General features: G+C 60.0%; 56 protein-coding genes (1 of these 56 running past the window's edge). 30 read left to right on the top strand and 26 right to left on the bottom strand.

Annotated elements, in window-relative coordinates; genetic code table 11:
• The 3 genes in view from GDN47_RS00290 to GDN47_RS00300 are tightly spaced (at most 18 nt apart) and all read left to right on the top strand, a layout consistent with a single transcriptional unit that may run on beyond the window.
• Positions 1–360, top strand: partial view of a PrkA family serine protein kinase gene (locus GDN47_RS00290; protein WP_069615949.1) — the 3' portion only. 1,587 nt of this gene lie to the left of the window's left edge; only the last 360 of its 1,947 coding nucleotides appear in the window; its start codon lies beyond the left edge, outside the window; the stop codon is at positions 358–360.
• An 18-nt stretch (positions 361–378) separates the two neighbouring features.
• Positions 379–1,650, top strand: a complete 1,272-nt coding sequence (locus tag GDN47_RS00295; RefSeq protein WP_069615950.1) for a YeaH/YhbH family protein — start codon at positions 379–381, stop codon at positions 1,648–1,650.
• Positions 1,650–3,200, top strand: coding sequence for a SpoVR family protein (locus GDN47_RS00300; RefSeq protein ID WP_113354486.1), 1,551 nt, complete (start codon positions 1,650–1,652; stop codon positions 3,198–3,200). The genes GDN47_RS00295 and GDN47_RS00300 overlap by 1 nt, the downstream gene beginning before the upstream one ends.
• Before the next feature lie 3 nt (positions 3,201–3,203).
• On the opposite strand, the gene GDN47_RS00305 is transcribed toward GDN47_RS00300, so the two are convergent.
• Positions 3,204–4,655, bottom strand: a complete 1,452-nt coding sequence (locus GDN47_RS00305) for a DHA2 family efflux MFS transporter permease subunit (RefSeq protein ID WP_113354487.1) — start codon at positions 4,653–4,655, stop codon at positions 3,204–3,206.
• 3 nt (positions 4,656–4,658) lie between these two features.
• Between GDN47_RS00305 and GDN47_RS00310 the strand changes: the two genes are divergently transcribed.
• On the top strand, positions 4,659–4,853 hold the full coding sequence (locus tag GDN47_RS00310; RefSeq protein ID WP_113354488.1) for a hypothetical protein: 195 nt from the start codon (positions 4,659–4,661) through the stop codon (positions 4,851–4,853).
• Between the two features lie 124 nt (positions 4,854–4,977).
• On the opposite strand, the gene GDN47_RS00315 is transcribed toward GDN47_RS00310, so the two are convergent.
• From GDN47_RS00315 to GDN47_RS00340, 6 genes are all read right to left on the bottom strand, one after another.
• Entirely contained in the window at positions 4,978–5,442 is a 465-nt protein-coding gene (locus GDN47_RS00315; RefSeq protein WP_152092495.1) for a hypothetical protein, read from the bottom strand.
• Positions 5,443–5,554: 112 nt separating this feature from the next.
• Complete coding sequence (locus GDN47_RS00320) at positions 5,555–6,436, bottom strand: DUF6030 family protein (RefSeq protein ID WP_113354490.1); 882 nt, start codon at positions 6,434–6,436, stop codon at positions 5,555–5,557.
• A 220-nt stretch (positions 6,437–6,656) separates the two neighbouring features.
• The gene (locus GDN47_RS00325) at positions 6,657–7,367 is read right to left on the bottom strand and encodes a copper homeostasis protein CutC (protein WP_145636618.1); all 711 of its coding nucleotides are present in this window, start codon (positions 7,365–7,367) and stop codon (positions 6,657–6,659) included.
• Positions 7,357–8,283: an ROK family protein gene (locus GDN47_RS00330; RefSeq protein ID WP_113354492.1), complete on the bottom strand. Its 927-nt coding sequence runs from the start codon at positions 8,281–8,283 to the stop codon at positions 7,357–7,359. The genes GDN47_RS00325 and GDN47_RS00330 overlap by 11 nt, the downstream gene beginning before the upstream one ends.
• A gap of 102 nt (positions 8,284–8,385) precedes the next feature.
• Positions 8,386–9,738 (bottom strand): ATP-binding protein, encoded by a 1,353-nt coding sequence (locus GDN47_RS00335; protein WP_113354493.1) that lies wholly within the window; start codon positions 9,736–9,738, stop codon positions 8,386–8,388.
• Positions 9,735–10,394 carry a response regulator gene (locus GDN47_RS00340; protein ID WP_069615956.1) on the bottom strand — a complete coding sequence of 220 codons (660 nt, stop codon included), beginning with the start codon at positions 10,392–10,394 and terminating at the stop codon, positions 9,735–9,737. Before GDN47_RS00340 ends, GDN47_RS00335 begins: the two co-directional genes overlap by 4 nt.
• Positions 10,395–10,717: 323 nt before the next feature.
• On the opposite strand from GDN47_RS00340, the gene GDN47_RS00345 reads away from it, so the two are divergent.
• From GDN47_RS00345 to GDN47_RS00385, 9 genes are all read left to right on the top strand, one after another.
• Positions 10,718–11,173 (top strand): RbsD/FucU family protein, encoded by a 456-nt coding sequence (locus GDN47_RS00345; protein WP_113332444.1) that lies wholly within the window; start codon positions 10,718–10,720, stop codon positions 11,171–11,173.
• Positions 11,174–11,232: 59 nt separating this feature from the next.
• A complete protein-coding gene (locus GDN47_RS00350; protein ID WP_113332443.1) occupies positions 11,233–12,186 on the top strand; it encodes a sugar-binding transcriptional regulator in 954 nt (317 codons plus the stop codon).
• Positions 12,187–12,332: 146 nt separating this feature from the next.
• Positions 12,333–13,649, top strand: coding sequence for an ABC transporter substrate-binding protein (locus GDN47_RS00355; protein ID WP_069615959.1), 1,317 nt, complete (start codon positions 12,333–12,335; stop codon positions 13,647–13,649).
• Between the two features lie 144 nt (positions 13,650–13,793).
• Entirely contained in the window at positions 13,794–14,666 is an 873-nt protein-coding gene (locus tag GDN47_RS00360) for a carbohydrate ABC transporter permease (protein WP_095435901.1), read from the top strand.
• Position 14,667: 1 nt separating this feature from the next.
• The gene (locus GDN47_RS00365) at positions 14,668–15,510 is read left to right on the top strand and encodes a carbohydrate ABC transporter permease (RefSeq protein ID WP_113354494.1); all 843 of its coding nucleotides are present in this window, start codon (positions 14,668–14,670) and stop codon (positions 15,508–15,510) included.
• A gap of 11 nt (positions 15,511–15,521) precedes the next feature.
• Complete coding sequence (locus tag GDN47_RS00370; protein WP_113354495.1) at positions 15,522–16,526, top strand: ABC transporter ATP-binding protein; 1,005 nt, start codon at positions 15,522–15,524, stop codon at positions 16,524–16,526.
• A gap of 148 nt (positions 16,527–16,674) precedes the next feature.
• The gene (locus GDN47_RS00375) at positions 16,675–18,156 is read left to right on the top strand and encodes a mannitol dehydrogenase family protein (protein WP_113354496.1); all 1,482 of its coding nucleotides are present in this window, start codon (positions 16,675–16,677) and stop codon (positions 18,154–18,156) included.
• 98 nt (positions 18,157–18,254) lie between these two features.
• Positions 18,255–18,929, top strand: a complete 675-nt coding sequence (locus tag GDN47_RS00380) for an HAD family hydrolase (RefSeq protein ID WP_113332439.1) — start codon at positions 18,255–18,257, stop codon at positions 18,927–18,929.
• Between the two features lie 20 nt (positions 18,930–18,949).
• Positions 18,950–20,533: an FGGY-family carbohydrate kinase gene (locus GDN47_RS00385; RefSeq protein ID WP_113354497.1), complete on the top strand. Its 1,584-nt coding sequence runs from the start codon at positions 18,950–18,952 to the stop codon at positions 20,531–20,533.
• Positions 20,534–20,538: 5 nt separating this feature from the next.
• Here the strand turns inward: GDN47_RS00385 and GDN47_RS00390 are convergent, their stop codons facing one another.
• On the bottom strand, positions 20,539–21,390 hold the full coding sequence (locus tag GDN47_RS00390) for a MurR/RpiR family transcriptional regulator (RefSeq protein WP_113354621.1): 852 nt from the start codon (positions 21,388–21,390) through the stop codon (positions 20,539–20,541).
• A 253-nt stretch (positions 21,391–21,643) separates the two neighbouring features.
• Between GDN47_RS00390 and GDN47_RS00395 the strand changes: the two genes are divergently transcribed.
• On the top strand, positions 21,644–22,360 hold the full coding sequence (locus GDN47_RS00395) for a sulfate transporter family protein (RefSeq protein WP_113332437.1): 717 nt from the start codon (positions 21,644–21,646) through the stop codon (positions 22,358–22,360).
• Between the two features lie 2 nt (positions 22,361–22,362).
• Here the strand turns inward: GDN47_RS00395 and nth are convergent, their stop codons facing one another.
• The gene (gene nth / locus GDN47_RS00400; protein ID WP_173002423.1) at positions 22,363–23,142 is read right to left on the bottom strand and encodes an endonuclease III; all 780 of its coding nucleotides are present in this window, start codon (positions 23,140–23,142) and stop codon (positions 22,363–22,365) included.
• 22 nt (positions 23,143–23,164) lie between these two features.
• Here nth and GDN47_RS00405 point away from each other — a divergent pair, with 22 nt between their 5' ends.
• Together GDN47_RS00405 and GDN47_RS00410 are read left to right on the top strand one after the other, a co-directional pair.
• Positions 23,165–23,668, top strand: coding sequence for a DUF2244 domain-containing protein (locus tag GDN47_RS00405; RefSeq protein WP_113354622.1), 504 nt, complete (start codon positions 23,165–23,167; stop codon positions 23,666–23,668).
• A 111-nt stretch (positions 23,669–23,779) separates the two neighbouring features.
• Positions 23,780–24,652 carry a methylated-DNA--[protein]-cysteine S-methyltransferase gene (locus GDN47_RS00410; protein WP_069615970.1) on the top strand — a complete coding sequence of 291 codons (873 nt, stop codon included), beginning with the start codon at positions 23,780–23,782 and terminating at the stop codon, positions 24,650–24,652.
• 270 nt (positions 24,653–24,922) lie between these two features.
• Here the strand turns inward: GDN47_RS00410 and GDN47_RS00415 are convergent, their stop codons facing one another.
• On the bottom strand, positions 24,923–25,912 hold the full coding sequence (locus GDN47_RS00415; RefSeq protein WP_113333625.1) for a sugar-binding transcriptional regulator: 990 nt from the start codon (positions 25,910–25,912) through the stop codon (positions 24,923–24,925).
• 502 nt (positions 25,913–26,414) lie between these two features.
• Here GDN47_RS00415 and tal point away from each other — a divergent pair.
• Positions 26,415–27,380, top strand: a complete 966-nt coding sequence (tal, locus tag GDN47_RS00420; protein WP_069615972.1) for a transaldolase — start codon at positions 26,415–26,417, stop codon at positions 27,378–27,380.
• 548 nt (positions 27,381–27,928) lie between these two features.
• On the opposite strand, the gene GDN47_RS00425 is transcribed toward tal, so the two are convergent.
• The 4 genes from GDN47_RS00425 to GDN47_RS00440 form a co-directional block, all read right to left on the bottom strand.
• Entirely contained in the window at positions 27,929–29,086 is a 1,158-nt protein-coding gene (locus GDN47_RS00425) for a CaiB/BaiF CoA transferase family protein (protein WP_152092496.1), read from the bottom strand.
• Positions 29,073–29,633, bottom strand: a complete 561-nt coding sequence (locus tag GDN47_RS00430) for a MaoC family dehydratase (RefSeq protein ID WP_113354499.1) — start codon at positions 29,631–29,633, stop codon at positions 29,073–29,075. The genes GDN47_RS00425 and GDN47_RS00430 overlap by 14 nt, the downstream gene beginning before the upstream one ends.
• Positions 29,634–29,663: 30 nt before the next feature.
• Positions 29,664–30,500, bottom strand: coding sequence for an amidohydrolase family protein (locus GDN47_RS00435; protein ID WP_152092497.1), 837 nt, complete (start codon positions 30,498–30,500; stop codon positions 29,664–29,666).
• 65 nt (positions 30,501–30,565) lie between these two features.
• On the bottom strand, positions 30,566–31,357 hold the full coding sequence (locus GDN47_RS00440) for an IclR family transcriptional regulator (RefSeq protein ID WP_095436363.1): 792 nt from the start codon (positions 31,355–31,357) through the stop codon (positions 30,566–30,568).
• A gap of 180 nt (positions 31,358–31,537) precedes the next feature.
• On the opposite strand from GDN47_RS00440, the gene GDN47_RS00445 reads away from it, so the two are divergent.
• The 11 genes from GDN47_RS00445 (at position 31,538) to GDN47_RS00495 (ending at position 42,215) form a co-directional block, all read left to right on the top strand.
• Positions 31,538–32,854: a type 2 periplasmic-binding domain-containing protein gene (locus tag GDN47_RS00445; RefSeq protein WP_113354501.1), complete on the top strand. Its 1,317-nt coding sequence runs from the start codon at positions 31,538–31,540 to the stop codon at positions 32,852–32,854.
• A 190-nt stretch (positions 32,855–33,044) separates the two neighbouring features.
• The gene (locus GDN47_RS00450) at positions 33,045–33,938 is read left to right on the top strand and encodes a carbohydrate ABC transporter permease (RefSeq protein ID WP_113354502.1); all 894 of its coding nucleotides are present in this window, start codon (positions 33,045–33,047) and stop codon (positions 33,936–33,938) included.
• Between the two features lie 2 nt (positions 33,939–33,940).
• Complete coding sequence (locus tag GDN47_RS00455; protein WP_112722600.1) at positions 33,941–34,807, top strand: carbohydrate ABC transporter permease; 867 nt, start codon at positions 33,941–33,943, stop codon at positions 34,805–34,807.
• 5 nt (positions 34,808–34,812) lie between these two features.
• Entirely contained in the window at positions 34,813–35,910 is a 1,098-nt protein-coding gene (locus GDN47_RS00460; protein ID WP_113333827.1) for an ABC transporter ATP-binding protein, read from the top strand.
• A gap of 12 nt (positions 35,911–35,922) precedes the next feature.
• Positions 35,923–37,035 carry a mandelate racemase/muconate lactonizing enzyme family protein gene (locus tag GDN47_RS00465; protein WP_113420176.1) on the top strand — a complete coding sequence of 371 codons (1,113 nt, stop codon included), beginning with the start codon at positions 35,923–35,925 and terminating at the stop codon, positions 37,033–37,035.
• Between the two features lie 13 nt (positions 37,036–37,048).
• The gene (locus GDN47_RS00470; RefSeq protein ID WP_152092498.1) at positions 37,049–37,378 is read left to right on the top strand and encodes an L-rhamnose mutarotase; all 330 of its coding nucleotides are present in this window, start codon (positions 37,049–37,051) and stop codon (positions 37,376–37,378) included.
• A 549-nt stretch (positions 37,379–37,927) separates the two neighbouring features.
• Positions 37,928–39,001 (top strand): Gfo/Idh/MocA family protein, encoded by a 1,074-nt coding sequence (locus GDN47_RS00475; RefSeq protein WP_152092499.1) that lies wholly within the window; start codon positions 37,928–37,930, stop codon positions 38,999–39,001.
• A 3-nt stretch (positions 39,002–39,004) separates the two neighbouring features.
• Complete coding sequence (locus tag GDN47_RS00480) at positions 39,005–39,466, top strand: MaoC/PaaZ C-terminal domain-containing protein (protein WP_145631835.1); 462 nt, start codon at positions 39,005–39,007, stop codon at positions 39,464–39,466.
• Positions 39,463–40,596, top strand: coding sequence for an extracellular solute-binding protein (locus GDN47_RS00485; RefSeq protein ID WP_145631837.1), 1,134 nt, complete (start codon positions 39,463–39,465; stop codon positions 40,594–40,596). The genes GDN47_RS00480 and GDN47_RS00485 overlap by 4 nt, the downstream gene beginning before the upstream one ends.
• Before the next feature lie 104 nt (positions 40,597–40,700).
• Entirely contained in the window at positions 40,701–41,432 is a 732-nt protein-coding gene (locus tag GDN47_RS00490) for an SDR family oxidoreductase (RefSeq protein WP_113354848.1), read from the top strand.
• A gap of 108 nt (positions 41,433–41,540) precedes the next feature.
• Positions 41,541–42,215, top strand: a complete 675-nt coding sequence (locus tag GDN47_RS00495) for a DUF1345 domain-containing protein (protein WP_113330574.1) — start codon at positions 41,541–41,543, stop codon at positions 42,213–42,215.
• A 31-nt stretch (positions 42,216–42,246) separates the two neighbouring features.
• Here the strand turns inward: GDN47_RS00495 and GDN47_RS00500 are convergent, their stop codons facing one another.
• From GDN47_RS00500 to GDN47_RS00535, 8 genes are all read right to left on the bottom strand, one after another.
• Complete coding sequence (locus tag GDN47_RS00500) at positions 42,247–42,420, bottom strand: DUF1328 domain-containing protein (protein WP_069615987.1); 174 nt, start codon at positions 42,418–42,420, stop codon at positions 42,247–42,249.
• A gap of 581 nt (positions 42,421–43,001) precedes the next feature.
• On the bottom strand, positions 43,002–44,429 hold the full coding sequence (locus GDN47_RS00505; RefSeq protein ID WP_113330573.1) for a gamma-aminobutyraldehyde dehydrogenase: 1,428 nt from the start codon (positions 44,427–44,429) through the stop codon (positions 43,002–43,004).
• A 13-nt stretch (positions 44,430–44,442) separates the two neighbouring features.
• On the bottom strand, positions 44,443–45,258 hold the full coding sequence (locus GDN47_RS00510) for an ABC transporter permease (protein WP_113230843.1): 816 nt from the start codon (positions 45,256–45,258) through the stop codon (positions 44,443–44,445).
• Positions 45,248–46,222: an ABC transporter permease gene (locus GDN47_RS00515; protein WP_113354852.1), complete on the bottom strand. Its 975-nt coding sequence runs from the start codon at positions 46,220–46,222 to the stop codon at positions 45,248–45,250. The genes GDN47_RS00510 and GDN47_RS00515 overlap by 11 nt, the downstream gene beginning before the upstream one ends.
• Complete coding sequence (locus tag GDN47_RS00520; RefSeq protein WP_145631839.1) at positions 46,219–47,205, bottom strand: ABC transporter ATP-binding protein; 987 nt, start codon at positions 47,203–47,205, stop codon at positions 46,219–46,221. Before GDN47_RS00520 ends, GDN47_RS00515 begins: the two co-directional genes overlap by 4 nt.
• A 204-nt stretch (positions 47,206–47,409) precedes the next feature.
• A complete protein-coding gene (locus tag GDN47_RS00525) occupies positions 47,410–48,570 on the bottom strand; it encodes an ABC transporter substrate-binding protein (protein ID WP_113354856.1) in 1,161 nt (386 codons plus the stop codon).
• A 105-nt stretch (positions 48,571–48,675) separates the two neighbouring features.
• Positions 48,676–49,332 (bottom strand): 3'-5' exonuclease, encoded by a 657-nt coding sequence (locus GDN47_RS00530; protein ID WP_145631840.1) that lies wholly within the window; start codon positions 49,330–49,332, stop codon positions 48,676–48,678.
• A gap of 68 nt (positions 49,333–49,400) precedes the next feature.
• On the bottom strand, positions 49,401–50,309 hold the full coding sequence (locus tag GDN47_RS00535; protein WP_113230838.1) for a LysR family transcriptional regulator: 909 nt from the start codon (positions 50,307–50,309) through the stop codon (positions 49,401–49,403).
• Between the two features lie 195 nt (positions 50,310–50,504).
• Here GDN47_RS00535 and GDN47_RS00540 point away from each other — a divergent pair, with 195 nt between their 5' ends.
• Positions 50,505–51,341, top strand: a complete 837-nt coding sequence (locus tag GDN47_RS00540; protein WP_113354864.1) for a hypothetical protein — start codon at positions 50,505–50,507, stop codon at positions 51,339–51,341.
• Between the two features lie 41 nt (positions 51,342–51,382).
• On the opposite strand, the gene GDN47_RS00545 is transcribed toward GDN47_RS00540, so the two are convergent.
• From GDN47_RS00545 to gltX, 3 genes are read right to left on the bottom strand one after another with little or no spacing between them, the layout of a single operon-like run.
• Positions 51,383–51,667, bottom strand: a complete 285-nt coding sequence (locus tag GDN47_RS00545) for a hypothetical protein (RefSeq protein WP_113354866.1) — start codon at positions 51,665–51,667, stop codon at positions 51,383–51,385.
• Between the two features lie 37 nt (positions 51,668–51,704).
• On the bottom strand, positions 51,705–53,201 hold the full coding sequence (gene lysS / locus GDN47_RS00550) for a lysine--tRNA ligase (RefSeq protein WP_113354868.1): 1,497 nt from the start codon (positions 53,199–53,201) through the stop codon (positions 51,705–51,707).
• A 16-nt stretch (positions 53,202–53,217) separates the two neighbouring features.
• The gene (gene gltX, locus GDN47_RS00555) at positions 53,218–54,675 is read right to left on the bottom strand and encodes a glutamate--tRNA ligase (RefSeq protein WP_069615998.1); all 1,458 of its coding nucleotides are present in this window, start codon (positions 54,673–54,675) and stop codon (positions 53,218–53,220) included.
• 360 nt (positions 54,676–55,035) lie between these two features.
• Between gltX and GDN47_RS00560 the strand changes: the two genes are divergently transcribed.
• Positions 55,036–55,446: a hypothetical protein gene (locus GDN47_RS00560; protein ID WP_113395321.1), complete on the top strand. Its 411-nt coding sequence runs from the start codon at positions 55,036–55,038 to the stop codon at positions 55,444–55,446.
• Positions 55,447–55,491: 45 nt separating this feature from the next.
• Here GDN47_RS00560 and GDN47_RS00565 read toward each other — a convergent pair whose 3' ends face one another.
• The gene (locus GDN47_RS00565; protein ID WP_113354872.1) at positions 55,492–56,235 is read right to left on the bottom strand and encodes a TerC family protein; all 744 of its coding nucleotides are present in this window, start codon (positions 56,233–56,235) and stop codon (positions 55,492–55,494) included.
• Positions 56,236–56,361 lie beyond the last annotated feature (126 nt).

A 56,361-nucleotide genomic window follows, 5' to 3' on the forward strand; every position in this document is an offset into this window, starting at 1 on the left:
CAGCTTCTCGACCGCGAGCTTTTGAACCAGGAGCTCACCAAGATCGAAAAGCCGGCAGGTATTGCCAATCCGAAGGACTTCCGCAATGAGGTGGTCAAGTTCTGCCTGCGGGCACGGGCGAGCCACGGCGGCAAGAACCCGTCCTGGACCAGCTATGAGAAGATCCGTGAAGTCATCGAAAAGCGGATGTTCTCTCAAGTCGAGGACCTTCTGCCCGTCATCTCGTTCGGCTCCAAGAAGGATGGCGAGACGGAGAAGAAACATGGCGAATTCGTCGAGCGGATGGTCGCGCGGGGTTACACCGAACGGCAGGTCCGGCGGCTTGTGGAATGGTACATGCGTGTGAAACAGGCGGGATGAGCCACCAAGGAAGAAGGAATGCACATTGTTGACAGACGCCTGAACCCAGGCGGAAAAAGTCTGGAAAATCGTCAACGGTTTTTGCGAAGAGCAAAAGCGCTGGTGCAGAGAGCGGTCTATGAATCCTCTCAAAATCGCGACATTCAGGATATTCTGAAGGGTGGCGAAATCAGCATTCCCCTGGATGGAACCGAGGAACCTCGGTTCCATCGCGGCCCGGAGGGCCTGAAGGAACATATTCTTCCCGGTAACAAGGACTTCATCGAAGGCGATATGCTTCCCCGCCCCGAGGGCGGTAGCGGCAAGTCGCGGGCCGGCGGCGATGGAACCGGCGAGGATGCCTTCCGCTTCATCTTGACGCGGGACGAATTCCTCGATCTCTTCCTCGACGATCTCGAATTGCCCGATCTAGCCAAGCGCCGCCTGATGTCGGCGGACCAGATCAATCCGGTGCGCTCGGGCTATTCGGTTACGGGATCACCTGCCAATCTTGCCATCAACCGCACGATGCGGCTTGCCATGATGCGCCGTGTCGCGCTGCATCGCCCGAAGCCGGAAACGGTCGAAAAGCTCATCGAGGAGGCCGAGGAGTGCACGGACGAGAAGCGCCGCGCACAGCTCGAAGACGAGATCAAAAGACTGGAATCGAAGGTCCGGCGCATTCCCTATATCGACCCGATCGATATCCGCTATCGCCGTTTCGAGAACGAGCCGAAGCCGGTGGCGCAAGCCGTCATGTTCTGCCTGATGGACGTCTCCGGCTCGATGACGGAGCACATGAAGGATCTCGCCAAGCGCTTCTATATGCTGCTCTACATTTTCCTGACCCGGCAGTATCGCCGCGTCGAGATCGTCTTCATCCGCCATACCGACGTAGCGGAAGAGGTGGACGAGGAGACCTTCTTCCGCAGCCCGGCAACCGGCGGCACCCAGGTTTCGAGCGCGCTCGAGGCCATGCGGCGAATCGTGCGGGACCGCTTCCCGGCATCCGACTGGAACATCTACGCCGCGCAAGCATCGGATGGCGATAACGCCTATTCCGACAATGCGACGACGGCAGCGCTGATGACGAGCGAGATCCTGCCCGTCTGCCAATATTTTGCCTATCTCGAAGTGGGGGAATCACGCAGCGTCGCGATCTCGTCCGGCTCGGCGATCTGGTCGCTCTACGAGCGGATGCAGGCGGGATGGCCGGTGCTTTCCATGCGGCGTGTCAGCGATCGCAGCCAGATCTATCCGGTCTTCCACGATCTCTTCCAGCGCCGGACGGCGGAAACAAGGAGCGGATAATGGCAAAAAAGGCATCGATGGAGCGGCTTTTCGAAGGCGCGGACTGGGATTTCGCCACCATCCAGCGAATTCACGATGCCTGCGAGAAGATCGCCATCGACGAGCTCGGGCTCGATGTTTACCCCAATCAGATCGAGATCATCACCGCCGAGCAGATGCTCGACGTCTATTCCTCGATCGGCATGCCGCTCTTTTACAAGCACTGGTCCTTCGGCAAGCATTTCGCCCATCACGAGGCCTTCTACCGCAAGGGCCTGCGCGGCCTTGCCTATGAGATCGTCATCAACAGCTCGCCCTGCATCTCCTATCTGATGGAGGAGAATAGCGCGACGATGCAGGCTCTCGTCATCGCCCATGCCGCCTTCGGCCATAATCATTTCTTCAAGAACAATTATCTCTTCAAGCTCTGGACCGATGCCGAAGGCATTCTCGATTATCTCAACTTCGCCAAGAGCTATGTGGCGCGCTGTGAGGAGCGCTATGGCCACGCCGCCGTCGAGCGCACGCTGGATGCCGCCCATGCGCTGATGTCGCATGGCGTGCATCGCTATGCCGGCAAGAAGACGCCGGACCTGCGCGACGAGGAGAAGCGCGAGCGCGAGCGGCGCGAGTATGACGAGAAGATCTTCAACGATCTCTGGCGCACGGTTCCGGCCGGGTCGGGCAAGAAGACACAGGACCTCGATCTGGAGCGGCGACGTTCGCTGGCGGGCCTGCCGCAGGAGAATATCCTCTATTTCCTGGAAAAGATGGCGCCGCGTCTGAAGCCCTGGCAGCGCGAGATCATCCGCATCGTGCGGCATGTCGCCCAATATTTCTATCCGCAGAGTCAGACCAAGGTGATGAACGAGGGCACGGCAACCTACGTGCACTATCGCATCATGACCCGGCTGCATGAGCTCGGCGGCATCGGCGACGGCGATTTTCTGGAATTCCTGAAATCGCATACCAATGTGGTTTTCCAACCGACCTTCAACGATCCCCGCTATTCCGGCCTCAACCCCTACGCGATCGGTTTTGCCATGATGCAGGATATCGAGCGCATCGTGACGAAGCCGGAGGAAGAGGATCGACAATGGTTTCCGGAAATCGCCGGCACCGGCGATGCAATGGCGGTGCTGCGCGATCTCTGGGCCAATTATCGCGACGAGAGTTTTGTCGCGCAGTTCTTGAGCCCGCATCTGATGCGCAAGATGCGCATGTTCCAGCTGACGGATGATCCGGAGGAGGAAGAGGGGCTGAGGGTTGCCGCCATTCATGATGAGCGTGGCTACCGGCGCATCCGCCGTGAATTGTCACGGCAATATGATGTCGGCTGGATCGATCCGCATATCGAGATCGTCGATGTCGATCTTGCCGGCGACAGGCGGCTGCTGGTCAAGCATACGGTGCTGAACGGCGCGATGCTCGACGATATGGATGCCAAGCGCGTATTGCAGCATCTGGCCGATCTGTGGAGCTACGACGTGCTGATGCAGGAAGTCGACCGCTCCGGCGCGGTACTTCGCGATCATCTCGTTCATCCGCGCGCCTCGGCGCTTGCGGCATAAGCCTTACGGCTGCTTTTTCGATTGCCGCTGATGGCCGCTCACTTGCGCGCCGTCTTCCGGCCGCAGCTTGAGAAAGCCGGGTATGCCGAGCAGCGGGATCACGGCCATCAGCAAAAATGCAATGTGGAATTTCTCCGGCGTCAGCGGCGATCCATCCAAAGTCACCAGACCCAGCAGCATGGCGGCGACGGAGACGCCGAAGCTGACGCTCAATTGCTGCAGCACACCGCCGAGACTGGTCGCGCGGCTGAGTTGAGCCGCCGGAGTATCGGAATAGGATAGCGTATTGGACGTCATGAACTGTCCGGCCCGCGCCAGCCCGAAGATGAAGACATAGACGATGATGAACCAGTGCGGCGTATCGGGTGTGATCAATGCGAAGCCGGCGACGACGGCGGCACCGAATACGGCGCTCCACGTCAACATGCGATCGAAGCCATAGAGCTTTAGCAGTTTTGCCGAGACCGGCCGCACGGCAAGGGCGCTCAGGGCGCTGACGAAGGTCAATGTACCCGAGACGATCGGACTCAAGCCGAAGCCGACCTGCAGCATCAGCGGCAGCAGAAAGGGCACGCCATTCAGCCCGACACGACAGATGCCGCCGGCAAGGGTGCCGATGCGGAAGGTGCGCAGCTTGAAGAGGGTGAGATCCACGGCCGGAGATTCCACTGTTCTGGCATAGCGGATGAAGCCGACCAGCAGCAGGCCGGCGGCGGCAAGCGCTAGGAGGATGGCCCAGACCGGAATTGCAGGTCGGCCGATATTCTCGATGCCATATTGCAGCAGCACACAGCCGAGACCGACCATGACGAAACCGGGAAAGTCGAATTTGATGGTCTCGTCGCGTTCGGTATCCTCGACATAGCGCAGCGCCATGGCCATGCCGATCAGGCCGAAGGGCAGGTTCACCCAGAAGATCCAGCGCCAGGACAGATAGGTTGTCAGGAAGCCGCCGAGCACCGGCCCGATGACGGGCCCGATGACGGCGGGCAGGGTCATGTAGGTCATGGCAGTCACGAGCTGGCTGCGGGGGAAACTGCGGATGAGGATGAGGCGCCCGACCGGCGTCATCATTGCGCCGCCAAAGCCCTGCAGTGCGCGCGTGGCGATAAGCATCGGCAGGCTGGTCGCCAGGCCGCAGAGGATCGAGCCGATGGTGAAGATGAAGAGGGAAAGCGTGAAGATGCGCCGGGCGCCGAAGCGATCGGCAAACCAGCCACTCACCGGAATGAACATGGCAAGCGTCAGAATATAGGTCGTGACCGCCAGATTCATGCGCAGCGGCGTCGTATCGAGGCTCTTGGCGATATCGGGAACGGCGGTGACGAGGATGGTCGAATCCAGCTGTTCCATCAGGAAGGCGACGGCGACCACCGCGGGGATGATGTAGCGCAGGCGGGGATTGCGTTCGACCGCAAAAGTCTGGCCCTGCGGATTGGGATCTATCGAATCCATGAAATGAAATGGCTTTCCAACGTCCGGCTGGGGACCGGCGCGTTTGACGATTTGCATGAATCCCTTCGGAAACCGCCTCGTGTGCTCTCGGGAAACATGGTGCTGGCGGCCGGTGATCCGCCGACCTTCGGAATCGTTGCCTATATGAGCACTACCGATGGCGCAGTGCAACAAAAACCGACGCGCATGAATATTTGACACCGTTTGTAAAATCGGGCGTCCATCCTGGATACGCCCTGCTGCACTGTGCCAACGGCAGTTGTGATCGGACGCTTCGCGGTATGGACCGCGGATTCATTTCTTGCAGTCCCACCTTCGCGACTCAAACATTGTCATCGACCCTCGGTGAAGGCGACGCTTGCAAATCAAAATCCAAACTTCGGACAGCCATGTACCAGAAAGCATAGCCTGCGATACCGCCGCTTATGGTGAGCATAATGACATCAAACCTATTGGAGCTGCTTTGAAAGCCCCATGAATGAGCTATCCAGTATCCAGCAATAGCTCCAGCTATCGGATAATAATAGGAGGGTCGCCCGAGCAATTCGCCGACGCCGATCGCCACTAGAGCGGCCTTCCACGTGATCAGGAGAGCCATCGGTACCACAGCGAAGCTAATGATGACCAATGCCAGCGGCACAGATATTCCCTCAGCGATTGAGTTAAAATTAGAGGCGAATGAAATCAAAGAATACGAAACGATAGCGAAATATTCAGCAACCAGCAGAGCGAAGATATTCATGAAAATCATCTTCTTGATGTTTGATTTGGTTGCTTTTGGCTCCATCTCTATCTCCGTTTCATCCCATGATGGCGAGTAGCCCGCTGAGCGCTTGCTTATTGGTTGTATTCGTAACATACACCATGAAAGAGCGGCAAATACGTGCATGCCCCGAGATCTAATTGGTCGAGGAGGGCGAGGGGAGGGTCCAGCGCGCCTTGTCGAAGACGATCGCGGTTCGGAGCTGTTCCGGCGACGTTCTGCGCAATTCCAGCTGCAGATTGAAATTGTTGTCGCTCTGGAATTCCTTGAAAAAGGCAAGCTTGGCGCCGAAGGCTTGCAGCGTCACATCCTGCAACTTGCCGACTGCCTCGAGTGCCGCCTGAAAGTCCAGCCAATGTGTCTCGTTCAGCAATAGGACGACAGTATCGACAAAGGTGCCGGCAACGGCCTTTCCGTCGTCATTGTCAGGCATGATGACCTTGATGCGGATGGTATCGATTTCGCCTGATGGCTTGCCCCTGGCGATGATGAAGAAGGAAGCTGCCTTGGGATCGCCATAGGCGCCCTTCTGGACGGCATAGCTGCACTCCGAAGTGCTGGTGCCCAGTTCGCTTTGCCGCCATTCGCCTACGGACAGGCCGAACTTCTGGAGATCGGCGCAAAGTGCCTGGCCCGATATCCGCCAGCTGCGCACGAAGGCACTCAGCAGCGCGTCGACAGGCTCATCCAGCAGATGGGATCTTTTCTTGACGGATGGCTTGGCGGTGACCGTCGCTGGCTTGACACGGACGCTTGTGGCCGCCGGGCCTGACGTCTTCGGCGCTGCCGCCGCAGGCGTAGCCGCATGGGCCGGCTGCTGTTCTTGCGCAGGCGCGGCGGGCGCTGCTGCATGTTGTTCCGGTTTCGGAAACAGATTGAGATGATAGCGGCTATCCAGCGCTCTTAGATTGCGCATATCGTTAGCAAGGAGCGCGGTTGCCAGGATGATCGAACCGATGACAACAGCTGCAATCCAAAAGACAGCCCTGCTTTTCTTGCGAGGTGGCGCCACCGACATGGTTCAGATCACAGCTACTCCCGAGGAAACTTACCTTGCTGCAATAACTGTATGTTGCGCAGCCATGTTCATGGCTACAGCATATGCGTTTATGAACGATTGATCATTCTAATGTTTCTTTGTCAATTCATGATGTTGCTTAAAGCAGATCGCGACCTTCGGCATGCGGTTCCCGCGTTCCCTGCGTCCGGCTTTTTGCATGTTCTTGGAGCAGTCCGCTCTAGGCGAAATACGCCTTAAGTGCCCTGACGGTAGCGGCATCCGTGCGGCGAGCCGATGGCGGAGAGAAGCCGAGGGCGATGAGACGCTCATCCGTCTCCGAGGTGGTTGCGGAGCAGGAGGCGTGGATCTCGCTGATCTGCAGGCGCGGCCATAGCTGGCCGACCGTTGCAAGCGTCACGCCGGAGCCGGGCATGATGGAGATGCGGCCGGCGGCTGCTGCAATCGCCTGTTCAAGCATGGCAACGCCTTCGGCCGCAGTCCTTGCGCCGCCGGAGGTCAGGATGCGTTCGAAGCCGAGGGAGATAGCGACATGGACGGCTTCCTCGACGTCGGGCACCAGATCGAAGGCGCGGTGCAGCGTCTTGCCGAGACCTTCCGCTTGGGCGGTGAGGATGGTGAGTGCGTCAAGATCCAGTCGGCCATCCGGCAGGGAAGCGCCGAGCACGACTCCCGGCAAGCCGGCAGCTCGTGCGGCATCGATGTCGCGCTTCATGACATCAAGTTCATCCGCCGAATAGACGAAGCTGCCGGCGCGCGGACGGATAATGGCGTATGCAGGGATAGATATCTTCGCTGCAGTGGCCATCAGCCCGGCACTCGGCGTCAGCCCGCCGAGAGGAAGCGCGCTGCAAAGCTCGATACGGTCGCCGCCGCCCTCGACAGCGGCCTTGAGACCGGGAATATCCTCGACACAGACCTCAAGCAGCATGGATGCGCTCTCCGGCATATTGCAGGCCCAGCAGGGCGGCGCCGATGAGGCCCGGTTCCAGCTTGCACTCGCTCGGCACGACGAGCGGCCGGCCGAACTTACGCAGGGTCCGGGCGCGCACCGCCTCGTCCAAACGAGCCAGGAGCGGTTCGACGTTGGAAAGGCCACCGCCGACCGGCACGATGGTCGCGCCAGTTATGTTGACGGTGAGGGCAAGCGGCGAGGCGACCAGATCCACCATGACGTCAATCGTGCGTTCGGCACGGTCTTCGCCCCTGAGCCACTGGCCGATGATCTCCTCGCTGGAAAGTTCCAAGCCGTGAAGCGTCTTGTGCAGGCGTTCGATGCCGCGTGCGCCGCCGACGGTGTCGACGCAGCCCTTCTGGCCACAGCCGCAGGCATAGGCGGGAATAGCGACTGGTGGATTGCCGGCGGAGGAGGCGATGATGGGGCCATGGCCCCATTCCCCGGCAAAGCCGCCGGCAGCATTGACCAGCCGGCCATCCGCGACAAGGCCGCCGCCGACGCCGGTGCCGAGAATGGCGCCGAAGACGATGCGATGGCCACGGCCCGCTCCGGACATGGCCTCCGCCATGGCGAAGCAATCGGCATCATTGGCGATCAGCACGGGATAGCCGAGTTCCGCCTCCAGATCGGCGGCAAGATGCCGGCCGTGAATGCAGAGAATATTGGCGCAGGTGAGTGTCTGCGTATCGGGATCGACGACGCCGGCGATGGAGAAGGAGAGGCAATCCGGCCTCTCGCCGGCTTCGGCAATCACCTCACGCAAGGCATTGACGAATTCGGCGAAATCGTGCCTGGGCGTCGGGCGCCGCGCCAGCGGTACGATGTCCGTCATGGAGCGGGCAATGCCGCCTTTGATGGCGCTGCCGCCAATGTCGAAGGAAACGATCATGGATACCGACCCGCTGGAAACATGGCGCACTTGCTCGCACCCTTTGCCGGTCTTTGCAAGATCAATCCTCTATGAGGCCAATCCCTGACAGTTACAGCGTCATCAGCCGGACGGCAGGGTGATCCTGGCTTCAAAGCCATCGGTCCTGCCGGTCGCCGGCGACAGTAGATCGAGATGGCCGCCGATCTGGCCGACGATGCGCTCGACGATCGAAAGTCCAAGGCCGGAGCCTGCCGCTTTCGTCTTGCCGCGCCAGAAGCGCTTCTTCAGGCCGGCGAGATCATGTGCGGAAAGCACGGCGCCGCCGTTGATGACGCGGACGGTGCGGTCGTCGATCCGGACGGTCACTTCGTCGTCCGCCGGCCCGTGGATCAAGGCGTTTTCGATTAGGTTGCGCATGACGATCGCAAATGCGTCAATATCGACGTTGCGCATCAGTTTCTCCGCCGTTTCGTTCTCCAGAAGGACACGGCCTGCCGTTCCCGTATCGCGGTCGTAATCGCCTATGACGGTTTCGATGATGGCCACGAGATCGGCGGGTTTGTCACCCGTGCCGATCCCGGCCTGGGCGCGGGAAAGCTGCAGCAGCTTTTCCGCGAGCCGGCCGAGATTGGAAAGCGACGTCTCGATGCGGCCGGCGCGTTCCGTCAATTGCCCCTGCGGCAGTTCGGCGATCAGCCTCTGGGTCTGCGCAAGAGCGCCTGCAATCGGGGTGCGCAGCTCATGGGCGCTATTGGCGGTGAATTCGCGCTCGGCTTCCAGGGCCAGGCGCAGGCGCTCCAGCAGCAGATTGACGGAGCGGGCGATCGGCTGCAGCTCGAGCGGCAGCGTCTCGCTCACGAGCGGCGCCATGTTGCCACCGTCTTTGGTGGCGATCTCCGAGCGCAAGCGGTCGATCGGCCGCAGCGATCGGCCGACGATGACGCCGATGGCGATGATGCTGGCGGGAATGAGGGCCAGTAGCGGCCAGAGCAGCGCAACGCCGCTTTCGCGCGATGCCTCGCGGCGATTCTTGAAGGCGTCGGCGACGTGCAGGAAGATCGTGCCGTCGGCCGAGGATTCGGTATAGATCCGGTATCGCGACGTATTGTGGAAGCCGATCTTCAGCGGCACGTCATAGGCGGTTGGAGGGGCATCGTGGGAGTGCAGGATAACCTTGCCGTTCCCATCGAGTACCTGATAGGTCAGATATTCGCGGTTCAGCCCCTTATTGAGCTCTTCCAGGCTCTGAGGATCGCCAGAATGGTCGCGGTTGGCGAGATCGTCGAGCACCAGCGGCAGAAGACGCTCGGCGGTTTCCTGCAATGCGCCATCGAATGTTTCCGAGAGTTCCTTGTTGACGACATAGACACCGATGCCGACCGCAATCAGCCAGAAGACGACGACAGTGCCGGTCAGCGCAGTGATCAGGCGCCGGGTGATGCTGGCGCGGCTGGGCTCCTTGTGTTCGGTCATCGCTCACCCAGGCAATAGCCGACGCCGCGGGCCGTCCTTATGCGGTCCTTGCCGATCTTCTTGCGCAGGCGGCTGACATAGACCTCCACCGTGTTGCTCTCGATTTCGGAGCCGAAGGCGTAGAGCGCCTCTTCTATCTTGTCCTTGGAGACGATCGCGCCCGGCCGCGTGATCAGCAGGTCGAGCACGGCCCATTCTCGTCCCGTCAGGATCACGTCCTTGCCCGCCAGCTTGACGCGGCGCTGCGGCTGGTCGATTTCGAGGTCGTCAAACCGGAGGGTCGGCTGCGGACTGCCGGCATAACGCCGGGCGACCGCCAGGATACGGGCCGTCAATTCGCCAAGGTTGAACGGCTTGACGAGATAATCATCGGCGCCGCTGTTCAGGCCTTCGATACGGTCGGAGATCTGATCGCGAGCTGTCAGGATGATGACGGGCGTTTCGTCAGGCTTGCGGCGCAGCCGCTTCAAGAAATCGATGCCGCTGCCATCGGGAAGCTGCAGATCCAACAGGATGAGGCCGTATTGCACCGCACTGGTGACCTCCTCCGCATCGGTCAGGTTCTTGACCCAATCCACGGCATGAGGGCCTGCCGCGATATGGTCGCGAACCGCGCCGCCGATCGTGTCGTCGTCCTCCACCACAAGAATGCGCACATGCACCTCTCAACCGTTGAACGTACCTCAGTTAATGCCGACGAACCTATCGGGTCAATAACGGCTGAAATAAGCCGCGGCGGGATGCACAGTTCATGGCCAGAGCGGTTCAGTTTTTCACGGAATCTCTGAGCCGCTCTATCCCTTTGCTTTCACGCAATCCCGAACGGAAAACCGCTGCGCACTTTTCCTGGAATTGCTCCAGGCTACCGGCCGAAAACGTTCCCGGCGCCTATGGACAGACAGGAACGCGATGGTTACTTGTTTGCGCGGAGAACAAAGCGGCCGCGAAGTGACCGCCACAGGCTATCGGAGGATCGTTCATGCTGAAGGGAATTTCGCCGCTGTTGAATGCGGACGTGCTCTATGCGCTGAAATCGATGGGGCATGGCGACATGCTCGTCGTCGTCGACACGAATTTCCCGGCGGAGGCCATTGCGAGCCAGACGGTCCTGGGCGAGCTGCTGCGCATCGACAATGTGCCCGCTGCCGATGCCGTCGCGGCGATATTGTCGTTGATGCCGCTCGATACCTTCATTGATGACGCCGCGACGCGCATGGAAGTTGTCGATGCGCCGGAGGAGGTGCCGCAGGTCCAGCGGGAGGTTCAGGCGGTGATCGACAAGGCCGAGGGCAAGCATTGGCCGTTGATGCCGGTCGAGCGTTACGCCTTCTACGAGCGTGCCAAGGATGCCTTTTGCGTCATTCAGACCGGAGAGCGCCGCTTCTACGGCTGTTTCACCTTGACCAAGGGCGTCATCCCGCCGGAGACTGCATGATCCGGCACGGATAGTCTGGATCATCCCGAGCAAGGGCGCTGTTTCGGTAAAGGAAGGCGATGGCGAAGAAGCTGGATTCCCAGGGGCGGCTTGACGATGCGGCGCGGGCCGGATGGCTCTACTACGTCGCCGGCCGCACGCAGGATGAAATCGCCGTTGCGATGGGAATATCCCGACAGTCGGCGCAGCGTCTGGTGTCGCTGGCCGTTGCCGAACGGCTGATCAAGGTCCGGCTGGATCACCCGATCGCCGCCTGTCTGGAATATGCGGCGGAGCTCAAGAAGAAGTTCGGTCTGCGCCATGTCGATATCGTGCCGAGCGATCCCGACAGCACATCTTCGACCATTGGCATCGCCGAGGCCGGTGCTGCCGAAATCGAGCGCTGGCTGCGGCGAGCCGACCCCATCGTGCTGGCGATCGGCACGGGCCGCACGTTGAAGGCTGCAGTCGACCAGCTGCCGGCGATCGAATGTCTGCAGCATCGGGTGGTGTCGCTGACGGGCAATATCGGTCCCGACGGTTCCGCTGCCTATTACAACGTCATCTTCAGCATGGCCGACGTCGTCAAGGCGCGGCACTTTCCGATGCCGCTGCCGGTGCTGGTGTCGTCGGCCGAGGAGCGGGAGCTCCTGCATGCGCAGGCACTGGTGCGCTCGACGCTCGATATTAGCGCTCAGGCCGACGTGACTTTCGTCGGTATCGGGGAGATGGGCGTGGAAGCGCCGCTCTGTCTCGACGGCTTTCTCGAGAGGGACGAGATGCTGGCGTTGATGGATCGGGGCGCTGCCGGCGAGATCTGCGGCTGGGTTTTCGATGGCAATGGCAACCTCATGCCCGATGATGTCAATGAGCGCGTCGCCAGTGCGCCCTTGCCGTCGCGCGATACCTGCAGCGTCATCGGAATCGCCAAGGGTCGGCGCAAATTCCAGGCGATCAAGGCGGCCGTTGTCGGTCAGCAGATCAATGGTTTGATTACCGACGAGGCAGTTGCCGAATTTTTGCTCAAGGTTTGAGCAAAAAATTTAACTCATAAAAACAAAAGGATAGGTTACTTGCTCGGCAATGCAGCAACGAATCTGCATTGACATTTTGTCGCAAGAAGTGAGTAATTGCCCACGAGCAAAGCGAATGCTCATTTTTAATCTTCTGGGAGGAAGATATGAAATTGAAAACTTTACTGCTGGGCGCCTGCTCGGCTCTGATGTTTGCCGGCCTGGCGTCTGCCGAAACCCTCACGATTGCAACCGTCAACAACGGCGACATGGTCCGTATGCAGAAGCTTACGGACGATTTCAAAGCCAAGAACCCCGGTATCGACCTGCAGTGGGTCACGCTTGAAGAAAACGTATTGCGCCAGAAGGTTACGACCGACATCGCTACCAAGGCCGGCCAGTACGACGTGCTGACCATCGGCACCTATGAAGTGCCGATCTGGAGCAAGCTCGGCTGGCTTGCCTCGCTCGACAAGCTTTCCGCCGACAAGAACTATGATGTGGATGACCTTCTCCCGGCCATTCGCAGCGGTCTGACGACCGACGGCAAGCTCTACGCGGCGCCGTTCTACGGCGAAAGCTCGATGGTGATGTACCGCAAGGACCTGTTCGACAAGGCTGGTCTCAAGATGCCGGACGCTCCGACATGGGACTTCATCGCCGATGCGGCCCGCAAGATCACCGACAAGGACCATGAAGTCTATGGCATCTGCCTTCGCGGCAAGGCGGGCTGGGGCGAAAACATGGCGTTCCTGACGGCGATGTCGAATTCGTTCGGCGCCCGCTGGTTCGATGAAAAGTGGAAGGCACAGTTCGACCAGCCGGAATGGAAGGACACGCTCGACTTCTACGTCAAGCTGATGAAGGATGCCGGCCCTCCGGGTGCATCGTCCAACGGTTTCAACGAGAACCTGGCCCTGTTCCAGTCCGGCAAGTGCGGCATGTGGATCGACGCCACCGTTGCTGCTTCCTTCGTTTCCGATCCGAAGGAATCGAAGGTTGCCGACAAGGTCGGCTTCGCTCTGGCTCCGGATAAGGGCCTCGGCAAGCGCGGCAACTGGCTCTGGGCATGGAACCTCGCCATCCCGGCTTCTTCGAAGAAGACCGAAGCGGCGGAAAAGTTCATTTCCTGGGCTACCAGCAAGGACTACACCAACCTGGTCGCACAGAAGGAAGGCTGGCTGAACGCACCTCCCGGCACCCGCACCTCGCTCTATGCGAATGCGGATTACCAGAAGGCAGCGCCTTTCGCCAAGATGACGCTCGACTCGATCAATTCGGCTGATCCGACGCATCCGACTGTCAAGCCGGTTCCCTATGTCGGCGTGCAGTTCGTCGCCATCCCTGAATTCCAGGGCATCGGCACGGCTGTCGGCCAGCAGTTCTCGGCTGCTCTCGCCGGCCAGATTTCGGTCGATCAGGCTCTGAAGGCTGCCCAGCAGCTGACGGAACGCGAAATGAAGAAGGCCGGCTATCCGAAGTAAGGGCCTTCGAAGCTAAGGAAAGCAGCGCCCCCTCTCGAGCGTTGCTTTCCCCTAGGCCGCCGAGCGCCGAACTGCCCTTGGCGGCCCTTTTGTTTCAGCCGGTCCGCGGCCACCCCCTCCTTTAAAGATAGGTCGGTACTTGCCATGGCAACGTTGCACACCCGTTCCACCGCACGCGTCATGATGGCGCCTTCGGTTCTGCTTCTCTTTGCGTGGATGATCGTCCCGCTCGTAATGACGATCTATTTCTCGACGCTGAACTACAATCTTCTGAACCCCGGCACGCATGATTTCCTCGGGTTTCTCAACTACGAATATTTCATCACCGATCCGGCCTTCCTCAGCTCGCTGATCGTGACGCTGCTGCTTGTCGGTGGTGCGTTGCTGATCACCGTCATTGGCGGCATTGCGCTGGCTCTCCTGCTTGATCAGCCGATCTTCGGCCAGGGCATCGTGCGCATGCTGGTGCTTGCGCCCTTCTTCGTGATGCCGACGGTCGCGGCCCTCATCTGGAAGCACATGTTCATGAACCCGGTGAACGGGCTCCTGGCACATCTCTTCCGTTTTTTCGGGCTCGATCCGCTGACCTGGCTGGAGACGGTTCCGCTTCTGTCGATCATCATCATCATTGCCTGGCAGTGGTTGCCCTTCGCCACGCTCATCCTGCTGACAGCCCTGCAGTCGCTGGATGAGGAGCAGAAGGAAGCCGCCGAGATGGATGGCGCGGGACCGGTTTCGAAATTCATCTACATCATCCTGCCGCATCTGGCGCGCGCCATCACCGTGGTGATCCTGATCGAGACGATCTTCATGCTGTCGGCCTTCGCCGAGATCCTCGTCACCACCAATGGCGGTCCGGGTACGGCGACGACGAACCTCACCTATCTCGTCTATTCGCAGATCGTTCTGTCGCAGGATGTCGGCGGCGCATCGGCGGGCGGCATCATCGCCGTCATCCTCGCCAATATCGTCGCGATCTTCCTGATGCGCGCAGTCGGCAAGAATCTGGAGGCTTGAGATGGCACGCAAAATCACCACACAACGCAAGATCGTCGTATCGGTCGCCGCCTGGGTCGTGGCGCTCCTCATCTTCTTCCCGATCCTGTGGACGATCCTGACGAGCTTCAAGACGGAAGGCGATGCGATTGCCTCGCCGCCGCAATTCCTCTTCTTCCACTGGACGCTGGAGAATTATTTCGAGGTGCAGTCGCGCTCGGATTACTTCCTCCACTTCGGCAACTCGGTCATCATCGCTTTCGGTTCGACCATTCTCGGTCTGCTCATTGCGGTGCCTGCCGCATGGGCCATGGCGTTCTCGCCGACCAAGCGCACCAAGGACGTCCTGATGTGGATGCTGTCGACGAAGATGATGCCGCCGGTCGGCGCCTTCATCCCGATCTATCTGCTGTTCCAGAGCTTCGGCCTCCTGAACAACCAGTTTGCCAGCCGGGTGGGCATGGTCGTGGTGCTGATGCTCATCAACCTGCCGATCATCGTCTGGATGCTCTACACCTACTTCAAGGAAATTCCCGGCGAAATCCTCGAGGCGGCCCGCATGGATGGGGCGACGCTTGCCAAGGAGATCATCTACGTCCTGACGCCGATGGCGATCCCGGGTCTTGCCTCGACGATGCTGCTCAACATCATCCTCGCCTGGAATGAGGCCTTCTGGACGCTCAATCTCTCCGCGGTGGACGCGGCGCCGCTGAGCACCTTCATCGCCTCCTATTCCAGCCCGGAAGGCCTGTTCTATGCCAAGCTTTCAGCGGCATCGACCATGGCGATCGCTCCGATCCTGATCCTCGGCTGGTTCAGCCAGAAGCAACTCGTTCGCGGCCTGACCTTCGGCGCGGTTAAGTAAGGAAGAGAAACATGGGTAGCATTGTTCTCAAACAAGTCTCCAAGGTCTTCGGCGAAGCCAAGGTCATTCCTTCCATCGATCTTGAGATCGACAATGGCGAGTTCGTCGTTTTCGTCGGCCCTTCGGGCTGTGGCAAGTCCACGCTGCTGCGCCTGATCGCCGGCCTCGAAGATGTCTCCAGCGGCCAGATCATGATCGACGGTAAGGATGGCACCAATCTCAAGCCGTCCGAGCGCGGCCTTGCCATGGTGTTTCAGTCCTACGCGCTCTATCCGCATATGAGTGTGCGCAAGAACATCGCCTTTCCGCTGAAGATGGCGAACATGCCGCAGGCGGAAATCGACAAGAAGGTGGCGGATGCTGCACGCGTCCTGAACCTGACGGATTATCTTGAGCGCAAGCCGCGCCAGCTTTCCGGCGGTCAGCGCCAGCGCGTCGCGATCGGCCGCGCCATCGTGCGTCAGCCGGCAGCCTTCCTCTTTGACGAGCCCTTATCGAACCTGGACGCGGCACTGCGCGTTAACATGCGCCTCGAGATCAGCGAGCTGCATCAGCAGTTGAAGACGACGATGATCTATGTGACGCACGATCAGGTCGAGGCCATGACCATGGCTGACAAGATCGTCGTGCTCAACCGCGGCAATATCGAGCAGGTTGGCTCGCCACTGGAGCTTTATCGGAGCCCGCGCAATCTTTTCGTCGCCGGCTTCATCGGCTCGCCGAAGATGAATTTCGTCAAGGGCGCTTATGCGCAGACCTTTGGCGCCGACACGATCGGCGTCAGGCCGGAACACGTGCTGCTGTCGACCACGTCGGGCGATTGGCAGGGCAAGGTTCTCGTTGCTGAGCATCTCGGCTCCGACACTTTCCTGCATATCGATGTCGACGGGATCGGCACGGTGACCGCTCGCGGTTCGGGTGATTTTCCAGCCCGGGCTGGCGATACCGTCTACCTGACACCGGACAAGGCCCATATTCACCGGTTCAACGCCGAAGGGCTGGCGATTTCAGCCTGAAAGCCAGGGCCGTGTGCGCTTGAGCGGGCACGGCCAACGCATCTGTTCCGGTTCGCATCCATCGATCTGCGTGGACCGGTCAAGCATACCAGCCGGTGCGGCGTTCCCGAGCCGCCCGGAGCCAGAGACCTTCAAAAGGACTAGAGACATGACGTGCAAATTATCGCTCGCAACTCTTAAGCAGGCGGCTGCAAAGGCGGCTATTCCTGCTTATGACCGGAAGTCGCTTTCGGCTGGTATCGTGCATTTCGGTGTCGGCAATTTCCATCGTGCCCATCAGGCTGTTTATCTCGACGATCTTTTCAATTCGGGAGAAGCCCATGACTGGGCGATCATCGGCGCCGGCGTGCTGCCGTCGGATGCGGCTATGCGCGAGAAGCTGGCTGCCCAGGATTTTCTGACGACAGTGGTCGAGCAGGACAATAATCGCACGGCCGCGCGCGTGACTGCGCCGATGGTCGACATCCTGCCGGTCGGCGATGCCAAGGCAATCATTGCCAAGCTTGCGGATCCCGCGATCCGCATCGTTTCGATGACGATTACCGAGGGTGGTTACTTCATCGATGCCTCCGGCAAGTTCAATCCCGCCCATCCGGCGATCGTGGCCGATGGGCAGAACCCGGATGCGCCGAAGACGGTGTTCGGCCTGATCGTGGCTGGTCTCAAGGCGCGGCGTGCGGCCGGCCTGCAGCCTTTCACCGTCATGTCCTGCGACAACATTCCCCACAATGGCGGCGTCACCAAAGCTGCTGTCGTCGGCACGGCGCGGCTTTCCGATCCGGCCTTTGCCGACTGGATCGCTGCGCATGTCGCCTTTCCGAATGGCATGGTCGATCGCATCACGCCGGCGACGGGTGCGCGTGAAATCGACTTGCTCAAAGAAGCTTTCGATATCGAGGACAACTGGCCCGTCTATTGCGAAGAGTTCAAGCAATGGGTGCTGGAAGACAACTTCCCCGCAGGCCGCCCGCCGTTGGAAAAGGTCGGCGTGACTTTCGTGCCCGACGTGACGCCCTATGAGCACATGAAGATCCGCATCCTCAACGGCGGCCATGCGGCGATCGCCTATCCGGCGGCGCTGATGGATATTCACTTCGTGCATGAGGCCATGGAAGAGCCGCTGATCCGCGCCTTCCTCGCCAAGCTCGAAAATGATGAGATCATCCCCGTCATCCCGCCGGTGCCAAACACGGTGCTTGCGGATTACTTCAAGCTGATCGAGCGGCGCTTCTCCAATCCAAAGATTGCCGATACCATCCCGCGCCTGGCGCAGGACGGCTCCAACCGCCAGCCGAAGTTCATTCTGCCGTCGACGGCCGACCGCCTTCGTCGCGGCGAGGATATTGTCGGCCTATCGCTCGTCTCGGCGCTGTGGTGCCGCTACTTTGCCGGCAAGAGCGACAGTGGCAAGGAGATCGTCTTCAACGATGCCAGCGCCGATCGGCTGCATGAAGCGGCGCTCAAGGCGAAGGACGATCCGAACGCCTTCCTGGTGTTCGATGATATTTTCGGAGATGTCGCCAAATCCGATCTTTTCCGAAAGCGCTTCGCGCATGCACTGAAAACGCTGTGGGAAAAGGGTACCCGCGTCACCCTGCAGCTATACTTGGACAACAAACTCGCGGAATAATTTTCAAGCGGCCGGACCTCTCCTGTTCCGGCCGTTTTCCATTGCCATGCCGGGTTTCCGGCTGGCGGGACAGCAACAAAATTCAGGTTGGATCTGTGATGGCGGATGCGGGAACAGGGCTCGTAATCTTCGATTGCGACGGCGTGCTTGTCGACAGCGAGCCGCTGTCGGTCGGCGTGCTCATCCAGGCGATGCATGATGTCGGCGTCGAGATGAGCGAGGAGGATGTCTACAGCCGCTTCCTCGGCAAGAGCTTGGCGACGCTCGTCGATACGATGCAGACGGAATTCGACGTCTTCATCGACCAGGCATTTCTCGACCGTATCCGCAATGATCTCTATGAGCGCTTCAAACATGAGCTGAAGCCGATCGACGGTATCAGTGCAACGCTGGATGCGCTTTCGCTGCCGCGCTGCGTTGCCTCATCGAGCCAGCTTGAGCGCATCCGTCTCTCTCTCGGCGTGACCGGTCTGCTCGACAGGCTAGAACCCAATATCTTCAGCGCCAGCATGGTCAAGCGTGGCAAGCCTGCGCCGGATCTCTTTCTCTATGCGGCGGAAAAAATGGGCGTACCGCCGAAGGAATGCATTGTCGTCGAGGATAGTCCTGCGGGGATCACGGCAGCGCGCGCGGCCGGCATGACGGTCTTTGCCTTCACCGGTGGTTCGCATGCTCATTCGCCGAGTTATCGGGCTGAATTGGAGCAGCTTTCCCCGGAAGTCGTGTTTGACGCGATGCCGGAATTGATACAACTTGTCCGCAACAAGAGATAAGTGGGCGGGACCTCTTTTGCATGCGTGATCACGTGGTTGCGGTCGATATCGGCACAGGCAGCGCACGCGCTGGTGTCTTCACCGCGGGCGGTTCACTGCTGGGTAAAAGTGAACATCCGATCCTGATGAACCGCCCGCGCGAGAACCACGCCGAGCATGATTCCGAAGATATATGGACTGCCGTCTGCACCGCCGTTCGCGGAGCCGTGAAGGTATCCGGCATTGCTGCATCCGCTATCGGCGCTATCGGCTTCGATGCGACCTGCTCGCTGGTCGTGCGCGATCGCGGTGGCGGGCAGCTCACCGTTTCCACCGGAGGCGAGAAGAGATTCGATACCATCGTCTGGCTCGATCATCGGGCGTTGGCCGAAGCGGATTACTGTACGGCGACGAAGCACGCGGTTCTTGAATATTCCGGCGAGTTCATGTCGCCGGAAATGGAAATGCCGAAGCTGATGTGGCTGAAGGAGAACCTGCCGGAAAGCTGGGCCGAGGCCGGCTACTTTTTCGACCTTGCCGATTTCATGACCTGGAAGGCGACCGGTTCGCTTGCGCGGTCGCGCTCCACGCTGGTGGCGAAATGGAATTATCTGGCGCACCGCCAACCGGGCTGGCAGGCCGATTTTCTCAACGTGATCGGCCTTGGCGATCTGCGCGAGCGCGGCAGTTTGCCCGACGAAAGTGTTGCGGTCGGTCGATCCATCGGCACACTGACGACCGAGGCGGCGGAAGCGCTGGGTCTCGATCGTGAATGCCATGTCGGTGCGGGCTTGATCGATGCCTATGCGGGCGCGCTCGGCGCGCTTGCCGGCCATGCCGGCGATGCCGACATGCTGGAGCATCAACTGGCATTGATTGCTGGAACCTCGAGCTGCGTGGTTTCCTTTGCCCGCGAACGCAAACGCAGCACGGGCATGTGGGGGCCATATTACGAAGCAGTCTTTCCGGGCATGTGGCTTGCCGAAGCCGGACAATCTGCCACCGGTGCGCTCCTCGACCATATCGTCAGCATGCATGCAGCCGGCGGACATCCAACAGCGGCACTGCATGACCGCATCGTCCGGCGGATCGCGGAATTGCGGCTGGAGGAGGGTGCTTCCTTCGGCGGGCGTATCCATGTGCTGCCCGATTTTCACGGCAATCGCTCGCCGCTTGCCGATCCGCATGCATTGGGCGTCATCAGCGGCATGACGCTGGACGCCTCCTTCGATGGTCTTTGCAGGCTGTACTGGCGCACCAGCGTCGGCATTGCACTCGGCATTCGTCATATCCTGGAGCGAATGCGGGATTACGGCTACGTGCCCGACACGCTGCATGTCGCCGGCGGCCATGTGAAGAATTCGGTGCTGATGGAGCTCTATTCCGACGTGACCGGCTGCAAGGTCGTTATCCCGAAGATGAACGAGACGGTCTTGCTCGGCACCGCAATCGCCGCCTCGGTCGCCTGCGGGATTCACGAAAGCCTCGGAGTTGCCGGCGCCGCCATGTATCCGGGCGGTCATGAACGGCTGCCGAATGCCGAAAGGAAGGAACTCTACGATCGCGATTACCGGCGCTTCCTCGCCATGTACCGCCACCGCGCAGAACTGGACGCCATGGAATAGGCGGCTTACCGGAGCGGCGCCTGGGCGAATATACCTTGAAGTTCCTCTATGCGGCGCGTTCTCATTTCCGCCGCTTCACCTGCGGCGTGAGCGACTGAAATCGCGAGATATTCCATCAGCGCCATTATGGCTGAAAGGTTTTCGCGGCTATTGGCTCGTTGTGGCGGCAAGGACAGCGTGATGTTTGCGAATTCATGCGCCCATTCCGTGAATTGACCGGTTACCAGCAATACCTTGCAGCCCGCGCGACGAGCCGAGCGCGCCAGAAGACGCGATGTGACGAAACCCGGGGAATCGATGACAACGAGCAGCGCATCCTCGGATGGCTTGCCGAACAGCTCGATATAGCTACCATTGGCGCCGTCGAGGAAAAGGACTTGATCACGGGCAAAGGTCAGGCGGTCGCGGAAATAGTGGCCGATCCCCGCGAGACTGGGATGGGAGGTGATGAAGACATTGCCGGAGGACAGAATTGTCGCAACCGCCTCGCGCCATTGCGGCTGGCCGGCGAGGTTGTAGATATGCTGCAGCATCTCGACCTGTTCGGCAATTTGCGTTGCGAGCGGGCGACCTTCGCTTGCGTCCTTCTGAAGCTGTTCGAGGATATTGGGCAATTGCGACGTGAGGCTCGGCGCATTTTCCTTGAGATGCACCTTTATCCCATCCAGACCGTGATAGCCGAGCGACCGCAGAAACCGTCCTACCGTCATCGGGCTCAGTTCCAGCCTGTCGGCAACGGAGGAAGCCGTCTCGAACGGTAGTTCATTCAGATGCTCGGAGAAATACTTAGCAATTCTTCGTTCGGCCGGAGTGCCGATCTTTATATATTGTCTAAGTTTCTGACTAAGGTCTTCCAAGTTTTGCGCCCCTTTGGTGGTCTTTTCGATGTTCTGTTGCGTCAATTTCTATGTCAATCAGCCATTCAATTTCGATCGGGTCGCCGATCTTGTTGCGGTTGTTGTTCTTAATGTGGCGTACAGGATATATTAGTGCAAACTGTATTACAATAATTCAAATTTTTAATTGGCACATTCATATATCTGCACGGGATATTGATATCGATGCAACCGCTTCTTAAGTGTCCAACTGCCACCAAAAGAGGTAGACCGAATGATTGGCCTTGCTGCCCGCCTCTCCCTGGAAAATCTCTTTGCGCCGGAGACGCGCAAGGTTTTCTGGAAGGTTCTGGGTCTCACATTGCTGGCGCTTCTCGTGCTCTGGTTCGTCCTGCGAGGCGCCTTCAATTCTTTCGTATTGCCTTGGCTGCAGGGCTTTATGCCGTCCACCTCGGATTGGACGGGTTGGCTTACGCTCTTCCTCGCCATCTTCGCCGGCATCGCATTGGCATTGGCCATGGCGCTGCTGATTTCGCCGGTCACAGCCCTGATTGCCGGACTCTTTCTCGATGATGTCGCCGAAGTTGTAGAAAAGCGCGACTATCCAGGCGATGCGCCCGGAACGGCGATGCCGATCGTCGCGGCGATGAAAAGCTCGGTGCGGTTTCTCGGCGTCGTCATCGTCGGCAATATCGTGGCGCTGTTCCTGCTGTTCATTCCGGGCGTCAACCTGATCGCCTTCTTTCTGGTGAACGGCTATCTGCTCGGACGCGAATTCTTCGAATTCGCCGCCATGCGCTTCCGCTCACCGGACGAGGCGCGGCAATTCCGCGTCAAACACGCCTTCACGGTCTTTCTGGCAGGCCTGGTCATCGCAGCCTTTCTGGCAATTCCGCTTCTCAATCTGCTGACGCCGCTCTTTGCCGCCGGCATGATGGTGCATCTGCACAAGCTGATTTCGCACAAGGAAGCGAACCCGCGCCTTCGATAGGTTCAGCCTGCCGCTTCAGCCCCGATGATCTGCGCCGGAAGTTCGACCAGGGGAGCGGGGATGTCCCAGGTCTTTTCCGGCGAGCGACAGAGGTCTGCGATCACGCAGCGCTCGCATTCGGGCTTGCGCGCCTTACAGACATAGCGGCCATGCAGGATCAGCCAATGGTGGGCATGGTAGAGATACTGATCGGGGATGATCTTCATCAGCCGCTGCTCGACTTCGTCGGGCGTCTTGCCGGGGGCGAGCAGCAGCCGGTTGGCGATGCGGAAAATGTGCGTGTCGACCGCCATCGTCGCCTGGCCGAAGGCCATGGACAGGACAACGTTCGCGGTCTTGCGGCCGACGCCGGGTAGGGTTATCAGCTCCTCGCGCGTCCGCGGCACCTCGCCGCCGAAATCGGTGATCAGCTTTTCCGATAGCGCGACGACGTTCTTCGCCTTGTTGCGGTAAAGGCCGATCGTCTTGATGTATTCCCGAATGCGCTCCTCGCCGAGATCGAGCATCTTCTGCGGCGTGTCGGCAACGGCAAAGAGGGCGCGCGTCGCCTTATTGACGCCGGCATCCGTCGCCTGTGCTGAAAGCGCGACGGCGACGACGAGCGTGAAAGGGTTGACGTGCTCCAGCTCGCCCTTCGGTTCCGGCCGCTGGATGGAGAAGCGGCGGAAGATTTCTTCCAGGTCCGCCTTGGAATAGAGGCTTTTGGCCGCCGGCTTGCGGCCTGCGGTCGCATTTGACTTTTTCACGGTTTGGGCGCTGGATTTGATCTTTGGATTTGCCATAAACGACCTATACTCAAGTCCTATGACGGAACGCAACGCCGATACGGCTGCAGACGGCAACAGGCCGGTTTTTGCCGCCGAATTGTTTCCCCATCGCTCGCTGCCGCGAAAGGGGTTCAGGGTCATGCTGGCCTTGGCGGGCGGCTTCTGTCTCATCTACAGTGTTCTCTTCGTCACGCGAGGCGCCTGGCCGATCGGGATTTTCTTCGGCGCCGATTTCCTCCTGCTCTATGGCGCCTTCTGGCTGAATTATCGGTCGGGCCGTGTGCGCGAAGAGGTGACGATATCGCGCACCAATGTTTCCATCCGCAAATTCTCGCCGACGGGCCGCATGGTGGAACATGATTTCAATCCGTTCTGGACGCGCTTCCTCGTTCGCCGCCACCGCGAGATCGGGGTCGTGTCGATGCATGTCCGCGACAGGAGCCACGACACCGATGTCGGCTCCTTCCTCAATCCGGAGGATCGCGAGAGTTTCGCCAAAGCCTTCAAGCGGGCATTGGCGACCGTGACACAACGGATATGAGCGGTCTTCCCAACCCGGCGGTATCACATTTTTGCAGAGAGACCACTTACGCAAGAAACGGGTGGTTTTAGCCCTCTTGCCGTGGTTTTCTCCTTTTCAAGGAGAAAGATCATGAATGCGATTGCACAGCTGAAGAAAGACATCACCCCGGAAGGTCAGGACTACGACACCGTCCGGGAGGTCATCGAGCTCATCACCGAGGAATATCGCGACCAGCCATCGCTGGAGATGCTCGCCGAGAGGCTCGGCCAGTCGCCGACACAATTGCAGAAGACATTCACGCGCTGGGCCGGACTGTCGCCCAAGGCCTTCCTGCAGGCCGTCACGCTCGATCATGCCAAACGCCTTTTGCGCAAGGAGGATCTACCGCTGCTCGAAACGTCCTTCGAGGTCGGCTTGTCCGGCCCCAGTCGACTGCACGATCTTTTCGTCACACATGAGGCGATGTCGCCTGGCGAATGGAAAGCAAGGGGCAGCGGCCTGGTGATGCGCTATGCGTTTCACATCTCGCCCTTCGGCCTCGCTTTGATCATGGTCACGGATCGCGGCCTTGCCGGTCTCGCCTTCAGCGATTCCGGCAATGAGAAGGCTTGCCTCGCCGACATGACCTGCCGCTGGCCGAATGCCGAGTTCATCGAGGATCCGAATGCGACGGCACCTTATGCGGCACGCATCTTCGAGCGCTCGAACTGGTCGAGCGACCAGCCGCTGCGCGTCGTGCTGATCGGCTCTGATTTCCAGCTTCGCGTCTGGGAAAGCCTGTTGAAGATCCCGATGGGCCGTGCCGTGACCTATTCCGACATCGCAAGGGATATCGGTCAGCCGACGGCCATGCGGGCCGTAGGTGCTGCCGTCGGCCGCAACCCGATCTCCTTCGTCGTGCCCTGCCACCGAGCGCTCGGCAAGAACGGGCAGCTAACGGGCTATCACTGGGGGCTTACGCGCAAACGGGCGATGCTGGGGTGGGAAGCGGGGGATGCTTGAGGGGTGTTCGAAAGTTTTGAGATCGTTGAGGCTCTGATACCCCCTCTGTCCCTGTTGGGACATCTCCCCCACAAGGGGGGAGATCGTTAGGAGTTTGCTGCTCGCCCAAATGAATGTTTAGCTGCTGTAATTTCAGCATGCTCGATGTTTACTTTGAAGTGAGAGATTGCTGCGCATTACCAATCTCCCCACTTGTGGGGGAGATGTCGCGAAAGCGACAGAGGGGGGTACGCACCTTCGACCCGCTCGGAACTGGCAGCCGAAACGCCCTCACGCCGCCTTGGCCATGGCCATCTGCAGCAGCGCCTTGGCAGCGCTTTCATCCGTAATCAAAGTATTGCAGCCGATGCGTTTGATGGTGGCGCTGATCGCCTGGGCGCGGTGAGCGCCGCCGGACGAGATCACGATGTGCTTTGCCTTTTTCAGCGTATCGAGATCGACCGACATGACGCGCTTGTTGATCGGGTGATCGACCGAATTGCCGTCGGCATCGAGGAAATTGAACATGGTGTCGCAGACGCAACCCATGTCGATCAATTCTTCCAGCTCGCGCTTCGAGATGAAGCCCTCTGATAGCGAGGTTGATTGCGGGCCGATATCGCCGCAGCTGACGATGGCGAGATCGAGGTTTTCCGCCAGGCGGTAGATGGCCTCCAGGCCGCATTTCTCGATGAGATTGCGCTTGGTCTCGACGGAGTCGACGAGAAGCGGCGCCAGGAACATGTAGCATTCCGCGCCGAGCTGGCTCGCCAGGCGCCAGGTATAGTCGATCGGGTTGGTCTGGTGGACGGCGACGATGCCGCCGAGCAGGGAGACCACCTTGCAGTTGTCGCGGCGGGTCGGGCGGAAGCTCGCGAGCGAAGCGGTCATCGTCCGGCCCCAGCCGACGCCGATCGTATAATTGTCGGGGATGGCCTCCGTCAGGAACTGGCCGAGCGCCAGGCCGACGCTCTTTGCCTGGGCGTTGACATTGCCACCGGCCGGCTCGGGAACGACGATCGCCTCGTCGAGCCCATAGGTGCGCTCGAGCTTGATCGCCAGTTCCACGCAGTCGTCGATGCCTTCGGTGATCCAGATCTGCACCTCGGCGCGGCGCATGGCCTCGTCCAGCAGGCGGATGACCGTGGTGCGGCTGATGCCGAGCTGCTCGGCAACATCCTTCTGCGTCAGGCCCTGATTGTAATAGAGCCAGGCGGCGCGAAGCCTCAGGGAGGAGGTCTCCGAATAGGCGGTATGGGTTCCGCGTCTCAGTTTGGCCACAGGTCCTCCGGCAAGATTGTCGCATGCGCCGTTTAACGTCATGATCCACCTGAGATGCGAAACGGAATGATGGCGGATGACAGGAGCAGGCGAGATCGGCTCTTCTGCTGCCGATATTCTATGACATGAAACTTATGTCAATCGAATTGCACAAATGTCCTTGACTTTTCCGTGCGAGATTGCTGATAGTCAGCGCTGAGGAATTCGGTCTTGTCCAGTCGAGGAGGACAATGTGCGAGTGCTGCCGCGAGCAAGTGCCAGGCCGGACGGGGAGCCATATAGGGCGTCCGATGCCGGCGGAAAGCTTGTTTTCGGAAGGTTGTCTCCTCATCGCTCGGCCGTTCACCGGAAATGGAACTTTCGCTGTTTTTATCCCGTTACCAAAACATAGGAGAAGGAAGGCCGCACTCCCCTGACGCCTTCGGTCCCGCCCGGCGCAAGACCGGATCTGCCGCCCGACATCTCCCATTCCAATGGGCCTCATTCAACAAGGATACCTGTTATGACTTCCAAGCTTGATCAACTCCGCGCCATGACGACGGTCGTGGCCGATACCGGCGATATCGAGGCAGTCGCTCGCCTGAAGCCGGTGGATTGCACCACCAACCCGACCATCGTGCTGAAGGCGCTCGGCACGCCGATGTTCGCCGATGCGATCAAGGAAGCCGTTGCCTGGGGCAAGAAGCAGGGCGGTGCCTCCGAAGCCGTCGTTGCCGCCGTTGCCGACCGTCTGGCAATCTCCGTCGGCGCAGCGCTCTCCGGTCTCGTTCCCGGCCGTGTCTCGACGGAAGTTGATGCTGATCTCTCCTTCAACACCGAAGCTTCGCTTGCCAAGGCCCGCGCCATCATCGCTGCCTACAAGGAGCGCGGCATCGAGCGCGACCGCATCCTGATCAAGCTCGCCTCCACCTGGGAAGGCATCCGCGCCGCCGAAGTGCTGCAGAAGGAAGGCATCGACTGCAACCTGACGCTGCTCTTCAGCAAGGCCCAGGCGATTGCTTGCGCCGATGCCAAGGCATTCCTGATCTCGCCCTTCGTCGGCCGCATCCTCGATTGGTACAAGAAGTCGACCGGCAAGGACTACACGGCTGAGGAAGATCCGGGCGTCATCTCGGTGCGCGATATCTACCACTATTACAAGGCCAACGACATCAAGACGATCGTCATGGGCGCCTCCTTCCGCAACACCGGCGAAATCGAAGCGCTGGCCGGCTGCGATCGCCTGACGATCAGCCCGAACCTGCTCGACGAACTTTCCAAGGACGAAGGCAAGCTGGAGCGCAAGCTCTCGCCGGAGCCCAAGGGTTCGGTCGAAAAGATCGCCGTCGACGAAAAGACCTTCCGCTGGATGATGAACGAAGACGCAATGGCAACCGAGAAGCTTTCCGAAGGCATCCGCGCTTTCGCCAAGGATCTCGGCACGCTGCGCGCCATGGTCAGCAAGGAACTGCAGCTCGCTGCGGCTTGAAAGTGAGATTGGCTCTCTCTTTGGGGAGCTATGATTTGAGAGGGGTGTCGCGGGGATGCGGCGCCCTTTTTATTTGGGGTGATAGGTTGAGACTTTGAGTTTGACGCGCTTACGATACCCCCCTCTGTCCCTTTCGGGACATCTCCCCCACAAGGGGGAGATCGTTAGGGCGCATCGCTAGTTCTACAAAATGAGGCGCGATCGTATCAGCGGATACGAGGCTTATTATCTTTCGATGACGGTGCCGCAGGTTACCAATCTCCCCCCTTGTGGCAGGGCTATCGCATATGGAGGCGGACGAGCACCATAAGCTCCTTCTCCCCTTGGGGAGAAGGTGGCCCGAAGGGTCGGATGAGGGGGTTATCGATTTGAATTCATGGATTTTTGTGGTGTTGGCGGGCACCCCCTCATCCGCCTGGCGGCACCTTCTCCCCGCTGGGGAGAAGGGGGACAGCGGCGATCTCCGCTCATATGCGATACCCCTGCCCCTTGTGGGGGAGATGTCACGAAGTGACAGAGGGGGGTATCACGGGCGTTGCGTAGAGAACCTAGCGAAGAAACTCCGCCCTGATCTTCTCCGACTGCCCGCCGATCGTCGGCGCCGCCATATCATTCTTGGCTCGAACACCATTCACCCGGATCGGGCTTGCCGTCGTGCGTACCGAGGCGCCATCGTCGCGGGTTACCGTCTGCAGCATATCGAGCTTACGGAAAGCAGCGCTTTGCAGCAATTTCGGCCAGTCAAGCACTTCGGCCGCCCAGATGTCTGCGGGTTCCAGGAGATCGAGCCACTCGCGAACCGTCTTTTCCTGCAGGCGGCTGGCGATCATGGTCTTGATCTCGTCCCGATGCTGAAAGGCATCATCCGGCGTGTAACCGGCAAGAGCGGGCAGATCGAGCAGCGGCGCGAGTTTTTCCAGCGGCATCATCGCCAATGCCAGCCAGCCATCGGCACAGCGATAGACGCCATAGGGCGCCGCGAGATAGGCGTGGGCATTGCGCACGGCGGATTTCTTCGGCAGTCGGCCGCCGTCGTTCAGATGGGTGGTTAGCACTTCGAACTGGAAATCGACCAGTGCCTCCAGCAAGCTCGTCTCAACATGCACGCCGTGGCCGGTGAGGCCGCGGCGCACCAGTCCGGCAAGGATGGCCTGAACCAGGAGATTACCGGACAGCATGTCGGCGACGGCGAGGCCAAAGGGCACAGGCCCGTCATCCGCCTCGCCATTCAGCCACATGACGCCGGAGCGGGCCTGGGCCAGCAGATCCTGCCCGGGGAAATGGCGCCATTCATTGTCAGGGCCGTATCCGGTGATGCTGCCATAGACGATGCGGGGATTGATTGCGGCAACGGCGGCATAGTCGAGGCCAAGCCTTTCGATGACGCCGGGGCGGAAATTCTGGATGACGACGTCGGCCTTGGCGATCAGCGCGCGCAGTTCCTGCAGGTCGCCTTCATCCTTCATATTGACGGCAAAGCTCTCCTTGCCGCGGTTGATGGCATGAAACAGCGTGGAGTCGCCGCCGATCTCGGTGTCGCTGAGATAGAGCCGGCGGCAGAGATCACCGCCATCGGGCCGCTCGATCTTGATGATCCTCGCGCCGAGATCGCCGAGCCGTAGCGCCGCCATCGGGCCGGCAAGAAACTGGCTCATATCCAGCACGATGATGCCGGAGAGCAGGCCCTCTTCGTTATCCTTGGTCATGTCGGACTTTCAGCGGCGGCGCGTCCGCGGGCCGGCCGTTCCTGTAGCGCACGGTCTGGATATGCTCGCAATAGAGCACCAATTCGCCTTCGCCCTTGAAGACTTCGTAGGAAGAGCGGATCAGGCCGAGCTCGGCATATTTCGGCTGCTTATCGAGATTTGTGCGGATGGTGTAGATCGTCTCGCCGATGAAGGTAGGCTTGATGAAGCGCAACTTGTCGTATCCATAGGAAAAGGCGTTGACGCAATTGGTGGCGACGAGCCCAAGCCCGGCGGAAAAGACGAAGGCGCCGGCAACGAGCCGCTTGCCGAACAGGCCCTCGGTTTCCGCAAAAATCTGGTCGCTAACGTAAGGATGCATGTCGAGCACCAGCGCGTTGAACTGCTGGGATTCGCCTTCTGAGATCGTGCGACGCAGCGAGCGGATCCTGTGGCCGATTTCGAAATCTTCGTAGAACCAGTTTTCCGCATTCCAGACAGGAATCTCGGCGTGATCGGCCGGCATGGTCTTCGGACAGGTGCTGGATATGCCGACGGTGGCGGTCATGGCATGTCTTTCGATGGAAAACCTCTGATCTCAAAGAGACCAGAGGCGCTTGGCATTGAGGTGATAGAGCCGGCTGCGTTCGTCGGTGCTTACGCCTTGCATTAGCGCGTGAGTGGCTGCGATCCAGGCGGAAAGACTGCCGCCGAGCGTACAGACTGGCCAGTCGCTGCCCCAGATGACGCGGTCCCAGCCGAAGCTTGCGATGCAATGTTCGATGAAGGGACGCAGCGTTTCCGGCGTCCAGCTGTCTGGATCGGCATAGGCGACGACGCCGGAAATCTTAACGGTGACATTCGGGCGCTTCGCCGTTTCCGTGATCCCCGCCGCCCAGCTTTCGCTGAAGCCATCCTTCACCGCCGGTACGCCGCAATGGTCGAGGATGAAGCGGATATTGGGATTGAGGTCGATGAGCGCGAGCGCCTTGGACATCTGATGCGGTAGGACACAGAGGTCGAAGGTGAGCCGCGTGCCGCCGAGCCGCTTGAGGTTCTCGCGGAAGAGGGCGCCCTCGGAGACGTCATCTGGCACGACATGCAGTACACGGCGGAAACCTTTGACGAAGGGATCGGCAAGTACGCGTTCGAGATAGGCGGGGAAGTTCGTGCTCTCAGGACGGCAGGCGGCGATGGCACCCCTGAGGAGGCTGCCGGGCTCACGGCTCAGGCCTTTGACGTAATCCGTTTCCCGCTCGATATCATCCTCGGCGACGTCGACCTCCATGTGAAGCGTATCGGCGATCCCAAGCCGCTTGGCCTCGCGCGCATAGTCTTCATAGAGGCTGTCGCGATTGAGCGCGCCGGCGCCGGCCAGCCAGGGATAGGCGAGACGTTTCCGGTCGACGATGTGCAGATGGCTGTCGAAAAGCATGGCGTTCCTCCCATACCTGCTTGCTCAACATATACTCACAGAAGAATAGTTTATTCAAATAAAAATTATAACTCGGCCTTGTCCACTGTGCCGGCCACGGTTTCGGAGATTTGCTTGGCGGCTTCCCGGACATATTCGACCACCTGCTCGCGCGTAGGCGCCTTCGGGTTCACTGGCTCGATATAGGGGCAGGTGAGGGCAGCAAGCGCGTTGCCGTCCATCGCCAGCACGGGCGCGGAAATATTGTGTACGCCGCTCGTCTGCAGGCTGCTCATGGTTTCGAAGCCCTTTTCACGAATTGCTGCAAGCTTTTCCTCGAGATCGGCAGGCGGCTCCTCCGGATCCTGTTCCTGGCGTCTCTGCTCGTTGATCATCATTTGGCGCTGCTTTGCATCCCGGAATGCCAGAAGAATATGGCCGGAGCCGGTATTATAGAGATTGATCTGCGCACCGACGCGGATGGAGATGCCCCAATAGGTCGGCGAATCCTGCTGCGCGATGACGACGACGGAGCCGCGATCATAGATCGCCAGATGGCAGGCCTGCTCGGCACGGTTGGAGAATTCGCGCATCAGCGGTGTGGCGAAGGAGACGAGGCGGCGCACCGGCGCATGATAATGCGCAAGGCCGAAGAGCTTCAGCGTCAGATAGAAACGATCGCCATCCTGCCGCTGCACATAGCCGCGCCGTACGAGACGATCGAGCATGCGGTAGAATTCGTTGGGGCTCTTGTTGAGCGCCTTGGCAATCTCGGCCTGCGTCAAGCCGCCGTCGATCGTCGCCAGCAACTCCAAAATGTCGAGCCCCTTGTCCAGCGCCGGTGCGCGGTAGCGATCACTGTCGTCTTCTATGCTCATCAACAAGTCCCCCATGCGAAGAAACATGAATCATCATTCATATATGAATGAAGGCATTTTACAAGCGCGCGATCGCGGCTTGACGGCCAATGAATAAGATGTTTACTTATAAATCATTGATCCATATTTGGGTCGAGAGGGCAATCGGGCAAGGGGTCCGATTTTAAGGGAGGAAGTTCGATGAGGAATTGGAAGGCCGGTCTTGCTGCCGGCACGATGGCATTGCTTGCCGGCACAGCGGTCTTCGCCGCCGATCTGCCGGGCAAATTTCCGGGCGTGACGATCGACGCCAAACTCATCGGCGGTCAGCAATACGAGCCGCTTTACGCGCGCATCGCCGAGTGGGAGAAGGAGACGGGCGCCAAGGTCAACATTCTCTCGAAGAAGAACCACTTCGAACTCGACAAGGAAATCAAATCGGACATGGCCTCGGGCAGCATCTCCTGGTGCGTCGGCTCGAACCACTCGTCCTTCGCGCCGCAGTATCCCGATCTCTACACCGACCTCGGCAAGCTGCTGCCGAAGGAAGAAATTAGCCAGTTCGTCGATTCGACCATCCAGGCCTCGACCATCGACGGCCGCCTGATCATGCTGCCGCGTGCGCAGTTTGACGTTTCGGCGCTCTACTATCAGAAGAGCCTCTATAACGATGAGGCCAAGAAGACGGCGTTCAAGGCGAAGTATGGCTACGATCTGGCGCCCCCGAAGACGTGGAAGGAAGTCTCCGATCAGGCGATCTTCTTCTCCAACCCGCCGAACTTCTTCGGCACGCAATTCCCCGGCAAGGAAGAGGCGATCAATGGCCGCTTCTATGAAATGCTGGTCGCCGAAGGCGGCGAATATCTCGATAAGGACGGCAAGCCTGCCTTCAACTCCGAAGCCGGGGTGCGCGCGCTCGACTGGTTCGTCAACATGTACAAGGCCAAGGCCGTTCCGGCCGGCACGACCAACTATCTCTGGGACGACCTCGGTGCCGGCTTTGCCTCTGGTTCGATCGCTCTCGATCTCGACTGGCCGGGCTGGGCGACCTACTTCAATGATCCGAAGTCTTCGAAGATCGCCGGCAATGTCGGTGTCGTCGTGCAGCCTGCCGGTTCCTCCGGCAAGCACACCGGCTGGTCCGGCCATCATGGCTTCTCGGTAACCGAAGCCTGCGCCCACAAGGATGCAGCCGCTTCGCTCGTCTGGTTCCTGACGAACGACGACTCGCAGAAGCTCGAAGCCGCCAACGGCACGCTGCCGACCCGCAAGGCCGTATGGGACTGGGATATCCAGCAGGCTGCATCCGACCCTTACAAGAAGGAAGTGCTGAGCACCTTCCAGGAAGCCATGAAGTATGCCTTCCCGGTTCCGCGCACGCCGCAATGGATCGAGATTTCCAACGTCGTCTATCCTGAGCTTCAGGCCGCGATCCTTGGCGACAAGAGTTCGAAGGAGGCGCTTGATGCCGCTGCGCAGAAGGCAACCGATGTTCTGAAGGACGCTGGCGCCCTCTAAGCGGTGCACTCGAAATCCCGCGCGTCTCGGGCGTGCGGGATTTCCGCAAAACTGAGTTCGAGAATGGTTTTCGATCGGTGCCGCAAGGGGCCGGTCTACCCTGCCGGTTTGCTGCCGGCTTCTCGGTCCCAAGCAATCCATTCCACGCAGTCCGGGCCACGCTGCCGAGGAATGCCGACAGGTGCAAACCATGCTTAAAAGAATATCTCCACCGGTCCTGCTTCTTCTTCCGGCGATCATCGTCCTCGTGGCTGTGGTTCTGTTTCCGCTGCTTCTGTCCTTCTATTCCAGCTTCACGCCCTTTCGCCTGACGCGGCCGGCGACGCTTTTCACCTTCATCGGTCTGCGCAACTACATGCGCATCCTGTCGGATCCGGTGTTCCTGGCCGCCTTCGTGCGCACCGTCGTGCTTTTGACGATCGCGCTCAATCTGGAAATGCTGCTTGGTCTCGGATTGGCTTTGCTGGTCAACAAGGCGACCTACGGCAAGCGCGTGCTGCGCACGCTGATGATGTTTCCGATGATGTTCTCGCCCGTTCTCGTCGGCTTCCAGTTCAAATTCATGTTCAACGACAATGTCGGCATCATCAACAATGCCTTGCAATCCCTGGGTATTACCGAGACGGCTATTCCCTGGCTGATCGATGGCAATCTGGCGCTGTTTTCCATCGTCATTGCCGAAGTCTGGTCGTCGACGTCGGTCTTCGCGATCCTTATCCTCGCAGGCCTGCTCGCCATGCCACAAGAGCCGGTAGAAGCCGCAAAAGTGGACGGCTGTACCAGCTGGCAGACCTTCCGCTACGTCACCTGGCCATTCCTGATGCCGTTCGCCTTCATCGCCATGACGATCCGTTCGCTCGACGTCGCCCGTGCCTATGACATCGTTAAGATCATGACCGATGGCGGCCCGGCGCGGCGCACGGAGCTGATCTGGACGCTGGTCGGACGCACGGCCTATGCCGACGCACAGATGGGGCTTGCCAATGCCATGGCCTATGTCTCGATCATTCTTTCTATCGTCTTCACCGTCTATTTCTTCCGCAAGCTGGCGCTTGCCCGCACCCAGATCGGAGCGGAGTGGTAATCATGGATCGCAACGCTCAACAACGCCTGCAGCGCCGCCTCTGGAAGATCGCCTATCTCATCGGCCTCTTTCTCGCGATGCTTATCATCTGCCTGCCCGGTTTCTGGATCGTCATCAGCTCGCTACGGCCGACCGTGGAAATCATGGCGAAGCCGCCGGTCTGGATACCGCAGGAGCTGTCGCTGGAAGCCTATCGCGCCATGTTCAGCGGCGTCGGGCAGGGCGGCATTCCCGTCTGGGATTATTTCCGCAATTCGCTCATCATCTCCGTCACCTCGACCGCCATTGCGCTCGTCATCGGCATGTCCGGCGGCTATGCCTTCGCTCGCTTTCGTTTCGCAGGCAAGTCAGCCGTGTTCCTCGGGCTGATGCTGACGCGTTCCGTGCCCGGCGTGGCGCTATCGCTGCCGCTCTTCATGGTCTATGCGCGGCTCGGCATCATCGATACGCATTTCGGCCTGATCCTCACCTATGTCGCGCTGAATGTGCCGTTCACGATCTGGCTGATCGACGGCTTTTTCCGGCAGGTGCCGAAGGATCTCGCCGAGGCCGCGCAGATCGACGGCTGCACGCGCTGGCAGGCGTTCTGGCAGGTGGAATTTCCACTCGCCGGCCCCGGCATCGCATCGGCCGGCATCTTCGCCTTCCTCACCTGCTGGAATGAATATGCTCTCGCCTCGCAGCTGACGCGTTCCGTCGATTCCAAGACGCTGCCGGTCGGTCTCCTCGACTACACGGCCGAGTTCACCATCGACTGGCGTGGCATGTGCGCATTGGCGGTCGTGATGATCATTCCGGCTCTCGCTCTCACTTTCATCATTCAGAAGCATCTGGTGTCGGGTCTGACATTCGGTGCGGTCAAAGGTTGATCTCCATGGCTCAGGTTTCCCTCAAAAAACTCGTCAAGCGCTACGGCGCGCTGGAAATCGTCCACGGGATCGATCTCGACATCGCGGACAAGGAGTTCATCGCGCTTGTCGGCCCGTCCGGCTGCGGCAAGTCGACGACGCTGCGCATGATCGCCGGCTTGGAGGATGTGTCCGACGGCACGATCGAGATCGGCGATACGGTCGTCAACGACCTGCCGCCGCGCGATCGCAACATCTCCATGGTGTTCCAGTCCTATGCGCTCTATCCGCATATGACCGTGCGCGAGAACATGGGTTTCTCGCTGAAGATCGCCAAGCAGCCGCAGGCCGAGATCGACCGCCGCGTCAACGAGGCCGCTGCTATTTTGAGCCTTGAAGCGCTGATGGATCGCCGCCCGGCGCAGCTTTCCGGTGGCCAGCGTCAGCGCGTCGCCATGGGCCGCGCCATCGTGCGCCAGCCGGAGGTCTTCCTCTTCGACGAGCCGCTATCGAACCTTGATGCCAAGCTGCGCACGCAGATGCGCACCGAGATCAAGAAACTGCATGCCAAGGTGCAGTCGACGGTGGTCTACGTGACGCACGATCAGGTCGAGGCCATGACGCTGGCGGACCGCATCGTCATTATGCGCGACGGCCACATCGAACAAGTCGGCACGCCGGACGAGGTGTTCAAGCGGCCCGCCACCCGCTTCGTTGCCGGCTTCATCGGCTCACCACCGATGAATATCGAAGAGGCGACGCTGAAGGCAGGCGAACTCATCTTCAAGAACGGTGATCGTCTGCCGCTGCCGAACCAGTTTGCCGGCAAGGTCAGGGAAGGAGAAAAGGTCGCCTTCGGTCTTAGGCCTGACGATATCTTCCCGACTGGCCACGGCCTGCATTCGGGCGCGGAATCTGCCGTCTACGAGCTGACCCTACCGGTCGCCATCACCGAACCGCTCGGCAATGAAACACTCGTCTTTGTCGAATTCGCCGGGCGCGAATGGGTGACGCGCATGCTCAATCCGCGCGCGCTGAAGAGTGGCGAGCGGCTGAAGATGAGCTTCGATCTCAGCCAAGCGCATCTCTTCTCCGCCGAAACCGGCAAGAGCCTGGCAAACTGAGGAATAGCTCCCATGGCACGTATCGAGAAAATTGAACTGCGCATGGTCGATCTGCCGCCGAAGGTGAAGCGGACGGATGCGATCCAGAGCTTCGTCAGCCAGGAAACGCCGATCGTTACCATCACCGACAGCGATGGGGCAGCCGGCACCGGTTACAGCTATACGATCGGCACCGGCGGCTCGTCCGTCATGCGGCTGCTGTCCGACCATCTGGTGCCGCTCTTGATCGGTGAGGATGCCGATTGCATCGAGGCGATCTGGCACAGACTGGAATTCGCCACGCATGCTACGACGATCGGTCCCATCACGGCGCTGGCGCTTGCGGCCATCGACACGGCGCTTTGGGATCTGCGAGCCAAGAAGCAGAAGCTGCCACTCTGGAAGCTTGCCGGTGGCGCCAAGGATCGGTGCCCGCTCTACACGACGGAAGGTGGCTGGCTGCATATCGAGAAGGAAGCTTTGGTCGAAGACGCCCTGCAGGCGAAGGCCAAGGGCTTTTCCGGCTCGAAGGTGAAGATCGGCAAGCCGCATGGCTCCGAGGATTACGACCGGCTGGCCGCGATGCGTCTGGCACTCGGCTCCGGCTTCGAAATCATGACCGACTGCAATCAGGGCTTCACCGTCGATGAGGCGATCCGCCGGGCAGCACGCCTCAAGGAGCTGGACCTTGCCTGGATCGAGGAGCCGCTGCCGGCCGACGATCTCGATGGCCATATCCGGCTGACGCGATCGACGCCGACGCCGATCGCGGTCGGCGAATCCATGTATTCGATCCGGCATTTTCGCGAATATATGCAGAAGGGCGCCTGCTCGATCGTGCAGGTGGATGTCGCCCGCATCGGCGGCATCACGCCCTGGTTGAAGGTGGCGCATGCCGCCGAAGCTTTCGACATTCCCGTCTGCCCGCATTTCCTGATGGAGCTGCATGTCAGCCTCACCTGCGCCGTGCCGAATGGCAAATATGTCGAATACATCCCGCAGCTCGACGATCTCACCACCAAGGGTATGGACATCGTCGATGGCAAGGCGGTGGCCCCATCAGAGCCCGGCATCGGCATTGCCTGGGACTGGGATGCCGTGAAGGCGCGCTCGATCGGCGAATTCACCCGGGAAATTCACGGCTGAGGAGGAGCTAACCATGCAGCGGATGGGAATGGTGATCGGCCTGGAGCCGGCCAATGTGGCGGAATACAAGGCGCTTCACGCGGCCGTCTGGCCCGAGATCCTGGCGCTGATCTCCGAATGCAACATCACCAACTATTCGATCTTCCTGAAAGAGCCGGAAAACCTGCTCTTCGGCTATTGGGAATATGTCGGCACGGATTTCAAGGCCGATATGTCGAAGATGGCTGCCAGCCCGAAGAACCAAGAGTGGTGGTCTTTCTGCATACCCTGCCAGAAGCCCTTCGAGACCCGCAAAGAGGGCGAGTGGTGGGCCATGATGGAGGAGGTGTTTCATCATGACTGACGTCCAATCAGGGCCCCTTATTCCGCCAGCGGGGAGATTGTGGAATGGATACCCCCCTCTGTCAGCTTCGCTGACATCTCCCCCACAAGGCAGGGGTATCGCATATGAGCGGAGATCGCCGCCGTCCCCCTTCTCCCCAGCGGGGAGAAGGTGCCGCCAGGCGGATGAGGGGGTGCCCGCCAAGACCACCAAAATCCATGAATTCAAATCGATAACCCCCTCATCCGACCCTTCGGGCCACCTTCTCCCCAAGGGGAGAAGGAGTTTATGGTGCTCATCCGCCTCCATATGCGATAGCCCTGCCCCACAAGGGGGGAGATTGGTAAATCGCGGCTATCTCTGGCAAGCAACAGACATTGAATCTGCTGACATGACAGCTATTCGTTTCCCGAGGTGCTGCGAAACGCTTCAAGCGATCTCCCCCCTTGTGGGGGAGATGTCACGAAGTGACAGAGGGGGGTGTGTAGCTTCCACAACTTCCGAAGCCAATGTTCCTGGCTCCTTTTTCCGGGCAAAAGGTCAACCGACCTTGGTTTCAGGGAGGATGAGATGAACTTCGATCCCAAATCCCTGCGCCAATGGTGGCCGATGCCGTCGCATCCGCGTCCGATCGTGATTTTCGGTGCCGGCAGCATCGTCGGTGACGCGCATCTGCCTGCCTATAAACAAGGCGGCTTTCCGGTCGCGGGCCTCTACGATCCAAACACCGAGAAGGCGGTGGCACTGGCTGCTCGATGGGGCATTCGAGTTTTCGCCTCCGAGGCAGAAGCCCTTGCCGTCGATGGCGCGATCTTCGATCTGGCGACGCCGCCGGCAGCGCATGCGACGATCCTTTCGAAGTTGCCGTGCGGTTCCTTCGCGCTGATCCAGAAACCGATGGGCAGCGATCTTGTCGGCGCCTCCGAAATTCTGTGGGTCTGCCGCGAGAGGGATATCAAGGCGGCCGTCAACTTCCAGCTTCGCTTCGCGCCGATGATGCTGGCGCTCTACGATGCCGTGAACAAAGGGTATCTCGGCGAGGTCGTCGATTTCGATGCGTGGCTGGCGCTTGCAACACCCTGGGGCCTCTGGCCGTTCCTGAAAGGCTTGCCACGCATCGAGATAGCCATGCATTCGATCCACTATTTCGATTTCATTCGCGGGCTGCTCGGTAATCCTCAAGGGATCCACGCCAAGACCATCGGCCATCCCAACCATGATGTCGCCCAGACGCGGACGGCTGCGATTCTCGATTATGGCGACAAGGTTCGCTGCGTGCTCTCGGTCAATCACGACCATGATTTCGGCCGCAGGTTCCAGGCTTGTGAGTTTCGCATCGCCGGCACCAAGGGGGCGGCCTATGTCAAGCTCGGTGTCAATCTCGACTATCCCAGCGGGGAGCCGGACGAACTTTGGATCCGACCTGAGGGCGGCAGCGATTGGGTCGAGGTCAAGCTGGAGGGCGCCTGGTTCCCGGATGCCTTTGTCAATCGCATGGCCAACCTGCAGCGTTTTGCATCCGGCGAGGATCAGGAGCTGATCGGTTCCGTCGAGGATGCCTGGCAGACCATGGCTCTCGTCGAGGCCGCTTATCAATCGAGCGCCGCGCCGGCGACGCCGATTGCCGAACTTCCAAAGGCTTGAGCAATGGCAGAACAAACCCCCTATTTCGAAGATTATGAAGTCGGCCACGTCAGGGTGACCACGGGACGGACGATCACCGAGACGGATTTTGTTGTCCATGCTGGCCATACCGGCGATTTCTTCCCACATCACATGGATGCGGAATTCGCCAAGACCTTGCCCGGCGGCCAGCGCATCGCGCATGGCACGATGATCTTTGCGATCGGCGTCGGACTGACGGCCTCGCTCATCAACCCTGTCGCCTTTTCCTATGGTTACGATCGGCTCCGCTTCGTCCGACCGGTGCATATTGGCGATACGATCCGCACCCGCGTCACCATTTCGGCGAAGGAGGATGATCCGAAACGGCCGGCTTCCGGTCGTGTGGTCGAGCGTTGCGAAGTGCTGAACCAGCGCGACGAAGTCGTGCTTGCCGCCGATCATATCCTGGTCGTCGAGCGCAAGCCGAGCGCGGGGAAGGCATGATGGTAAAACTTAAGGGAATGACCTGGTCGCATCCGCGCGGCTACGATCCGATGATCGCCTGCTCGAAGGTGTGGCGGGAAAAGACCGGTGTCGAGATCAGCTGGGAAAAGCGCTCGCTGCAGGATTTCGAGACTTTTCCGGTGGAGGAGCTTGCCGCGCAATACGATCTCATCGTCGTCGATCATCCGCATGTCGGGCAGATCACGCGCGAGAACTGCCTGCTGCCGCTCGATGATGCAGGCTGTGCAGAGGAAATTGCCGCGATCGCCGCCGGCACCGTTGGGCGCTCCTATCCGAGCTACAACTGGCAGGGCCGGCAATGGGCCTTTCCGCTCGATGCGGCAACACAGGTGCAGGCCTATCGGCCCGACCGGCTGAGCGCGCCGGTCAAGAATCTCGCCGAATTCGTGACGCTCGCCAAGGAAGGCAAAGCGATCCTGCCGATGCGGCCGCCGCATTCGCTGATGACTTTCATCACGCTGGCTGCCCACCTCGGCACGCCCTGCAACATCGAAGGGCCGGATTTCATTGCCAAGGCCGATGGCGAAGCGGTGCTCGACTGGATCGCGCAGCTCGTTTCGGGCATGGATTCCAGCTGCTACGAAATGGATCCGATCGCGGTGCTCGACCTGATGGGCCAGCCTGACGGCCCCTATGTGGCGTCGCCGTTCATCTATGGCTACGTGAACTATTCCTTTGCCGGATTCAGGCGGGCGCGGATCGCTTTTGCAGATATGCCCGTGATCGATGGACGCGCGCCGAATGGCTCGGCACTCGGCGGCACTGGCATTGCGGTGTCGGCACGCACGCAAGCGCCTGAAGAGGCGAAGGCCTTTGCGCGCTGGATTGCGAGCGGGCCGGTGCAGGCGGGTGTTTATGCGAGTGGCAATGGTCAACCGGGCCATGCCGACGGCTGGATCAGCGATGCGGTCAATGCGCCGGCGCTCGATTTTTACCGCAACACGCGTGCGACGCTGGAAGGCGCCTATGTGCGGCCGCGGCATGATGGCTACATGGCATTTCAAAGCGATGCATCCGAGATGATTAGCAATGGACTGCGAAGCGGCGAGCGGCATACAGTCCTCGTCGACAAGCTGAATCATCGCTTCGCGCAGTCTTTCGAAGCGTAGTGAGGTTGCGCCAACTGATTGTTATTGCATGATCTTATCCGAGTTTCGGCTATGCAGCCAGCGGCATGGGTGGGGTCATGGTTCCCGAAGAAAGGATCAGGATTATGGGTCACGGGTTGGAAGGCAAGAAGGTCGTCATCACGGCGGCGGGGCAGGGCATTGGCCGGGCGTCGGCAGAGCGCTTCATCTCGCTTGGCGCACACGTCTACGCCACTGATATCAACGAGCAGACGCTCTCGACGCTTGATGGCGCGACCAAACATGTGTTGAACGTGCTCGATAGCGCCGCCGTCAAGGCCTACGCGGAAGAACTTGGCCCGATCGACGTGCTCTTCAATTGCGCCGGTTTCGTCCATGCTGGCACGATCCTGGACTGCGAGGAAAAGGATTGGGATTTCTCCTTCAACCTCAATGCCAAGGCGATGTACACCACCTGCCGGGCCTTCCTGCCGGGCATGCTGGAAAAGGGCAAGGGGTCGATCGTCAACATGTCCTCCGTTGCTTCCAGTGTGAAGGGCGTGCCGAACCGTTTCGCCTATTGCGCCTCCAAGGCTGCCGTGATCGGCCTGACCAAATCGATCGCCGCCGATTTCGTTGCCAAGGGCATTCGCGCCAATGCCATTTGCCCCGGTACGGTCGACAGCCCTTCGCTGCATGAGAGGCTCAGAGCAACCGGGGACTACGAGAAGGCAATGAAGGATTTTATCGCCCGCCAGCCGATGGGCCGGATCGCGACTGCCGAAGAGATCGCCGCACTAGTGACCTATCTCGCCGGCGACGAGGCGGGCTTCACGACAGGCCAGATCCACGTCATCGACGGCGGCTGGACGGGCTGAGGCTGCATTTTGAAGGTCGGAGGCCCCGTATTGCGAGGCTTCCTTTTATTTGCCACTCTCGTCGGCGAATCGTTGTTTTGAAAGACGATTTACGATCGGGAGAGCGGCATGGATGCGCAGGGACATTTGCATCATTCCAGATGGCGTGTGCTGTGGCGCAAGCATCATGTCATCCTGATTGCGGTTCTTGCCGGCATCGCCGTCTTTCTGCTTCTGACATCCCGCGAGTTCAATGCCAGCAATCTGCTGATCGCTTGGGATACGACCGCAATCGTCTATATCGTTTACAGCCTGTACAGGATGCTGACGGCCGACCCGCAGCGCATACGCAAGCGCTCGGCCGATCTCGATTTCTCGGATGGATTCCTGCTGTTCCTGTCGATTGCGGCAGCGCTCGCCAGCATCGGCGGCATTGCGCTGGATCTGCTTGGCGTCAAGGACGCCTCACCCGAAATCGCCTTCTACCGCGTGATGATGGCGATCGTGACGATCCTGATATCCTGGACCTTCCTGCATACGCTGTTCACCATCCACTATGCGCACCGGTTCTACAGCAGTCCGGGCAAGGGGCAGGGGCTGAAATTCGCCGAGCCTTTGGAGGAGCCGATATATTGGGACTTCCTCTATTTCTCCTTCACGATCGGGGTTGCGGCTCAGACCGCCGATATCGGTATTTCCACCGTTTCGATGCGTAAGCTCGCGCTTCTGCACGCGATCCTGTCGTTTCTGTTCAATACGACGATCCTGGCGCTCGCCATAAATGTCGGGGCGAGCCTGATCTAGGCCCGCCCCGATGCGCCGATGATTGCTGCCGTCAAACAACGGCATTGCCGGCCATGACGGCCAGGATCAGGAATATCAGGAAGATGATCAGGAAGATGGCGAAGAGAACGCGCGCAATGGTTGCGGTTGCCGCGGACACGCCGGAAAAACCGAAAAAGCCGCTGATCAAAGAAATCACAAAGAAAATGAGAGCCCATTTCAGCATTTAGCAATCTCCTCTGCGTTGTACTTCTTAAAGACGCGGGAGGAGGGTGAATTGTTCCGAAGGCGTTTTGGGGTAATGAGTATTGTTGCCTTCGACGGATGCTGTCGAGTCTGCTGAGGGTGCATACCCCCTCTGTCACTTTCGTGACATCTCCCCCACAAGGGCAGGGCTATCGCATATGGAGGCGGACGAGCGCCATAAGCTCCTTCTCCCCTTGGGGAGAAGGTGGCCCGAAGGGTCGGATGAGGGGGTTATCGATTTGAATTCATGGATTTTTGTGGTCTTGGCGGGCACCCCCTCATCCGCCTGGCGGCACCTTCTCCCCGCTGGGGAGAAGGGGGACAGCGGCGCTCTCCGCTCATATGCGATACCCTGCCCACAAGGGGGGAGATTGGTAACCTACGGCACCGTCACCGTAAAATAATAGACCTCGTATCCGCTGAACGATGGTGCCTCATTTTGAGGAGCTAGCGATGTGCCCCAACGATCTCCCCCCTTGTGGGGGAGATGTCACGAAGTGACAGAGGGGGGTACAGCCATGCGGTAAAATGGAGAATGCCGTTCACGTCGCGAACCCCTTCTCACCCATGATTGATCATCACATGCCGCACGGCGGTATAATCTTCGATAGCGTAGACTGACATATCCTTGCCGTAGCCGGATTGCTTGAGCCCGCCATGCGGCATTTCGTTGACCAGCATGAAATGGGTGTTGATCCAGGTGCAGCCATATTGCAGGCGGGCAGCGGTCTGCATGCCGCGGCTAATGTCCTTCGTCCAGACCGAGGAAGCCAGGCCGTAGTCGCTGTCGTTGGCCCAGGTGACGGCGTCGTCGGCATTGGTGAAGCGGGTTACGGAGACCACAGGGCCGAAGACTTCGCGGCGGACGATCTCGTCATCCTGCGTGGCGCCGGCAACGACGGTCGGGGCGTAGAAGAAGCCGTGCTCGCCGGAAATCTTGCCGCCTGTGGTGATTTCCATGTGCTTGTGTTCGGCGGCGCGGGTGACGAAGCTTTCGACGCGGTCGCGCTGGCGCTTGGAGATCAGCGGGCCGATTTCGTTCTCCGTGTCGTCAGCGAGGTTGAACTTGATGCTTGACACGGCCGAGGTGAGGTCGGCGACGAAATTGTCGTAGACCTTGGCGTCGGCATAGATGCGGCAGGCGGCCGTGCAATCCTGGCCGGCATTGTAATAGCCGAAGGTGCGGATGCCGGCGACCACGGCGTCGATATCGGCATCGTCGAAGACGATTACTGGGGCCTTGCCGCCAAGTTCGAGATGGGTGCGCTTGACCGTCTTGGCCGCGGCCTGCAAGACCTTCTTGCCGGTGGCAACATCGCCAGTGATGGAGACCATGCTGATCTTCGGATGGTTGATCAGCGCATTGCCGACGCTCTCGCCGCGGCCGAGGATGACGTTGACGACTCCTTCCGGCAGCACATCCGCCAGCAGCTTCGCCATCTTCAGCGCCGTCAGCGGCGTCTGTTCGGAGGGTTTGAAGACGACGGTGTTGCCGCCGGCAATGGCGGGAGCCAGCTTCCAGGCCATCATCATCAGCGGATAGTTCCAGGGCGCGATGGAGCCGACGATGCCGATCGGATCGCGGCGGATCATCGAGGTGTGGCCGGGCAGGTATTCGCCGGCGACCGGGCCGTGCAGGTTGCGCACCGCGCCGGCAAAGAAGCGATAGCAGTCGACGATCGCCGGGATTTCGTCATTGAGCACGGCATTGATCGGCTTGCCGCAGTTCAGCGCTTCCAGCGCAGCAAAGCCTTCGGCATCGCGCTCGATGGCGTCGGCGATCTTGAGGAGATAGGCCGAACGCTGGCTTGGCGTCGTCTGCGACCAGCTCGTGAAGGCCTTTTCTGCAGCATCGACGGCGGCGTCGATCTGCCCGAGCGAGGCCTCCGGCAAGTTGAGCACCGTCTCGCCTGTCTTCGGGTTGAGGACGCGTTCTTCCGTCTCCGTGCCGGCTTCGAAGCGGGAGCCGATCAGCATCTGGGTATCCATTATTCTCTCCCTTTCATTTGCCGCCGCCGGCGATCTGGTCGCCGTCGCGGGTAAGATAGTAGGCTGCCAGGATCGGCAGGAAGGTGACAAGCACGACGACCATGGCGACGACGTTGGTCACCGGTCGCTGGCGCGGGCGGATGAGTTCCTCCAGCATCCAGATCGGCAGGGTCATCTGCTGGCCGCCGGTGAAGGTGGTGACAATGACTTCATCGAAGGACAGCGCGAAGGCGAGCATGCCGCCGGCCAGCAGCGCCGTGCCAATATTCGGCAGGACGACATGGCGGAAGGTCTGGAAGCCATCGGCGCCAAGATCCATTGAGGCCTCGATCAGCGAGCCGGAGGTGCGGCGGAAGCGGGCGACGGCGTTGTTATAAACAACGACAACGCAGAAGGTCGCATGGCCGAGAACGATCGTCCAGACCGAGAAGGGGATATCGAACAGGCTGAAGGCGGAGCGCAGCGCAATGCCGGTGATGATGCCGGGCAGTGCGATCGGCAGGATGACCAAGAGCGAGATCGCCTCGCGGCCGAAGAACTTCGTTTGGCTGACGGCCGCGGCGCAGAGCGTCCCGAGGATCAATGCAATTGCGGTTGCGATGGTCGCGACCTGCACCGAGAGCGCCAGCGCCGACCAGACATCCGGCCTGTTCCAGGCGATACCGAACCATTGCAACGTCAGCCCCGGCGGCGGCCATTGATAGCTCTTCTCCTCCGTCGTGAAGGCATAGACGAAGATCAGAAGGATCGGCAGATGCAGGAAGAGCAGACCGCCCGCGGCTGCGATCTTCAGGGGGAAGGAGGCGCGTTGGCCACGATCAGAGCGCATCGAAAGCTCCCTGCTTTTTGGCGATCCAGAGATAGATGGCCATGATGACGATCGGCACGACCGAGAAGGCGGCGGCCAACGGCACGTTGCCGGCGGTTCCCTGCTGCGTATAGACGGCCTGGCCGATGAAGAGGCGCGAGGAGCCAATGATCTGCGGGATGATGTAATCACCCAGGGTCAGCGAGAAGGTAAAGATGGAGCCGGCGACGACGCCGGGCAAAGCGAGCGGCAGCAGCACGGTGCGGAAGGTTTGGTTCGGCGTTGCGCCAAGATCGGATGAGGCTTCCAGCAGATTGGCCGGCACGCGCTCAAGTGCTGCCTGCGTCGGCAGGATCATATAGGGCAGCCAGATATAGACGAAGACGAGGAAGGTGCCGATATAGCTGACCGAGAGCGAGTTGCCGCCGATGACGGGCAAGGCAAGCACGCCGTCGAGCAGCCAGCCGAGATGCAGCCTATCGAAGATCCAGGTGAGAATGCCTTCCTTGGCAAGGATCAGCTTCCAGGCATAGACTTTCACCAGATAGCTCGACCAGAGCGGCAGCATGACGCCGAGATAGAACAGCGCCTTCCATTTTCCCTGCGCATAGCGCGCCGCATAATAGGCGATGGGGAAGGCGACGAAGGCCGAGGCGACGGTGACGAGGGCGGCCATGACGACCGTGCGGACGATAATGTCGAAGTTGGCTGTATTCAGCAGCTGCGCATAGGTCGAGAGGGTAAATTCGTAATTCACCATTCCCGAGAAGTCGTCGATCGAGAAGAAGCTCTGCAGTAGCAGCGCGATCAACGAGCCGATATAGATGATGCCAAGCCAGAGCAGCGGCGGCGTCAGCATCAGGAAGAGCAGCAGCTTCGGCCGGCGCCAGAAGATATCCGATAGACGGCCAAAGATGCCGCCGCGGCGCGGCAGGATCGAGGCCGGTGCCTGGCTCGACGAGGCGGGGAAGGCGGCGGCGTTCATGCGGCGTCGTCCATATAATGCACATCCGCCGGCAGCCAGGCGAGGCGGACGGAGGCCCCTGTATCCGGAGCCGGCTGGCCGGCGGGTACGGTCACATGCAGGCGGGCGCCATTCGTCTCGACCGAGAGGCGGGTAGCGGCACCGAGAAAGCTCGTCGCCTTCACGGTCGCCGCCACGCCGCTCTCCTCAGTCAACCGGATGGCCTCGGGGCGCAGGCTCGCCCAGCGCCGTTCGCCGCCGAGCGACGACATGGTTTCGGGAGCGATGACGTTGGAGGAGCCGACGAAATCGGCAACGAAACGGGTCTTCGGCCGTTGGTAGATATCGTGTGGCGTGCCTTGCTGGACGATGCGGCCGTCGTTGAAGACGGCGACGCGATCGGCCATGGACAGGGCCTCGACCTGATCGTGGGTGACGAAGACGAAGGTGATGCCGAGCGCCCGTTGCAGGCTCTTCAACTCCTCCTGCATCTGCTCGCGCAGCTTCAGATCGAGCGCGCCAAGCGGTTCGTCGAGCAGCAGTACCTTCGGTTTGTTGACGAGAGCGCGGGCGAGCGCCACACGCTGCCGCTGGCCGCCGGAGAGCTGGCCCGGACGGCGGGCGCCATAGCCCGGCAACTTTACCAGTTCCAGCGCCTGTTCGGCAGCCCGCAGCCGTTCGGCCTTGCCGACACCCTTGACCATCAGCCCGTAGGCGACGTTGTCGAGGATGTTGAGATGCGGAAAGAGCGCATAATCCTGAAACACCGTATTGACGTTGCGCCTATAGGGTGGAACGCCTTCGGCGGTTTCGCCGAAGATTTCGATATGGCCGCCTGTGGGCTGTTCGAAGCCGGCAATCAATCTGAGGCAGGTGGTCTTGCCGGAGCCGGAAGGGCCGAGCATGGCGAAGAATTCGCCGGGCGCAATCTCCAGATCGACGCGGTCCACAGCGCGGACCTTGCCGAAATGGCGCGACACCTGCTGGAAACGAACGGCGTTCATTGGCTTCTCCAGGGAAGGGTTGTTTTTTCCTTCTCCCCAACGGGGAGAAGGTGCCCGTTAGGGCGGATGAGGGGGGCGAGGAGCGCAGCGACGAGGGCATTGAGCGGCAAGCGAAAGGCAATCCTTCGTATGCCGGGCCACCCCCTCATCCGACCCTTCGGGCCACCTTCTCCCCGAAGGGAGAAGGTATGTTTCCCGTGAAGATCACCGCCCGCCGATCACGCCGATGTAGTCGGAGACCCAGCGGTGATAGGGCACGCATTCCCCCTGCGTGCTGCATTTCGCGACGGGCGTCTTCCAGAACTTGATCTTGTCGAAGTGATCATAGCCGTTGGTGGCGCAGCCGCTGTCGGTCAGGAGTTCGTTGCCCTTGCAAGCTGCCGGAACCGAGGGCACGGCGCCGAACCAGGCGGCGGCATCGCCCTGAACCTTGGCCTGCAGCGAATGTTCCAGCCACATATAGGCGCAGTTCGGATGCTCACTGTCGGCATGCAGCATGGTTGTGTCGGCCCAGCCCGTCGTTCCCTCATCCGGGAACGTGGAGGCGATCTTCTGCTTGTCGGCCTGCAGCAGGTTCACCTGAAACGGCCAGGAGCCGGAGGCGACGACACCTTCGTTCTTGAAGTCGTCGGTCTGGATCATCGCGTCGTGCCAGTAGCGGCTGACGAGCTTGCGCTGGCCGCGCAGCAGTTCGAGGGCCGCCTTGTACTGATCTTCGTTGAGCTCGTAGGGGTCCTTGATGCCGAGTTCAGGCTTGTGGGCCATGAGATAAAGGGCGGCATCGGCAATATAGATCGGCCCGTCATAGGCCTGCACGCGACCCTTGTTCGACTTACCATCAGGCAACGTCGTTTCTTCGAAAACGACATTCCAGCTCTTCGGCGCCTGGCCCTTGAAGGCATCGGTATTGTACATCAGCACATTCGGGCCCCAGAGATAGGGCACGCCATAGTGAATGCCGTTGACCGTGTGCCAAGGGGCATTCTTCAGGCGGTCGTCGAGGTTCTTCCAGCTCGGGATCAGATCAGTATTGATCGGCTGGACGCGCTTGCCGGCAACGAGGCGCAGCGACGCGTCACCGGATGCGGTCACGAGATCGAAGCCGCCTTCGTTCATCAGCGCCACCATTTCGTCCGATGTCGCCGCGGTCTTGACGCTGACCTTGCAGCCGGTTTCCTTTTCGAAGCCGGTGACCCAATCGTAATTCTTGTCGCTTTCGCCGCGCTCGATATAGCCAGCCCAGGCGACGATGCTGACCGCACCTTCACCCTTGCCGAGCGTCTTCAACGGCTCGGCGGCAATGACCTGTGTGGCGAAACTTAAGGATGCGAGTGCGGTCGTGCATGATTTCAGCAGATGCTTCATCGGACTCTCCCGGTTTTTGAGCCTTGATGGCGTGGAGCCAGTGGCTGGCTTCCTGTTCCCGGAAGAAAAGGTGACGCGATTTCGCCGCATTCGCAAATTCATTTATCAGAAAGGTGATATCGGAATTTCCGATTCATAACTGTGCGTGGCTGAGAGATCGAAAACCTCCGGCCGCAGCTTTCCGGCCCGCATGAGGTGCTGCAGCGTGTAGGAAATGGAAAGGGCATCATCGAGCGCGTCATGGCACTTAAGCGGCGGATGCTGCACGCCATAGTAGTGGGAAAGCTCGTTGCTTGGCGTCTTCGCCAGATCTTCGACCGGCATTCCCGCCGCAAGCAGCAGCTTGACGGCATTGTCGAAACGATGCGCGGGGATCAGGGGCTGGATACCGGCGACGTAACAGCTGATCGCCATCATATTCAGCTCGTCCTTGCCCCAGGACCAGAGACGGGCACCATCCGAGAAACGATCCAGACTGGCAATGGCGTCCTGCAGGGTCATTCCTTCCGTCTCGATGTTCTCTTCGGTCACACCCGTCAATGCGGTGAAGAACGGATCGAGCGCATATCGTTTGCCAAACCGATCGACCGGGCGAACATAGGCCTTGTAGCTGTCCAGGATCGCGAAATCGTCTTCGAGGCTGAGCTTGACGGCTCCGACTTGCGCGACGACCGGATCGGGATCATGCGCCGCACACCAGGACCGGCGTTGCGACCCTTCGAGGCAAAGAAACTCACAGTCGAATATGATTGCAGTCTTCATACCTGACCCTCCATTTGCGGCAATCTTCGATTGTATTCCCCTCAGTCGGGTCGCAAGAATACTGCGTGCTACCGCTGCCGGCCCGAGCGCATGCTTTCTGCGACACCGACGAAATCGCGGGCCGCTTGCGGCAGGCTGGAGCCCTTGCGCCAGACCATGCCGACCTGCACTACAGGCAGCGAACCGGAGACGTCGCGGCTTTCGATGCGATCGCCTTCCAGCGACCATGGACGATAGACGAGATCCGGCAGCAGTGCGACACCGGCGCCGGTGGCAACCAGGCTGCGCACGGCCTCGACGGAGCGCGTGCGGAAGGCGACATGCGGACGGGCGCCGAGCGCGGTCAAAAGCTTGCCGGTGTTTTCTTCGATTTCGTCGATGGTCAGCATGATCAGTGGCTCGCGGGTGATGTCCGCAACACTGATGATATCGGCCGAGACCAGGGGGTGGCCCATCGGCAGCCAGAGGCGGTAGGGCGAGGTTTCCAGAATCTCGGCCTGCAGGGCCATGCGGTCGCGAAGATTGGAGATCACCATGACGGCGACATCGAGTTCACCGCCAACCAGAAGATGTTCCAAATAGCCGCCATTGTCCTCGATGGCACTGACTTCGACCCCGGGGCAGGCGCGGCGATAGCGCGCCAGAAGATCTGACAGAACATAGCCGGCGACAAGCGATGTCACGCCGATATTCAGCGTGCCTCCGGCCTCGTTCTGCTTGCCGGAAAAGCTGGTACGCGCGTCGGAGACCGTCGCCAGGATCTTCGTTGCGTGGCGCAGGAACTGGTGGCCGTTGTGGGTGATCGACAGGCCACGCGGATGGCGCTCGAACAGCTCCACGCCGAGATCGCTTTCTAGTTCCTTGAGAGCTTCGGTGACTGAGGATTGCGAGATGGACAGGTTCTGCGCGGCACGCGTCACGGAGCCCTGTTCCGCAACGGCGACGAAGTATTGCAGCTGTCTCAAGGTGAAGGCCATGCCAAGGTTAGAGCATGTTCGCGGCACGGAAGGCAAGCGCCCGTCATAGGTGTGAAAGTTTGGACCTTTTTTGGTAACGATGTCGAGGACAGCACAAGTTTCACCTCAGTTTTAAGTATTCCGAAACGCCAATTCCCTAACGTGAGGGTTGATCATTTTTGTCGGCTTGGAGTGGTCTATGCTGGAGCAGTTGGCGTGAGCGCCTTACTGCACATTTTCCGGATACCCCGGAAGTTTGTCGTCATGATCGGCGGAGTGGCCTTTCTCATAGGCTGCTCCGGCGTATTGGCGCTTTATGTCGGCAAGGACAGGCTGCTCGGCCTTGCCTCCGCATCTCCTAACGGGCTTCAGTGCACCGACGTCAATCTTGTCACGATCCGCAAGGATAACCGTTTCTGGGTTCGCAAATATATCCGCACGGAGCCGACCGATGGGCTGACGCGTGTCAGGACTGCGCTCCGGGTTGCCAAGGCTGTCTATCAGGAACAGAAACCGGATCTCGTTCAGGTTGTGGTTCTTGACAGAAATGGGCCGACATTGCGGTCTGACTTGCGTGGCCGGGCGCTGGGGGCCGATGTCGTTTACGTGCCGCATCCAGACAAGCTTGTCGATGGCAGTTCCGAGGCACCGCTGACGGCACGCTATTATGATGGCGGTGCGAGCAATGCCGGCCTGTTTTATGGTGAGCAGATTACTATGCTGCCGCAGGATATCGATGCGGCGATCGCGGGGTTGAAGAATCTGACGGACTGCGACAACGCGCTGGCGGCAGACAATGGCGGCGACGCCAAGAAGGACAAGATGAAGGCGGCGATCGCCGCGGAGGAGAAAGCGGCCGCAAATCAAGCGGAGGGCCACGATGCCAAACCGCAGCTGCCGGAACCGAAATCGACCGGCAATGTGCAGCCGGGCTATGATGCGAATGGTGATTTCATCGGGGCCGATGCCGGGGCGAAGGAAAAAAGCCCGTCACCGGGATTGGACCCGACCATGACGGGCGCCGCCGACCGCCGCTCGCCCGTCACCAACTGATCAAAAGCGGATTTGCGCTATCGGGCGGAAAGGCTGATGCCTCATTCCGCCAGATGTTTCTCGCCGATAGCCTGGTAGAGCGCGAAGAGCGCCTCGTGGACTTCGCCGGCAAGACGGTAGAAGTCCGGATTCGCCAGAATGGCGGGGTGCTGCAGCAGCTGGTCGTCGGTCATGTCGAGCATGATCGACGCCGTGTGCATCGCTTCGTGGCAACCGAACGTTCCCGGTGCGTATTGTGAGAGATCGATGTCGCCGATCTCGGCAATATCGGCCAGCCGCTGATGCTCGCTGTCGGCATCTGCCGCCGATATCTCTTTACCCGTCATGATACGCACCTTTGATGTTCGAGGGACGGAACCGGCCTCAATCGGCCTTGTTGCGGCGGGCCGGGAAAAGGATGATGTCGCGGATCGACGGCGAGTTGGTCAAAAGCATGATGAGGCGGTCCACACCGATGCCGAGACCGCCTGCGGGCGGCATGCCCTGATCGATCGCGTCGAGGAATTCTTCGTCGAGCTCCTTCTGCTTTTCGCCGCGCGCATGCGCCTGCTCGAGCTGCTCGACCATGCGGGCGCGCTGTTCTTCCGGATCGTTGAGCTCCGAGAAAGCGTTGCCAAGTTCCCAGGCGTTGCAATAGGTCTCGAAACGTTCGACAAGGCGCGGTTCGCCCGGCACTTCCTTGGCGAAGGGCGAGATGTCCTTCGGGAAATGCGTGACGTGCGCCGGCTGGATCAGCGTACCCTCAACCTTCTCCTCGAAGATGAAGGCCAGGCATTCGCCCCAGGTGGCGTCCTTCTCGACGGCAAAGCCGGCGGCCTTGGAGGCGTCGCGAGCTTCCTCGTCGGTCTTGATCGCCAGGAAGTCGATGCCGGTTGCTTCCTTGACGGCATCGGGCATCGGCACGCGGCGGAACGGACCCTTGAAGGAAATCTGCTTGTCGCCGAAGGCGAATTCGGTGCTGCCGTGGATCGACATGGCGAGCGTGGAGAACAGCCGCTCGACGAGGTCCATGATGTCCTCGTAGTCGGCATAGGCCCAGTAGCACTCCATCATCGTGAATTCCGGATTGTGCCGGGTGGAGACGCCTTCGTTGCGGAAGTTGCGGTTGATCTCGAATACCTTGTCGGTGAGGCCCGAAACCAGCGTGCGTTTCAGGAAGAGTTCCGGCGCGATGCGCAGGTACATGTCGAGCTTCAGCGTGTTGTGATGCGTCTTGAACGGCTCGGCGGTAGCGCCGCCATAAACCGAATGCAGCATCGGCGTTTCGACTTCCATGAAGCCGTCATTCTCCATGAAGCGGCGGATGCCGGAAACGATGCGGCTGCGCTGCTGGAAGCGGAGCTTCGATTCCTCGTTGGTCATGATGTCGAGATGGCGCTTGCGGTAGCGCAGCTCGATATCGGAAAGGCCGTGCCACTTTTCCGGCATCGGCAGGAGCGACTTCGTCAGCATGGTGATTTGCTGGGCGTTGATGGTCAGCTCACCGCGCTTGGTGCGGCGCACGACGCCGGTGACGCCGATGATGTCGCCGATATCGATCATTGGCAGCAGTGAACGTGCTTCTTCCGAGGTCACGTCCTTGTGGCTGAAGATCTGGATCTTGCCGGACGCGTCGTGGATATCCATGAACATGCCGGAGTTGCGCGAGGAATAGACGCGGCCGGCAACGGTGACGACATCGCCGGTTTCCGTATCCGGCTCCAGGCCTTCGTATTTCGCAGCGAGTTCGGCATTGGTCATGGTCCGGTGGAAATGCGCCGGATAGACGTCGCCGATCTGTTCGCGCAGCAGCTTCAGCTTCTGGCGGCGAACTTCCGTTGCGTCGGAGGAGAGGGCGGATGCTTCGGTCTTGTCGTTCATGGTTTTAAAGTCCGGTTCAATTCTTCGGGCCGACGAGGGTCGCAACGGTCTGCGCGGCAAGTTTCAGCCGCTGGCGCACGACGGAGCGGCCGAGGATCGCCATGCTATCGAAAAGCGGCAGGGAGCGCGAGGAGCCCGATACGGCGACGAAAAGCGGGGCAACGATGACCTTCAGCTTCTTGCCCATGCGGTCGGCAATGGCGCGCAGCTCGGCTTCGATCGTCTCGACGTTCCATTCGAGGATCTTTTCAAGGTCCGGCTGTACCGTGTTGAGGATCTCAAGCAATTCTTCCGGCGTCGACTTGATCTTGGCGAAGGCCGAAGGATCGAGGTTGAGATCGGATTTGAACAGGAAGCCTGTGAGGTCGGGCAGCTCGCCGAGCTTGGTGATGCGCGACTGCGAGAGCTTCAGACCTTCCTTCAGGCGGTCGTTTTCCATTGCCCAGGTCAGGACGCGGTGCTGGAACTCTTCTTCCGAGAGCTTCTCGCGGATCCAGCGGCCGTTCAGCCAGTCGAGCTTCTGGATGTCGAAGATGGCCCCGGCCTTGGACAGGTTTTCCGGATCGAACTTTTCGGCAAGTTCGTCCATGGTCAAAAGCTCTTCACCTTCGGCGATCTGGATGAAGAACAGGCCGAGGAAGTTCATCAGCGCCTCGGGAATGTAGCCGAGAGCCGTATAATAGGAGATCGACGTCGGGTTCTTGCGCTTCGACAGTTTCGACTTGTCGGCATTGCGCATCAGCGACAGGTGCATGAACACCGGCGGCTCCCAGCCGAGATACTGATAGATCAGAATGTGCTTCGGCACCGAGGCGAGCCATTCCTCGCCGCGCGCGACATGGGTGATCTTCATCAGATGGTCGTCGACCACGTTGGCCATGTGATAGGTCGGCATGCCGTCGGCCTTGAGGAGAACCTGCATGTCGACGGCATCCCACGGGATTTCGACATCGCCGTAGACGCCATCATGGAACTTGCAGGAGCCTTCGGTCGGGATCTTCATGCGCACGACATGCGGCTCGCCGGCAGCGACGCGTGAGGTCACTTCTTCGGCCGAAAGGTTCAGACAATGGCCGTCATACTTCGGCGGCAGACCGGCGGCGCGCTGCGCCTCGCGCATCTTTTCCAGGCGCTCCGGCGTGCAGAAGCAGCGAAAGCCATGGCCGTTTGTGACGATCTGCTCGACATAGGGCTTGTAGAGGTCCTTGCGGTCGCTCTGGCGATAGGGGCCGTAGGGGCCGCCGATATCGGGACCTTCGGACCATTTCAGGCCGCACCATTTCAGAGCGTCGAGCACCTTGGTCTCGAATTCCGGGGTGGAGCGGGTCGCGTCGGTATCCTCGATGCGCAGGATGAACTCGCCGCCGTGTTTCTTGGCGAAGAGATAGTTGAACAGCGCGATATAGGCGGTACCGACATGCGGCTCGCCGGTGGGGGAGGGTGCGATGCGGACGCGAACGCCTGAAGTGGTCATTTTGTTTGCCCGTCATAAAAGGCCGGGCCGCGCTTGGGACAAGCGCCGTCCAGCCGAAAATGTCTATCTGGATCAGGAAACCGGCCGGAAAAGGGCATCTTGCCGCTTCTATCAGCGTTTTCCGTATGGCTGGCCTTAGGCCATATTCAAAGGATGACGTCAAGGGAAACTGCGCCGTAAGAGCAGGCAGAGGCACCGAGGACGCTGTGCTGCATCGAAAAGGGCCGGCCTTCCAATTTCGCCAAGCATCTTTACTCTTCGTAAGTGTTTCAGAAGAAAAGCCTTACGCTTGCCGAATTTGATTTGCAATTTTCGCGGCAGTGGCAAAGTAGGTTTTCAATCGTTCATTCCGGGGATACCATGAAGAAACTGATTTTGTGCTTGCTATTGGCTGTCTCGATGGTCGACGCAGCCGCGGCCCAATCGACCATCACACGGGACAGTTCCGCCCGACTGATCGAGTCTTACCGCGCCTATATCGGCAATGACGATCTTTACAATTCCAAAGGCGAACGCCTGACGCTGCCCTGGCAGATCATCCGCCAGGACCGCGCCAACTATCACGCCTATCGCCGCCGCGACCGTGGCGACCAGGGCGACAGTTTCTTCTCGCAGGCTTCCAATCGTCAGAATCTGGAAGCCATGCTGGCCAATGGCAATATCGCAAACGATGCCGGAAACCTCATCGTGCGCGGCAATGTCTGGATCAAGGTCGATATTTACGGACATGGCGATGTCGGCCAGTGGGTCGACATCCATGTTCAGGATTGACCGATGTGATGAAGCTGCACCTCGTTATTGGCGCGGCTTTCTCGGTCAATGGCCGCCGGATGCCTTCTTGCGGCGGTTGCGCGCCATCATGTTGAGCACTTCGACCAGGGCGGAGAAGGCCATGGCGGCGTAGATGTAGCCCTTGGGAACATGCACGCCCATGCCTTCGGCGATCAGCGTCGTGCCGATCATCAGCAGGAAGGCGAGCGCCAGCATGACGATGCTCGGGTTCTTCTCGATGAAGTTGGCGAGCGGATTTGCCGCGACCAGCATGACCGTGACTGCGGCGATAACGGCGACGAACATGATCGGCAGGTGCGGCGTCATGCCGACGGCGGTGATGATGCTGTCGATCGAGAAGACCAGGTCGAGCAGCAGGATCTGGCCGATCGCCGAGGCGAAGGTCGTGGTCGTCGATTTGGCGATGAAATCCTCGCCCTGTTCCTGAGGGTCGACGTTGTGATGGATCTCCTTCGTCGCTTTCCAGACGAGGAAGAGGCCGCCGCCGATGAGGATCACGTCCTTCCAGGAGAAGCCCTGGCCGAAGATTTCGAAGACGGGCTGGGTCAGCTGGACGATCCAGGCGACGGTTCCGAGCAGCGCGAGGCGCATGATAAGGGCGAGGCCGATGCCGATCTTGCGGGCTCTGTCACGATGCTCCGGCGGCAGCTTGTTGGTGAGGATCGATATGAAGATCAGGTTGTCGATGCCGAGGACCACCTCCATGACGACAAGCGTGACGAGCGCCACCCACGCTCCCGGGTCCTGTATCAGCCCCATGATATCCATTGAATGTCCCCCTTTGATCAGCATTCGCCGATGCTGACCCCCAGCACGGCCGCTCCAGAATGGCCGTAATGTAAGGAGCACAACCGTCCGTACAAGCGCCGCCACCAATTTCGTGGCGGCGGCCTT

This window comes from Martinezella dioscoreae, assembly GCF_009176305.1.
Taxonomy (GTDB): domain Bacteria; phylum Pseudomonadota; class Alphaproteobacteria; order Rhizobiales; family Rhizobiaceae; genus Rhizobium; species Rhizobium dioscoreae.

Bases quoted from the DNA above. Each gene is read 5' to 3' on its own strand.
- GDN47_RS00295 (WP_069615950.1), top strand. From the start codon at position 379: ATGCACATTGTTGACAGACGCCTGAACCCAGGCGGAAAAAGTCTGGAA.
- GDN47_RS00300 (WP_113354486.1), top strand. From the start codon at position 1,650: ATGGCAAAAAAGGCATCGATGGAGCGGCTTTTCGAAGGCGCGGACTGG.
- GDN47_RS00305 (WP_113354487.1), bottom strand. From the start codon at position 4,655: ATGGATTCGATAGATCCCAATCCGCAGGGCCAGACTTTTGCGGTCGAA.
- GDN47_RS00310 (WP_113354488.1), top strand. From the start codon at position 4,659: ATGAAATGGCTTTCCAACGTCCGGCTGGGGACCGGCGCGTTTGACGAT.
- GDN47_RS00315 (WP_152092495.1), bottom strand. From the start codon at position 5,442: ATGGAGCCAAAAGCAACCAAATCAAACATCAAGAAGATGATTTTCATG.
- GDN47_RS00320 (WP_113354490.1), bottom strand. From the start codon at position 6,436: ATGTCGGTGGCGCCACCTCGCAAGAAAAGCAGGGCTGTCTTTTGGATT.
- GDN47_RS00325 (WP_145636618.1), bottom strand. From the start codon at position 7,367: ATGCTGCTTGAGGTCTGTGTCGAGGATATTCCCGGTCTCAAGGCCGCT.
- GDN47_RS00330 (WP_113354492.1), bottom strand. From the start codon at position 8,283: ATGATCGTTTCCTTCGACATTGGCGGCAGCGCCATCAAAGGCGGCATT.
- GDN47_RS00335 (WP_113354493.1), bottom strand. From the start codon at position 9,738: ATGACCGAACACAAGGAGCCCAGCCGCGCCAGCATCACCCGGCGCCTG.
- GDN47_RS00345 (WP_113332444.1), top strand. From the start codon at position 10,718: ATGCTGAAGGGAATTTCGCCGCTGTTGAATGCGGACGTGCTCTATGCG.
- GDN47_RS00350 (WP_113332443.1), top strand. From the start codon at position 11,233: ATGGCGAAGAAGCTGGATTCCCAGGGGCGGCTTGACGATGCGGCGCGG.
- GDN47_RS00355 (WP_069615959.1), top strand. From the start codon at position 12,333: ATGAAATTGAAAACTTTACTGCTGGGCGCCTGCTCGGCTCTGATGTTT.
- GDN47_RS00360 (WP_095435901.1), top strand. From the start codon at position 13,794: ATGGCAACGTTGCACACCCGTTCCACCGCACGCGTCATGATGGCGCCT.
- GDN47_RS00365 (WP_113354494.1), top strand. From the start codon at position 14,668: ATGGCACGCAAAATCACCACACAACGCAAGATCGTCGTATCGGTCGCC.
- GDN47_RS00370 (WP_113354495.1), top strand. From the start codon at position 15,522: ATGGGTAGCATTGTTCTCAAACAAGTCTCCAAGGTCTTCGGCGAAGCC.
- GDN47_RS00375 (WP_113354496.1), top strand. From the start codon at position 16,675: ATGACGTGCAAATTATCGCTCGCAACTCTTAAGCAGGCGGCTGCAAAG.
- GDN47_RS00380 (WP_113332439.1), top strand. From the start codon at position 18,255: ATGGCGGATGCGGGAACAGGGCTCGTAATCTTCGATTGCGACGGCGTG.
- GDN47_RS00385 (WP_113354497.1), top strand. From the start codon at position 18,950: ATGCGTGATCACGTGGTTGCGGTCGATATCGGCACAGGCAGCGCACGC.
- GDN47_RS00395 (WP_113332437.1), top strand. From the start codon at position 21,644: ATGATTGGCCTTGCTGCCCGCCTCTCCCTGGAAAATCTCTTTGCGCCG.
- nth (WP_173002423.1), bottom strand. From the start codon at position 23,142: ATGGCAAATCCAAAGATCAAATCCAGCGCCCAAACCGTGAAAAAGTCA.
- GDN47_RS00405 (WP_113354622.1), top strand. From the start codon at position 23,165: ATGACGGAACGCAACGCCGATACGGCTGCAGACGGCAACAGGCCGGTT.
- GDN47_RS00410 (WP_069615970.1), top strand. From the start codon at position 23,780: ATGAATGCGATTGCACAGCTGAAGAAAGACATCACCCCGGAAGGTCAG.
- tal (WP_069615972.1), top strand. From the start codon at position 26,415: ATGACTTCCAAGCTTGATCAACTCCGCGCCATGACGACGGTCGTGGCC.
- GDN47_RS00425 (WP_152092496.1), bottom strand. From the start codon at position 29,086: ATGACCAAGGATAACGAAGAGGGCCTGCTCTCCGGCATCATCGTGCTG.
- GDN47_RS00430 (WP_113354499.1), bottom strand. From the start codon at position 29,633: ATGACCGCCACCGTCGGCATATCCAGCACCTGTCCGAAGACCATGCCG.
- GDN47_RS00435 (WP_152092497.1), bottom strand. From the start codon at position 30,500: ATGCTTTTCGACAGCCATCTGCACATCGTCGACCGGAAACGTCTCGCC.
- GDN47_RS00440 (WP_095436363.1), bottom strand. From the start codon at position 31,357: ATGAGCATAGAAGACGACAGTGATCGCTACCGCGCACCGGCGCTGGAC.
- GDN47_RS00445 (WP_113354501.1), top strand. From the start codon at position 31,538: ATGAGGAATTGGAAGGCCGGTCTTGCTGCCGGCACGATGGCATTGCTT.
- GDN47_RS00450 (WP_113354502.1), top strand. From the start codon at position 33,045: ATGCTTAAAAGAATATCTCCACCGGTCCTGCTTCTTCTTCCGGCGATC.
- GDN47_RS00455 (WP_112722600.1), top strand. From the start codon at position 33,941: ATGGATCGCAACGCTCAACAACGCCTGCAGCGCCGCCTCTGGAAGATC.
- GDN47_RS00460 (WP_113333827.1), top strand. From the start codon at position 34,813: ATGGCTCAGGTTTCCCTCAAAAAACTCGTCAAGCGCTACGGCGCGCTG.
- GDN47_RS00465 (WP_113420176.1), top strand. From the start codon at position 35,923: ATGGCACGTATCGAGAAAATTGAACTGCGCATGGTCGATCTGCCGCCG.
- GDN47_RS00470 (WP_152092498.1), top strand. From the start codon at position 37,049: ATGCAGCGGATGGGAATGGTGATCGGCCTGGAGCCGGCCAATGTGGCG.
- GDN47_RS00475 (WP_152092499.1), top strand. From the start codon at position 37,928: ATGAACTTCGATCCCAAATCCCTGCGCCAATGGTGGCCGATGCCGTCG.
- GDN47_RS00480 (WP_145631835.1), top strand. From the start codon at position 39,005: ATGGCAGAACAAACCCCCTATTTCGAAGATTATGAAGTCGGCCACGTC.
- GDN47_RS00485 (WP_145631837.1), top strand. From the start codon at position 39,463: ATGATGGTAAAACTTAAGGGAATGACCTGGTCGCATCCGCGCGGCTAC.
- GDN47_RS00490 (WP_113354848.1), top strand. From the start codon at position 40,701: ATGGGTCACGGGTTGGAAGGCAAGAAGGTCGTCATCACGGCGGCGGGG.
- GDN47_RS00495 (WP_113330574.1), top strand. From the start codon at position 41,541: ATGGATGCGCAGGGACATTTGCATCATTCCAGATGGCGTGTGCTGTGG.
- GDN47_RS00500 (WP_069615987.1), bottom strand. From the start codon at position 42,420: ATGCTGAAATGGGCTCTCATTTTCTTTGTGATTTCTTTGATCAGCGGC.
- GDN47_RS00505 (WP_113330573.1), bottom strand. From the start codon at position 44,429: ATGGATACCCAGATGCTGATCGGCTCCCGCTTCGAAGCCGGCACGGAG.
- GDN47_RS00510 (WP_113230843.1), bottom strand. From the start codon at position 45,258: ATGCGCTCTGATCGTGGCCAACGCGCCTCCTTCCCCCTGAAGATCGCA.
- GDN47_RS00515 (WP_113354852.1), bottom strand. From the start codon at position 46,222: ATGAACGCCGCCGCCTTCCCCGCCTCGTCGAGCCAGGCACCGGCCTCG.
- GDN47_RS00520 (WP_145631839.1), bottom strand. From the start codon at position 47,205: ATGAACGCCGTTCGTTTCCAGCAGGTGTCGCGCCATTTCGGCAAGGTC.
- GDN47_RS00525 (WP_113354856.1), bottom strand. From the start codon at position 48,570: ATGAAGCATCTGCTGAAATCATGCACGACCGCACTCGCATCCTTAAGT.
- GDN47_RS00530 (WP_145631840.1), bottom strand. From the start codon at position 49,332: ATGAAGACTGCAATCATATTCGACTGTGAGTTTCTTTGCCTCGAAGGG.
- GDN47_RS00535 (WP_113230838.1), bottom strand. From the start codon at position 50,309: ATGGCCTTCACCTTGAGACAGCTGCAATACTTCGTCGCCGTTGCGGAA.
- GDN47_RS00545 (WP_113354866.1), bottom strand. From the start codon at position 51,667: ATGACGGGTAAAGAGATATCGGCGGCAGATGCCGACAGCGAGCATCAG.
- lysS (WP_113354868.1), bottom strand. From the start codon at position 53,201: ATGAACGACAAGACCGAAGCATCCGCCCTCTCCTCCGACGCAACGGAA.
- gltX (WP_069615998.1), bottom strand. From the start codon at position 54,675: ATGACCACTTCAGGCGTTCGCGTCCGCATCGCACCCTCCCCCACCGGC.
- GDN47_RS00560 (WP_113395321.1), top strand. From the start codon at position 55,036: ATGAAGAAACTGATTTTGTGCTTGCTATTGGCTGTCTCGATGGTCGAC.
- GDN47_RS00565 (WP_113354872.1), bottom strand. From the start codon at position 56,235: ATGGATATCATGGGGCTGATACAGGACCCGGGAGCGTGGGTGGCGCTC.